Annotated in this window: 59 protein-coding genes (2 of these 59 cut by a window edge); 31 read left to right on the forward strand and 28 right to left on the reverse strand. The window is 64.6% G+C overall.

The features are described 5' to 3' along the window. Positions 1–640: the 5' portion of an ATP-binding cassette domain-containing protein gene (locus BLT50_RS05745; protein WP_090027471.1), read on the reverse strand. Its footprint begins 170 nt before the window's first position; 640 of the gene's 810 nt are visible here — the first part of the coding sequence; its start codon is at positions 638–640; its stop codon lies off the left edge, out of view. 77 nt (positions 641–717) lie between these two features. Beyond that, on the reverse strand, positions 718–1,725 hold the full coding sequence (locus tag BLT50_RS05750) for a taurine ABC transporter substrate-binding protein (protein WP_245723306.1): 1,008 nt from the start codon (positions 1,723–1,725) through the stop codon (positions 718–720). A 403-nt stretch (positions 1,726–2,128) separates the two neighbouring features. On the opposite strand from BLT50_RS05750, the gene BLT50_RS05755 reads away from it, so the two are divergent. Continuing rightward, the gene (locus tag BLT50_RS05755; protein WP_090027476.1) at positions 2,129–3,520 is read left to right on the forward strand and encodes an aminotransferase family protein; all 1,392 of its coding nucleotides are present in this window, start codon (positions 2,129–2,131) and stop codon (positions 3,518–3,520) included. 94 nt (positions 3,521–3,614) lie between these two features. Here BLT50_RS05755 and BLT50_RS05760 read toward each other — a convergent pair whose 3' ends face one another. After that, positions 3,615–3,962, reverse strand: a complete 348-nt coding sequence (locus tag BLT50_RS05760) for an antibiotic biosynthesis monooxygenase family protein (protein WP_090027479.1) — start codon at positions 3,960–3,962, stop codon at positions 3,615–3,617. A 180-nt stretch (positions 3,963–4,142) separates the two neighbouring features. On the opposite strand from BLT50_RS05760, the gene pdxR reads away from it, so the two are divergent. From pdxR to BLT50_RS05775, 3 genes are all read left to right on the forward strand, one after another. Continuing rightward, a complete protein-coding gene (pdxR, locus tag BLT50_RS05765; protein ID WP_090027482.1) occupies positions 4,143–5,597 on the forward strand; it encodes a MocR-like pyridoxine biosynthesis transcription factor PdxR in 1,455 nt (484 codons plus the stop codon). 133 nt (positions 5,598–5,730) lie between these two features. Then, positions 5,731–7,503 (forward strand): sulfoacetaldehyde acetyltransferase, encoded by a 1,773-nt coding sequence (gene xsc / locus BLT50_RS05770; protein ID WP_090027485.1) that lies wholly within the window; start codon positions 5,731–5,733, stop codon positions 7,501–7,503. A gap of 8 nt (positions 7,504–7,511) precedes the next feature. After that, entirely contained in the window at positions 7,512–7,973 is a 462-nt protein-coding gene (locus BLT50_RS05775; protein ID WP_090027487.1) for a DUF3237 domain-containing protein, read from the forward strand. Positions 7,974–7,980: 7 nt separating this feature from the next. Here the strand turns inward: BLT50_RS05775 and BLT50_RS05780 are convergent, their stop codons facing one another. Continuing rightward, entirely contained in the window at positions 7,981–8,835 is an 855-nt protein-coding gene (locus BLT50_RS05780; RefSeq protein ID WP_090027949.1) for a phosphate acyltransferase, read from the reverse strand. Between the two features lie 69 nt (positions 8,836–8,904). Here BLT50_RS05780 and BLT50_RS05785 point away from each other — a divergent pair, with 69 nt between their 5' ends. Genes BLT50_RS05785 through BLT50_RS05800 form a run of 4 tightly spaced genes read left to right on the forward strand, consistent with a single transcriptional unit; the run spans position 8,905 to position 14,129 of the window. Beyond that, on the forward strand, positions 8,905–9,654 hold the full coding sequence (locus tag BLT50_RS05785; protein WP_090027490.1) for a sulfite exporter TauE/SafE family protein: 750 nt from the start codon (positions 8,905–8,907) through the stop codon (positions 9,652–9,654). Positions 9,655–9,684: 30 nt separating this feature from the next. After that, positions 9,685–12,495 carry a molybdopterin oxidoreductase family protein gene (locus tag BLT50_RS05790; protein ID WP_090027492.1) on the forward strand — a complete coding sequence of 937 codons (2,811 nt, stop codon included), beginning with the start codon at positions 9,685–9,687 and terminating at the stop codon, positions 12,493–12,495. Beyond that, positions 12,492–13,253, forward strand: coding sequence for a 4Fe-4S dicluster domain-containing protein (locus tag BLT50_RS05795; protein ID WP_090027495.1), 762 nt, complete (start codon positions 12,492–12,494; stop codon positions 13,251–13,253). The genes BLT50_RS05790 and BLT50_RS05795 overlap by 4 nt, the downstream gene beginning before the upstream one ends. Before the next feature lie 6 nt (positions 13,254–13,259). Further along, a complete protein-coding gene (locus BLT50_RS05800; protein ID WP_090027497.1) occupies positions 13,260–14,129 on the forward strand; it encodes a dimethyl sulfoxide reductase anchor subunit family protein in 870 nt (289 codons plus the stop codon). Positions 14,130–14,346: 217 nt separating this feature from the next. Here the strand turns inward: BLT50_RS05800 and BLT50_RS05805 are convergent, their stop codons facing one another. Then, complete coding sequence (locus BLT50_RS05805; protein WP_090027499.1) at positions 14,347–15,825, reverse strand: NAD-dependent succinate-semialdehyde dehydrogenase; 1,479 nt, start codon at positions 15,823–15,825, stop codon at positions 14,347–14,349. A 102-nt stretch (positions 15,826–15,927) separates the two neighbouring features. Here BLT50_RS05805 and BLT50_RS05810 point away from each other — a divergent pair, with 102 nt between their 5' ends. Then, positions 15,928–16,719 (forward strand): alpha/beta hydrolase, encoded by a 792-nt coding sequence (locus BLT50_RS05810; RefSeq protein WP_090027502.1) that lies wholly within the window; start codon positions 15,928–15,930, stop codon positions 16,717–16,719. 7 nt (positions 16,720–16,726) lie between these two features. Here the strand turns inward: BLT50_RS05810 and BLT50_RS05815 are convergent, their stop codons facing one another. Further along, positions 16,727–17,722, reverse strand: coding sequence for a P1 family peptidase (locus tag BLT50_RS05815; RefSeq protein ID WP_090027504.1), 996 nt, complete (start codon positions 17,720–17,722; stop codon positions 16,727–16,729). A 158-nt stretch (positions 17,723–17,880) separates the two neighbouring features. Between BLT50_RS05815 and BLT50_RS05820 the strand changes: the two genes are divergently transcribed. From BLT50_RS05820 to BLT50_RS05860, 9 genes are all read left to right on the forward strand, one after another. Further along, entirely contained in the window at positions 17,881–19,089 is a 1,209-nt protein-coding gene (locus tag BLT50_RS05820; protein ID WP_090027506.1) for an aminopeptidase P family protein, read from the forward strand. Positions 19,090–19,300: 211 nt separating this feature from the next. Beyond that, complete coding sequence (locus BLT50_RS05825; RefSeq protein ID WP_090027509.1) at positions 19,301–20,377, forward strand: hypothetical protein; 1,077 nt, start codon at positions 19,301–19,303, stop codon at positions 20,375–20,377. A gap of 46 nt (positions 20,378–20,423) precedes the next feature. Further along, entirely contained in the window at positions 20,424–20,624 is a 201-nt protein-coding gene (locus BLT50_RS05830; RefSeq protein WP_090027511.1) for a hypothetical protein, read from the forward strand. Beyond that, entirely contained in the window at positions 20,617–21,765 is a 1,149-nt protein-coding gene (locus BLT50_RS05835) for a hypothetical protein (RefSeq protein WP_090027513.1), read from the forward strand. The genes BLT50_RS05830 and BLT50_RS05835 overlap by 8 nt, the downstream gene beginning before the upstream one ends. Continuing rightward, positions 21,762–22,013 (forward strand): hypothetical protein, encoded by a 252-nt coding sequence (locus tag BLT50_RS05840; protein WP_090027515.1) that lies wholly within the window; start codon positions 21,762–21,764, stop codon positions 22,011–22,013. The genes BLT50_RS05835 and BLT50_RS05840 overlap by 4 nt, the downstream gene beginning before the upstream one ends. Beyond that, positions 22,010–23,947 carry an AAA family ATPase gene (locus BLT50_RS05845; RefSeq protein WP_090027518.1) on the forward strand — a complete coding sequence of 646 codons (1,938 nt, stop codon included), beginning with the start codon at positions 22,010–22,012 and terminating at the stop codon, positions 23,945–23,947. The genes BLT50_RS05840 and BLT50_RS05845 overlap by 4 nt, the downstream gene beginning before the upstream one ends. Before the next feature lie 39 nt (positions 23,948–23,986). Continuing rightward, positions 23,987–25,330, forward strand: a complete 1,344-nt coding sequence (locus tag BLT50_RS05850; protein WP_090027950.1) for a DUF6638 family protein — start codon at positions 23,987–23,989, stop codon at positions 25,328–25,330. 4 nt (positions 25,331–25,334) lie between these two features. Further along, on the forward strand, positions 25,335–25,601 hold the full coding sequence (locus tag BLT50_RS05855) for a hypothetical protein (protein ID WP_090027521.1): 267 nt from the start codon (positions 25,335–25,337) through the stop codon (positions 25,599–25,601). Positions 25,602–25,613: 12 nt separating this feature from the next. Then, positions 25,614–26,249: a DUF1523 family protein gene (locus BLT50_RS05860; RefSeq protein WP_090027523.1), complete on the forward strand. Its 636-nt coding sequence runs from the start codon at positions 25,614–25,616 to the stop codon at positions 26,247–26,249. Positions 26,250–26,330: 81 nt separating this feature from the next. Here the strand turns inward: BLT50_RS05860 and BLT50_RS05865 are convergent, their stop codons facing one another. The 6 genes from BLT50_RS05865 to BLT50_RS05890 form a co-directional block, all read right to left on the reverse strand. Then, entirely contained in the window at positions 26,331–26,804 is a 474-nt protein-coding gene (locus BLT50_RS05865; RefSeq protein ID WP_090027526.1) for an Hsp20 family protein, read from the reverse strand. A 148-nt stretch (positions 26,805–26,952) separates the two neighbouring features. Continuing rightward, on the reverse strand, positions 26,953–27,807 hold the full coding sequence (locus tag BLT50_RS05870) for a trypsin-like serine peptidase (protein WP_090027528.1): 855 nt from the start codon (positions 27,805–27,807) through the stop codon (positions 26,953–26,955). Then, positions 27,804–28,592, reverse strand: coding sequence for a trypsin-like serine peptidase (locus BLT50_RS05875; protein WP_090027951.1), 789 nt, complete (start codon positions 28,590–28,592; stop codon positions 27,804–27,806). Before BLT50_RS05875 ends, BLT50_RS05870 begins: the two co-directional genes overlap by 4 nt. A 90-nt stretch (positions 28,593–28,682) precedes the next feature. Further along, a complete protein-coding gene (gene glcF / locus BLT50_RS05880; protein WP_090027530.1) occupies positions 28,683–30,005 on the reverse strand; it encodes a glycolate oxidase subunit GlcF in 1,323 nt (440 codons plus the stop codon). Continuing rightward, positions 30,005–31,162: an FAD-binding protein gene (locus BLT50_RS05885; protein ID WP_090027952.1), complete on the reverse strand. Its 1,158-nt coding sequence runs from the start codon at positions 31,160–31,162 to the stop codon at positions 30,005–30,007. Before BLT50_RS05885 ends, glcF begins: the two co-directional genes overlap by 1 nt. A 60-nt stretch (positions 31,163–31,222) precedes the next feature. Next, the gene (locus tag BLT50_RS05890) at positions 31,223–32,656 is read right to left on the reverse strand and encodes an FAD-linked oxidase C-terminal domain-containing protein (RefSeq protein ID WP_090027533.1); all 1,434 of its coding nucleotides are present in this window, start codon (positions 32,654–32,656) and stop codon (positions 31,223–31,225) included. Positions 32,657–32,796: 140 nt separating this feature from the next. Here BLT50_RS05890 and BLT50_RS05895 point away from each other — a divergent pair, with 140 nt between their 5' ends. Both BLT50_RS05895 and BLT50_RS05900 read left to right on the forward strand, forming a co-directional pair. After that, a complete protein-coding gene (locus BLT50_RS05895) occupies positions 32,797–33,516 on the forward strand; it encodes a DUF599 domain-containing protein (protein ID WP_090027536.1) in 720 nt (239 codons plus the stop codon). Positions 33,517–33,553: 37 nt separating this feature from the next. Further along, positions 33,554–33,934, forward strand: coding sequence for a hypothetical protein (locus BLT50_RS05900; RefSeq protein WP_090027539.1), 381 nt, complete (start codon positions 33,554–33,556; stop codon positions 33,932–33,934). Here BLT50_RS05900 and BLT50_RS05905 read toward each other — a convergent pair whose 3' ends face one another. From BLT50_RS05905 to def (BLT50_RS05930), 6 genes are all read right to left on the reverse strand, one after another. Further along, positions 33,935–34,174 carry a GlsB/YeaQ/YmgE family stress response membrane protein gene (locus tag BLT50_RS05905; protein ID WP_090027541.1) on the reverse strand — a complete coding sequence of 80 codons (240 nt, stop codon included), beginning with the start codon at positions 34,172–34,174 and terminating at the stop codon, positions 33,935–33,937. 10 nt (positions 34,175–34,184) lie between these two features. After that, on the reverse strand, positions 34,185–34,421 hold the full coding sequence (locus BLT50_RS05910; protein WP_090027544.1) for a hypothetical protein: 237 nt from the start codon (positions 34,419–34,421) through the stop codon (positions 34,185–34,187). A 4-nt stretch (positions 34,422–34,425) separates the two neighbouring features. Continuing rightward, complete coding sequence (gene fmt, locus BLT50_RS05915; RefSeq protein WP_090027546.1) at positions 34,426–35,337, reverse strand: methionyl-tRNA formyltransferase; 912 nt, start codon at positions 35,335–35,337, stop codon at positions 34,426–34,428. Positions 35,338–35,425: 88 nt separating this feature from the next. Continuing rightward, positions 35,426–35,923, reverse strand: coding sequence for a peptide deformylase (gene def, locus BLT50_RS05920; protein WP_090027548.1), 498 nt, complete (start codon positions 35,921–35,923; stop codon positions 35,426–35,428). Beyond that, positions 35,920–36,417 (reverse strand): peptide deformylase, encoded by a 498-nt coding sequence (gene def, locus BLT50_RS05925; RefSeq protein ID WP_090027551.1) that lies wholly within the window; start codon positions 36,415–36,417, stop codon positions 35,920–35,922. The genes def (BLT50_RS05920) and def (BLT50_RS05925) overlap by 4 nt, the downstream gene beginning before the upstream one ends. Next, positions 36,414–36,932 (reverse strand): peptide deformylase, encoded by a 519-nt coding sequence (gene def, locus BLT50_RS05930; RefSeq protein ID WP_090027553.1) that lies wholly within the window; start codon positions 36,930–36,932, stop codon positions 36,414–36,416. Before def (BLT50_RS05930) ends, def (BLT50_RS05925) begins: the two co-directional genes overlap by 4 nt. Positions 36,933–37,191: 259 nt before the next feature. On the opposite strand from def (BLT50_RS05930), the gene BLT50_RS05935 reads away from it, so the two are divergent. Beyond that, the gene (locus BLT50_RS05935) at positions 37,192–38,361 is read left to right on the forward strand and encodes a MalY/PatB family protein (protein ID WP_090027556.1); all 1,170 of its coding nucleotides are present in this window, start codon (positions 37,192–37,194) and stop codon (positions 38,359–38,361) included. 49 nt (positions 38,362–38,410) lie between these two features. Here BLT50_RS05935 and BLT50_RS05940 read toward each other — a convergent pair whose 3' ends face one another. Then, on the reverse strand, positions 38,411–38,770 hold the full coding sequence (locus BLT50_RS05940) for a hypothetical protein (RefSeq protein WP_090027558.1): 360 nt from the start codon (positions 38,768–38,770) through the stop codon (positions 38,411–38,413). A gap of 88 nt (positions 38,771–38,858) precedes the next feature. Beyond that, positions 38,859–39,686: a hypothetical protein gene (locus BLT50_RS05945; RefSeq protein WP_090027560.1), complete on the reverse strand. Its 828-nt coding sequence runs from the start codon at positions 39,684–39,686 to the stop codon at positions 38,859–38,861. A 103-nt stretch (positions 39,687–39,789) separates the two neighbouring features. Between BLT50_RS05945 and BLT50_RS05950 the strand changes: the two genes are divergently transcribed. From BLT50_RS05950 to BLT50_RS05970, 5 genes are all read left to right on the forward strand, one after another. Next, on the forward strand, positions 39,790–40,764 hold the full coding sequence (locus BLT50_RS05950; protein WP_090027563.1) for a glutathione S-transferase family protein: 975 nt from the start codon (positions 39,790–39,792) through the stop codon (positions 40,762–40,764). 70 nt (positions 40,765–40,834) lie between these two features. After that, on the forward strand, positions 40,835–41,800 hold the full coding sequence (gene cobD / locus BLT50_RS05955) for a threonine-phosphate decarboxylase CobD (RefSeq protein ID WP_090027565.1): 966 nt from the start codon (positions 40,835–40,837) through the stop codon (positions 41,798–41,800). Further along, positions 41,797–42,693: an adenosylcobinamide-phosphate synthase CbiB gene (gene cbiB, locus BLT50_RS05960; RefSeq protein WP_090027568.1), complete on the forward strand. Its 897-nt coding sequence runs from the start codon at positions 41,797–41,799 to the stop codon at positions 42,691–42,693. The genes cobD and cbiB overlap by 4 nt, the downstream gene beginning before the upstream one ends. A gap of 64 nt (positions 42,694–42,757) precedes the next feature. Continuing rightward, a complete protein-coding gene (locus tag BLT50_RS05965; protein ID WP_090027570.1) occupies positions 42,758–43,936 on the forward strand; it encodes a lytic murein transglycosylase in 1,179 nt (392 codons plus the stop codon). After that, complete coding sequence (locus BLT50_RS05970) at positions 43,933–44,484, forward strand: MOSC domain-containing protein (protein ID WP_090027572.1); 552 nt, start codon at positions 43,933–43,935, stop codon at positions 44,482–44,484. The genes BLT50_RS05965 and BLT50_RS05970 overlap by 4 nt, the downstream gene beginning before the upstream one ends. A 7-nt stretch (positions 44,485–44,491) precedes the next feature. On the opposite strand, the gene smc is transcribed toward BLT50_RS05970, so the two are convergent. Then, positions 44,492–47,947, reverse strand: coding sequence for a chromosome segregation protein SMC (gene smc / locus BLT50_RS05975; RefSeq protein ID WP_090027953.1), 3,456 nt, complete (start codon positions 47,945–47,947; stop codon positions 44,492–44,494). Positions 47,948–48,149: 202 nt separating this feature from the next. Here smc and BLT50_RS05980 point away from each other — a divergent pair, with 202 nt between their 5' ends. Beyond that, on the forward strand, positions 48,150–48,605 hold the full coding sequence (locus tag BLT50_RS05980; RefSeq protein WP_090027954.1) for a GNAT family N-acetyltransferase: 456 nt from the start codon (positions 48,150–48,152) through the stop codon (positions 48,603–48,605). Here BLT50_RS05980 and BLT50_RS05985 read toward each other — a convergent pair. Next, positions 48,602–49,000, reverse strand: coding sequence for a hypothetical protein (locus BLT50_RS05985; RefSeq protein WP_175491407.1), 399 nt, complete (start codon positions 48,998–49,000; stop codon positions 48,602–48,604). The genes BLT50_RS05980 and BLT50_RS05985 overlap by 4 nt on opposite strands. 132 nt (positions 49,001–49,132) lie before the next feature. Between BLT50_RS05985 and BLT50_RS05990 the strand changes: the two genes are divergently transcribed. The 3 genes from BLT50_RS05990 to BLT50_RS06000 are packed head-to-tail and all read left to right on the forward strand — an operon-like array spanning position 49,133 to position 51,035. Continuing rightward, positions 49,133–49,492: a CidA/LrgA family protein gene (locus BLT50_RS05990; protein WP_090027575.1), complete on the forward strand. Its 360-nt coding sequence runs from the start codon at positions 49,133–49,135 to the stop codon at positions 49,490–49,492. Next, entirely contained in the window at positions 49,485–50,207 is a 723-nt protein-coding gene (locus BLT50_RS05995; protein WP_090027578.1) for an LrgB family protein, read from the forward strand. Before BLT50_RS05990 ends, BLT50_RS05995 begins: the two co-directional genes overlap by 8 nt. Positions 50,208–50,267: 60 nt before the next feature. Then, complete coding sequence (locus tag BLT50_RS06000; RefSeq protein ID WP_090027581.1) at positions 50,268–51,035, forward strand: FadR/GntR family transcriptional regulator; 768 nt, start codon at positions 50,268–50,270, stop codon at positions 51,033–51,035. Between the two features lie 84 nt (positions 51,036–51,119). Here BLT50_RS06000 and BLT50_RS06005 read toward each other — a convergent pair whose 3' ends face one another. The 5 genes from BLT50_RS06005 to BLT50_RS06025 form a co-directional block, all read right to left on the reverse strand. Further along, on the reverse strand, positions 51,120–51,677 hold the full coding sequence (locus tag BLT50_RS06005; RefSeq protein ID WP_090027584.1) for a F0F1 ATP synthase subunit B: 558 nt from the start codon (positions 51,675–51,677) through the stop codon (positions 51,120–51,122). A 4-nt stretch (positions 51,678–51,681) separates the two neighbouring features. Beyond that, positions 51,682–52,218 carry a F0F1 ATP synthase subunit B' gene (locus tag BLT50_RS06010; RefSeq protein ID WP_090027587.1) on the reverse strand — a complete coding sequence of 179 codons (537 nt, stop codon included), beginning with the start codon at positions 52,216–52,218 and terminating at the stop codon, positions 51,682–51,684. Between the two features lie 92 nt (positions 52,219–52,310). Continuing rightward, on the reverse strand, positions 52,311–52,535 hold the full coding sequence (locus BLT50_RS06015) for a F0F1 ATP synthase subunit C (protein ID WP_090027589.1): 225 nt from the start codon (positions 52,533–52,535) through the stop codon (positions 52,311–52,313). Positions 52,536–52,610: 75 nt separating this feature from the next. Continuing rightward, positions 52,611–53,369 (reverse strand): F0F1 ATP synthase subunit A, encoded by a 759-nt coding sequence (locus BLT50_RS06020; protein WP_090027591.1) that lies wholly within the window; start codon positions 53,367–53,369, stop codon positions 52,611–52,613. A gap of 2 nt (positions 53,370–53,371) precedes the next feature. Then, complete coding sequence (locus tag BLT50_RS06025) at positions 53,372–53,704, reverse strand: AtpZ/AtpI family protein (protein ID WP_090027593.1); 333 nt, start codon at positions 53,702–53,704, stop codon at positions 53,372–53,374. Between the two features lie 233 nt (positions 53,705–53,937). Here BLT50_RS06025 and BLT50_RS06030 point away from each other — a divergent pair, with 233 nt between their 5' ends. Further along, positions 53,938–54,270 carry an ArsR/SmtB family transcription factor gene (locus BLT50_RS06030; RefSeq protein ID WP_090027595.1) on the forward strand — a complete coding sequence of 111 codons (333 nt, stop codon included), beginning with the start codon at positions 53,938–53,940 and terminating at the stop codon, positions 54,268–54,270. Here the strand turns inward: BLT50_RS06030 and BLT50_RS06035 are convergent. Beyond that, positions 54,267–54,346, reverse strand: partial view of a DMT family transporter gene (locus BLT50_RS06035; RefSeq protein ID WP_090027598.1) — the 3' end only. It continues 805 nt past the right edge of the window; only the last 80 of its 885 coding nucleotides appear in the window; its start codon lies off the right edge, out of view; it ends in the stop codon at positions 54,267–54,269. The genes BLT50_RS06030 and BLT50_RS06035 overlap by 4 nt on opposite strands.

Raw genomic sequence — 54,346 nt, forward strand, 5'->3', positions numbered from 1 at the left:
CGGGGCGCGGGGCCATCACCAGCAGGCGTTCGCCCAGCAACAGCGCCTCTTCGACGGAATGGGTGATCAGCACGATGGTCTTGCCGGTCTCCTTCCAGAGCTTGAGGACAAGCCCCTGCATCTTTTCGCGGGTCAGCGCATCCAGCGCACCCAGCGGTTCGTCCATCAGGATCACGTCGGGGTCGTTGGCAAGGCACCGTGCCAGCGCAACGCGCTGCTGCATGCCGCCGGACAGCTCATAGATCGCCTTTTCCTTGAAGTCGCGCAGCCCCACGACATCGAGAAGGTGATCGACCTCCTTGCCGTAATCGGCCTCGCGGCGGCCAGCCATGCGCGGACCGAAGCTGACATTGTCGCGCACGCTCATCCATTCGAACAGCGCGCCCTGCTGGAACACCATGCCGCGTTCGGCATCCGGGCCCTTGACCGCATGGCCGTTCAGGACGATGCGACCTTCGGTGGGCGCGAGGAACCCCGCGACGATGTTCAGCAATGTGGTCTTGCCGCAGCCCGACGGGCCCAGCACGCTGAGCAGTTCGCCGGGGTTGAGATGCAGCGACACATCCTTGAGCGCCTGCACGTGCCCGCCATTCGGCAGGTCAAAGCGCATAGAGATATTTTCGATGGAAAGCCCGGTCATTACCTGCCCCTGAATGGATTATCCGGGTTGGTGATCGGGCGCCCGGCATTTCGAATGCGGGGCGCCCGATGCGCGTCTTACATGCCGTTTGCGGATTGCAGCGGACCGAGGTTCACGTTGCTTTCATAGGTATCCAGCGCCGCGTCGATGCTGCCGGCTTCGACAAAGACGTCGGCGACGCCCTTCATGAACTCCTGCGCGCCGCCGCCCAGCCACTTGGCCGAAAGCTGGTCCTCGACCGTGGGGAACACGAAGGTGTCGATGGTCGCGGCGGTCGCCTCGACATCCATGCCGCTGTCCTTGGCGATGACAGGCAGCATCTTGTCGCGGTTGGCCGAATCCGCCCACATCGCGTTGGCATCCGCCGTCACCTTGAGGAACTGCGCCACCATTTCCGGGTTTTCCGCGATGAACGAGGCCGGCCCAGACGTCACGTCGAAGACGAGAATACCCAGCTCTTCCTTTTCGGCGCCGGTCAGCAGCACGTTGCCATGCTCTTTGGCGCGGCGCAGCGAGCCCCCCCAGCCGCAGAACATGTCGACCGCACCCTGCGCGATGGCGGCCGCGCCTTCGGGCGGGGCCATGTTGACGATTTCCATCGTGCCGATATCGACGCCGAAATGGTTCATCTGCTTGAGAAAGCCATAATGCGCCGCGGTCCCAAGCGGCACGGCGACCTTCTTGCCCGCCAGTTCCCCGGCAGAGGTCTTGTCGATTTCCAGATCGGTGCGCACGACGCAGTTGTCGTTGTCGGAATAGCTGACGGCCACGTCCACGATCTGCAGATCCTGGCCCGCGCTGGTCGCCACCACGAAGGGTGGAACACCCTGGCTGACCGAAAGCTGAACGTCGCCCGATGCCATGGCCGCGCTCATGGCGGTGCCGGTGTCGAAGGCCCGCCAGTTGACGGTCACGCCCAGCGCCTCGTCGTACATGCCTTCGACCTTGGCGTATTGGAACGGCATCGGCCATTCCAGGAAATAGCCCACGGTAATTTCGTCCATTGCCTGGGCCGCGTTCGCACCCGACAGCATGACAACGCCCGCAACGGCGGACATCAGTCGGGCTTTCATTGAATTTTTCATCACATACACTCCCGTATCTTTCGGCCCGGTTTTCCAGGTCCGTTCAGGCGCAGCCAACGTGCCCCCGATTCCGTTCTTCGTCGCAGGAACGAACCCGGCGGCCCCCTGCAAGACAGGAACATCCGAGCGGAAAAGCCGATTCCGATCAATGCTCTTGGCCGGAATTTGTGTGCGCGCGTCCCGAAACGGGCCTGTTTTCAGCAAAACCGCATCTGTTTTTTGGTTATCTGGCAATCATTTCGCCAACCACGCCGCAAATGTCCTTTTTCTGTGCAAATCATCTGGCAATATGCGAGAGGCAAAACTGGCCCTATTTTTCCGCATCGGAGAAGAGTGTGATAGCGTGGACAAAGCCGCGCCTTTCGCGGCTCTTTCCTGTTTCCTGATATCACCGGAGCGCGACATGGACGGAACCTTTGACAATGACCTTTCCAAAATCGTCGACATGGACCGCGACCATGTCTGGCACCACCTGACACAGCACAAGCCGTTCGAAACCGGCGCCCCGCGCGTGATCGTCGAAGGCAAGGGCATCCATGTCTGGGACCAGAACGGCAAGAAGCATCTCGATGCGGTGTCGGGCGGCGTCTGGACGGTGAATGTCGGCTATGGCCGCGAAAGCATCGCCAACGCCGTGCGCGACCAGCTGATCAAGCTGAACTATTTTGCCGGGTCGGCCGGGTCGATCCCCGGTGCGATGTTCTCGGAGCGGCTGATTTCCAAGATGCCAGGCATGAGCCGTGTCTACTATACCAACTCGGGGTCCGAGGCGAACGAGAAGGCGTTCAAGATGATCCGGCAGATCGCCCACAAGCGGTATGGCGGCAAGAAGCGCAAGATCCTGTATCGCGACCGCGATTATCACGGCTCAACCATCGGGGCGATGTCCTGCGGCGGGCAGGACGAACGCAACGCCCAGTACGGCCCCTTTTCCCCGGATTTCGTGCGTGTGCCGCATTGCATGGAATACCGCCGGCATGAACAGGACGGCGCACCTGACGAGAACTATGGCGAATGGGCGGCCGAACAGATCGAGCAGGTGATCCTGCGCGAAGGCCCCGACACGGTCGGCGGGCTGTGCCTTGAACCCGTCACCGCCGGCGGCGGCGTGATCACGCCCCCCGAAGGTTACTTGCAGAAGGTGCAGGAGATTTGCCGCAAGTACGACATTCTGCTGCATATCGACGAGGTCGTCTGCGGCGTCGGGCGCACCGGCAAGGAATGGTTCGGCTATCAGCATTACGGGATCGAGCCGGATTTCGTAACCATGGCCAAGGGCGTCGCCTCGGGCTATGCGGCGATTGCCTGCTGCGTGACCACCGAGCGCGTGTTCGACATGTTCAAGGACGACGCCGAGGATCCCCTGAACTACTTCCGCGACATCTCGACCTTCGGCGGTTGCACGGCGGGGCCGGCGGCGGCGTTGGAGAACATGCGCATCATCGAGGATGAGAACCTGTTGGAAAACACCGCGGCGATGGGTGACTACATGATCGACCAGCTGCGCGCGCTGCAGGACAAGCACAAGGTCATTGGCGACGTGCGCGGCAAGGGCCTGTTCCTTGGCGCCGAGCTGGTGGCGGACCGCGACACCAAGGAACCGGTGGACGAGAAGCTGGCGCAGAAGGTGGTGGCCGAGTGCAACGCGCAGGCCGTCATCATCGGCGTGACCAACCGTTCGATTCCGGGCAAGAACAACACGCTGTGCTACAGCCCGGCGCTGATTGCGACCAAGGACCATATCGACGAAATGATCGCCGCGACCGACGTTGCGCTGACCCGCGTTTTCGGCTGAGATTTACCTCTTCCAGCCGAACTGCCCGCCGTGCCTCCCGTGCGGCGGGCTTTTTATTGCCCGCCCCTAACCTTCTGTTTTTAATTGTATTTCCCTACACGCCGTGGGCGCTGCGGCTGTCTTCCGGCGCCTGGTCGCGGGCGTCCATGCCATAGTCGCGGATCACGCCCGCCACCCGCAGGCGGTAACCCGCAAACATGACGTCCCGCCCCGCGCGCTGCGCGCCGCGGTGCTCTGGCAGGTTTCGCCACGCTTCGAGCGCGGTCTCGTCTTCCCAGAAGGATATGGACAAAAGCTTTCCGGGTGTCGTCAGGCTCTGGAACCTTTCGACGCTGATGAAGCCGGGGATGCTTTCGGCAAGCGGGCGCATCTTGGCGGCCATGTCCAGATACGGTTCCTGCTGGCCTTCGGCGGGGAAGACTTCGAATATGACGGCGATCATGTGTCCCTCGTGTTTGTGGCGGCGCCAGTTTCAACGGGGCCGGTTCAGGCTTCAACGTATTTTTTTGCGGCCCTTGAATATGCAAAACCCGCGCGGTTTCGGCCTGAAACCGCGCGGAGAAATTGTGTCCGGCAATAACGCCAGTTTACCGCCAGAATATATCCAGATACCGTGACCGGCATGGCCATCTCGGTTGAAAACTTCTTTCTCGATTCCCGATCGCAGGCGACGCTTCAATCGCGCATCCAGCAGATGATCGCGCAAGGCATCCTGTCGGGCCGTTTGCGGCGGGGCGAAAAGCTGCCATCGAGCCGCAAGCTTGCGGCGCATCTTGGCGTCAGCCGCATCACGGTGACGCTGGCCTATACCGAGCTTGTCGCCTCGGATTACCTGACGGCGCGCGGACGGTCGGGATATTACGTGTCCGAGAACGCGCCCGAACCCCTGCCCGCGGCGACGCTGCATACCGCGCAGGACCGCGTCGACTGGACCCGCGCCATCGGCCAGAAATTCACCGGCGGCGCGACCCCCGACAAACCGAAGGACTGGGCGCGCTACCGGTATCCGTTCATCTACGGGCAGGCGGACGCGTCGCTGTTCGATCATGCCAACTGGCGCCTGTGTGCGCTGCAGGCGCTGGGGCAAAAGGATTTTGCCGCCCTGACAAGCGACCAGTACGACCAGGACGACCCGCAACTGGTCGAGTTCATCGCGCGGCACACGCTGCCGCGCCGCGGGGTTGTCGCGGAACCGTCGCAGATCCTTGTGACGATGGGGGCGCAGAACGCGTTGTGGCTGGCCGCCCAGGTGCTGCTGACACAAAGGCGGCGCGCGGCGATTGAAGACCCGTGTTATCACGCGCTGCGCGATGTGCTGACGCAATCGCGCTGCCACCTGACGCCGGTCCCGGTCGATGCCGACGGGTTGCCGCCCGACCTGATCCCCGACGGAACGGACGTGATTTTCACCACGCCGTCGCATCAGTCGCCCAGTTCGGCCACCATGCCGCTGGCACGGCGCCACGCGTTGCTGGAGCGCGCGCGTCAGATGGAGGCGCTGATCGTCGAGGACGACTACGAGTTCGAGATGGCGTTCCTGCGCAAGCCGTCACCGGCGCTGAAGTCGCTGGATGAGGACGGGCGGGTGATTTACGTCGGCAGCTTTTCCAAGTCGCTGTTTCCCGGCCTGCGGCTGGGCTATCTGGTGGGATCGGCCCCCTTCATCCGCGAGGCGCGCGCGCTGCGCGCCAGCGTGCTGCGCCATCCGCCGGGCCTGATGCAGCGGGCCGCGGCCTATTTCCTGAGCCTCGGGCATTACGATGCGCTGATCCGGCGCACCTCGCAGGCCTTTGCGGAACGCCGCCAGGTGATGGAGGCGGCGATGGCGAAACACGGGCTGACGATCGCCGGGCGCGGCGCGCATGGCGGATCGAGTTTCTGGATGCAGGCCCCCGAAGGCGTCGATACCGAAGTGCTGGCCGCGCGCCTGCGTGACCGCGATGTCCTGGTCGAACCCGGCCGGCCGTTCTTTGCCGCCGAAGACCCGCCGCGCAATTTCTATCGCCTTGCCTATTCCTCGATCCCGGCAGAACGGATACCGGAAGGCGTGGCGCGGATCGCTGCGGCAATCGGATAGGACGCGCGGACACCGTCGAACTGGCCTTATTCCGGCGCAACGTCTGGCCCTATCACGACGCCACTCAGCCGTTACCCTGTGCGCCAGCCGGGCCAGGGCCCGAATCCAACATCCCGACAGCGGAGACCACCCGATGAAAATGACCACCGAAGAAGCCTTTGTGAAAGTGTTGCAGATGCACGGGATCGAACATGCCTTTGGCATCATCGGTTCCGCATTCATGCCGATCTCGGACCTGTTCCCCAAGGCCGGGATCACCTTTTGGGATTGTGCGCACGAGGGATCGGGCGGGATGATGGCCGACGGGTATACCCGCGCGTCCGGCAAGATGAGCATGATGATCGCGCAGAACGGCCCCGGCATCACCAACTTCGTCACCGCCGTGAAGACCGCATATTGGAACCACACGCCGCTGTTGCTGGTGACGCCGCAGGCGGCCAACAAGACGATCGGACAGGGCGGGTTCCAGGAAGTCGAGCAGATGAAGCTGTTCGAGGACATGGTCGCCTACCAGGAAGAGGTGCGCGACCCGAGCCGCGTGGCCGAGGTGCTGAACCGCGTGATCCTGAACGCCAAGCGCGCCAGCGCGCCGGCGCAAATCAACATGCCGCGCGATTTCTGGACCCAGGTGATCGACATCGACCTGCCCGAGATCGTGCAGTTCGAACGCCCCGGCGGCGGCGAAGAAGCGCTGGCCAGGGCGGCCGATCTGCTGGCGGGTGCGAAGTTCCCGGTGATCCTGAACGGGGCTGGCGTGGTGCTGGGCGGTGCGATCCCGGCTTCGATGGCGCTGGCCGAGAAACTGGGTGCGCCGGTCTGCGTGGGCTATCAGCACAACGACGCGTTTCCCGGCAGCCACCCGCAATTCGCGGGTCCGCTGGGGTATAACGGCAGCAAGGCCGGGATGGAGTTGATCGCACAGGCGGACGTGGTGCTGTGCCTGGGCACGCGGCTCAACCCGTTTTCGACGCTGCCGGGCTATGGCATCGACTACTGGCCCAAGGATGCCGCGATCATTCAGGTCGACATCAATCCCGACAGGATCGGCCTGACCAAGAAGGTCAGCGTCGGCATCGTGGGCGATGCGAAAAAGGTCGCCGAAAGCCTGAACGCCAGGATTTCGGATATCGACGACGCGGAGAAGAAGGACAGGCTGGCGACGATCGCCAAGACGAAATCCGCCTGGGCGCAGCAACTGGCCAGCATGGACCACGAGGACGACGATCCCGGCACCACCTGGAACCAGCGCGCACGCGACGACAAGCCCGACTGGATGAGCCCGCGGATGGCCTGGCGCGCGATCCAGAGCGCCTTGCCGCGCGAGGCGATCATTTCCAGCGACATCGGCAACAACTGCGCCATCGGCAACGCCTATCCGTCGTTCGAGGAAGGGCGCAAATACCTGGCTCCGGGCCTGTTCGGGCCGTGCGGCTATGGCCTGCCGTCGATTATCGGAGCCAAGATCGGCTGCCCCGACGTTCCGGTGGTGGGGTTTGCCGGGGATGGTGCGTTCGGCATTGCCGTGACCGAACTGACGGCCATCGGCCGGCCGGAATGGCCCGCGATCACGATGGTGGTGTTCCGCAACTACCAGTGGGGCGCGGAAAAGCGCAACTCGACCCTGTGGTACGACGACAATTTCGTGGGCACCGAGCTGGACACGCAGGTGAGCTATGCCGGTATCGCCAAGGCCTGCGGTCTGCAGGGCGTGCAGGCGCGCACGATGGACGAGTTGAAGGACGCTCTGGCCAAAGCGGTCGAGGACCAGATGAAGCATGGCAAGACCACGCTGATCGAGGCGCTGATCAACCAGGAACTGGGTGAACCGTTCCGCCGCGACGCGATGAAGAAACCCGTGGCCGTGGCCGGTATCGACCCTGCCGACATGCGCCCGCAGGTCGTTTGAGCGCGGGGATGGCGGCAGGGATCGGCCTGGCTTTTGCCTTTGAAATCCGTGCGCAGATCGGTCCGCCGCTTGACGGCGGGCCGGGCCGGAACGGGCACCGGCGGATCATCCCGATCACGGGCGGCACGGTCGAGGGGCCGCGCCTGTCGGGCCGCGTGGTGCCCGGTGGCGCGGATTACGAATTGCAGCGGGGCGACGGCTGTTCGGTGGTCGAGGCGCATTATGCGATCGAGGCCAGCGACGGCACACCGATCTACATCCGCAACGCTGGGCTTTTCATTGCTCCGCCCGAGGTCATCGCGCGCGTCGATGCCGGGGAAATCCCCGCGCCGGGCAGCTATTACTTTCGCACCGCGCCGGTTTTCGACGCGCCCGACGGGCCGCATGGCTGGCTGAGCGACAGGCTGTTCGTGGCGGATGCCGTCTTTACCCCGGCCGAGGTCACGATCCGCGTGCACGAGGTGACATGAAACCGGATCACCCCAGTGCAAGCGTCACGAGTGTCGCCGCGACGATGTCGTCGACACCGGCCCCGCGGCTGAGGTCGCAGACGGGCCGGCGGAACCCTTGCAGGATCGGCCCAAGCGCCTGTGCGCCGGCCAGTTCCTGCGCCAGCTTGTACGCGATGTTGCCGGCATCGAGATCGGGAAAGACAAGAACGTTGGCTTCGCCCCCTTTCACGCCCTTTTGTGACGCGATCCGCGGGTTGAGCGCGGCATCGGCCTGCAACGGGCCGGCAAATCCGGTCATTTCGGCGGCGGTGCGCACCTTGTCGACCGATGGTCCTGCGCCGCTGCCGTGGGTGGAAAAGGACAACAGCGCCACGTCCGCGCGGCCCAGCAGGGCCTTTGCGGATATGGCAGAGGCGCGGGCGATATCGGCGAGATCCTCGGCGCTGGGATCGACATTCAGCCCGCAATCGGCCCAGATCATCTGCCGCCCGTCGGGGAACCGCATCAGGAAGAACGACGATGGTATCCGCACACCATCGCGCAGCCCTATCGCGATGCCCGCGGCCTCGATCACGCGGCGGGTGGGCGTGGCCACACCCGCGACCATGGCATCTGCCTCGCCCGCGGCGACCATGGCGGCTGCGCGGAACAGCGGCTTGGACAGCATGCGCCGCGCAATCGGCTCTTTCACGCCGCGCGCGTCGATCAGCGCCTGCAGGGCGGCATCGCTGGCGCTGTCTGGCGGGGTGACCGGGACGCACAGCCGCCGGTCGCGCAAGCGCGCCATCGCCTGCACGATGCGGGCCTCGTCCGCTTCGGGAAAGACGACGCGCGCAGGCCGCGCACGCGCGGCATCGGACAGGGTTTCGATCAGGTCCATTTCCGCCTCCCCTATTTCGCACAGCAAGACGCGGCCAAGCGCGAAGGTCAAGCGCTGGCGGAGGGCGGCATGATGGCAATTCTGGGTCTTTCGGGCGGTTTGCTGGCTTGGCTGATCGTTGTGGTGTTCGTGGCGGGCGTGGCGCGGGGATTTACCGGATTCGCGGCGTCGGCCACGATCATGGCGTTGGCGACGGTCTGGATCGCGCCGATCGACCTGATCCCGATCTGCCTGCTGCTGGAGCTTACGGCCTCGGCATTGCTGGTGCGCGGCGGGTATGGCGATGCCGACAAACCGCTGGCCCTGACACTGGTCAGCGCGGCGTTTCTGGGTGTGCCTGCCGGCCTGCACCTGACACGCACGCTGGACCCGGACATGTCCCGGATCATCGCGCTGGCGCTGGTGGCGGTGCTGGCGGCGCTCCAACTGGCCCGCATCCCGCTGCCTGTCGGGCGCGGCCGTCCGGGTGCGGTTCTGGTGGGCCTGCTTGCCGGTGTGGTGAACGGGCTGGCGTCGATCGGGGGGCTTGTTCACGCGCTTTACATCATGGCGCGCAACCTGCCCCCGCGCACGATGCGCGGCACGATGATCCTGATCATCACGATCGGCGGGTCGGTCACGTTCTTCTGGCAGATGGTCCTGGGGATTCTGACCATGCAGGCGGCGCTGCGCTATGGCGTGCTGCTGGCACCCTTCGCGGCGGGCCTTTGGCTGGGGCGGCGGTATTTCACCCCCGAAAACGAGCGCCATTACCGGCCGGTCAGCCTGGCGCTGCTGGTGGTTCTGGCAAGCGCGGGGCTTGTCCGTCAGGTGTTGTGACGCGATAGTCCGGGGAACAGGGAGACAAGCATGAACCAGCCAAGGATCGACACCTCGCCAAAGGTTTCGGACGAGGTGCGCCGGACGACCTGCTACATGTGCGCCTGCCGCTGCGGGATCAACGTGCACATGAAGGATGGGCGCGTGGCCTATATCGAGGGCAACCGCGATCACCCGGTGAACAAGGGCGTTCTATGCGCCAAGGGCAGCGCTGGGATCATGCAGGTGAACGCCCCGTCGCGCCTGCGCGCGCCGCTGAAGCGCGTGGGGCCGCGCGGGTCGGGCGCGTTCGAGGAAATAAGCTGGGACGAGGCGCTGGACCTGGCGGTGAGCTGGCTGAAACCGATCCGCGACACCGCGCCCGAAAAGCTGGCCTTTTTCACCGGGCGCGACCAGTCGCAAAGCTTTACCGGCTGGTGGGCGCAGCAGTTCGGCACGCCGAATTTCGCCGCGCATGGCGGGTTCTGCTCGGTCAACATGGCGGCGGCGGGCATCTACACGATGGGCGGCGCGTTCTGGGAGTTCGGCCAGCCCGACTGGGACCACACCAAGCTGTTCATCCTGTTCGGCGTGGCCGAGGATCACGACAGCAACCCGATCAAGATGGGCATCGGCGAGATCAAGGCGCGCGGCGCCCGCGTTGTGGGGGTGAACCCGATCCGGTCGGGATACAACGCCGTCGCGGACGACTGGCTGGGGATCACGCCGGGCACCGACGGCCTGCTGATCCTGAGCCTTGTTCACCTGCTGCTGAAGGCGGGCAAGGTCGACCTGGACTACCTTGCGCGCTTTACCAACGCGCCGGTGCTGGTCAATGGCGATCCGAAATCGCCGGAACACGGCCTGTTCCTGCGGGATGACGACGGCAAGGAGCTGGTGATGGACCGCGCGAGCGGCAAGCTGGCGCCGTTCGATCAGCCCGGCGTTCGCCCCGATCTGGCCGCGCGGCACAGGCGCGCCGGCATCACCCACCGCACCGTGTTCCAGCATATGGCCGAGCGGTATCTGGACGACCGTTACGCCCCCGAGGCGGTTGCCGGGGAAACCGGCATCCCCGCGAAAAAGATCAGGGCGCTTGCCGCCGAAATCGCGCGCGTGGCCTTTGACGAGGCGATCACGCTGGAACGGGAATGGACGGATTTCCGGGGCGAAACGCACAAGGTGATGACGGGCCGCCCGGTCAGTTTTCACGCGATGCGCGGGATCAGCGCGCATTCCAACGGGTTTCAGACCGCGCGCGCGCTGCATGTTCTGCAGATCCTTCTGGGCTCGGTCGAGACACCGGGCGGGTTCCGGTTCAAACCGCCCTACCCCAAGCCCGCCACCGCCCATCCCAAACCGCATTGCAAGGCCACGCCCGGCGCGCCGCTGGACGGCCCGCACCTGGGCTATGTGCAGGGGCCGGACGACCTGTGCCTGACGGCCGATGGCAGCCCCGTCCGCATCGACAAGGCGTATACGTGGGAAAACCCGATGTCGGCCCACGGGCTGATGCACATGGTGATCTCGAACGCCCATGCCGGCGATCCGTACAGGATCGACACCCTGTTCATGTACATGGCGAACATGTCGTGGAATTCGTCGATGAATACCGGCGGCGTCATGCAGATGCTGACCGATACAGATGACAACGGCGATTACGTGATACCGCGGATCATCTATTCGGATGCCTACAGTTCGGAAATGGTGGCTTATGCCGACCTGATCCTGCCCGACACCACCTACCTGGAACGCCACGACTGCATCAGCCTGCTGGACCGCCCGATCTGCGAGGCGGATGCCGCCGCGGATGCGATCCGCTGGCCCGTGGTGCAGCCTGACCGCGATGTGCGCGGGTTCCAGTCGGTGCTGCTGGACCTGGGCGCGCGGCTGGGCCTGCCCGGCATGGTGGATGAAGGCGGGGCCGCGAAATACGCCGACTATGCCGATTACATCGTCAACCATGAGCGCAAGCCCGGCATCGGCCCGCTGGCCGGCTGGCGGACGGGCGGCGACGGGCGCGGCGCGCCGAACCCCAGACAGATCGACCGCTACATCGAAAACGGCGGTTTCTGGGTCAGCCACATTCCCGATGCGGCCGCATATTACAAACCCTGGAACGCCGCCTATCAGGACTGGGCGGTGAAACTCGGGCTATTCGACAGCCCGCAGCCCTACCTGTTTCAGCTTTATGTGGAACCGTTGCGCCGGTTCCAGCTGGCCGCCGAAGGCCATGGCGAACGACAGCCGCCCGAGCATCTGCGCGAACGGATCAAGGCCACGCTCGACCCGCTGCCGATCTGGTATGCACCTTTCGAGGACGGCCATGCCGACCCCGTGGAATACCCCATTCACGCGCTGACGCAGCGGCCGATGGCGATGTATCACAGCTGGGGCACGCAAAACGCCTGGCTGCGGCAGTTGCACGGGGTGAACCCCCTCTACCTGCCGACGAAGCTCTGGCAGGCGCATGGTTTCGCGGATGGCGACTGGGCGCAGGTCAGCTCTGTGCATGGCACGATCACCGTGCCCGTGGCGCATATGGCCGCGCTGAACGAAAACACGGTCTGGACATGGAACGCCATCGGCAAGCGCAAGGGCGCCTGGGCGCTGGATGAAAACGCGCCCGAGGCGCGCAAGGGGTTCCTGCTCAATCACCTGATCCACGAATTGCTGCCCGCGCGCGGCGACGGGCTGCGCTGGTCGAACAGCGATCCGGTGACAGGTCAGGCCGCTTGGTTCGATTTGCGGGTGAAGATCGAAAAGGTGCCCCCGCCGGACCGGTCACAACCGGCCTATCCGCCGATCAAGTCGCCGGTGGGACAGGGGCCCGGCACGCTGGCATGGAAGGTGGGCGAATGACCACGCTGCCGCAAAGCACCGACCGCAAGCTGGGCCTGGTGATCGACCTCGACACCTGCGTGGGCTGTCATGCCTGCGTGATTTCCTGCAAGGGCTGGAACACGGAAAACTACGGCGCGCCGCTGTCCGATACCGATGCCTATGGCGCCAACCCGTCGGGCACCTTCCTGAACCGGGTGCACAGCTACGAGGTGCAGCCGCCGGAGGGCACCGCGCAACTGGTGCATTTCCCGAAATCCTGCCTGCATTGCGAAAACGCACCCTGCGTGACCGTCTGCCCGACCGGGGCCAGCTACAAGCGGGTCGAAGACGGGATCGTTCTGGTCAACGAAAGCGACTGCATCGGATGCGGGCTTTGCGCCTGGGCGTGCCCCTATGGCGCGCGCGAACTGGACGCGGTCGAGCAGGTGATGAAGAAATGCACGCTGTGCGTCGATCGCATCTACAACGAAAACCTGCCCGAGGAGGACCGCGAACCGGCCTGCGTGCGCACCTGCCCTGCGGGCGCGCGGCATTTCGGCGACCTGGGCGATCCCGAAAGCGATGTCAGCCAGCTGGTGGCCGCGCGCGGCGGGGTCGACCTGATGGCGGAACAGGGCACGCAGCCGGTGAACAAGTACCTGCCGCCGCGGCCCCGCGACCGGCTGGACGACGTCGACGTGCTCGCCCCTTACCTGGAGCCGGTGACGACCGGGCCGCAAGGCTTCCTCGGCTGGCTCGACCGGGCGCTTGACGCGCTGCCCGGCGGGAAGGAGTGACCGGACATGCATCCCGCCCCTTCCATCATCCTCTTTACAACGCTGTCGGGCCTCGGCTTCGGCCTGCTGGCATTTCTCGGCCTCGGCATGCCCGGTTCGACCGGCTGGGTGGCGTTCGCCTTTTTCGCCATCGCCTATGCGCTGGCCGGCGGGGGGCTGGTCGCCTCGACCTTTCACCTCGGCCACCCCGAACGCGCGCTCAAGGCGTTCACCCAATGGCGCAGCAGCTGGCTCAGCCGCGAGGCTTGGACCAGTACCGCCACGCTGACGGTGATGGGGCTTTACGCCATCGGGCGGGTGTTTTTCGACGCCGACTGGCAGGTGCTGGGCTGGCTGGGCGCGGCGCTTGCGGTGGTGACGGTTGCTTGCACCGCGATGATCTATGCCTCGCTGCGGGCGGTGCCGCGGTGGTACAACTGGCTGACGCCGGTGCATTTCCTGACCCTGTCGGCGGCGGGCGGGGCCTTGCTGGCGGGCCAGGTCACCATCGCCACGCCACTGCTAGCCCTGGCGGCGGCGGTGCAGATGGCAATCTGGATGCATGGCGACGGGGCGCTTGCACGCTCGGGCACGACGCTGGCCAGCGCGACGGGGCTGCAGGGGGGCACAGTCCGCGCATTCGAGCCGCCCCATACAGGAACCAATTACCTGCTGCGCGAGATGGTGCATGTGGTCGGGCGCAAACACGCCACGCGGCTGCGGGCCATCGCGCTGATCCTGGGCTATGGCCTGCCGATCCTGCTGCTGCTCCTGCCGTTCAACCACTGGCTGGGGCTGCTGGCGGTGCTGACCCATGTGCTGGGCATCCTGGCGTCACGCTGGCTGTTTTTCGCGCAGGCCGAACATGTCGTGGGCCTCTATTACGGCAAACGATAGGGCGCGGCCCCCTGCTTCATCTTGCCAAAAATACTCATGCCCGACATACGCCATGCAGCGCGTGCGCCGGGGTGGATGCGTCGCGCCGGCCACACGCGCCCGAGCCGGAGCCCGGAGGGCGCAGGCGAGACAGGGCAGCGCGCGCGAAGGCGCGCCCAACCGGACAACAAAGGGCGGCCACAAGGGGCCGCCCTTTCTATTGTCAGGGAATGACGGATCAGACCGACATGCAGATGTATTTCATCTCCATGAATTCATCGATGCCGTGATGGCTGCCTTCGCGGCCGAGGCCCGATTGCTTGACGCCGCCAAAGGGCGCAACCTCGGTCGAGATGATGCCGGTGTTCACGCCGACGATCCCGTATTCCAGCGCCTCGGCCACCTTGTAGACGCGGCTGAGATCCTTGGCGTAGAAATACGACGCCAGGCCAAAGATCGTGTCATTGGCCATCTCGATCACCTCGTCCTCGTTCTCGAACTTGAAGAGCGGGGCAAGCGGGCCGAAGGTTTCGTCCTTGGAGAACAGCATGTCCTGCGTGGCGCCGGTGACGATGGTCGGTGTCAGGAAGTTGCCCGGCCCCTGCCGCACCTCGCCACCCAGCAGCACCTCGGCACCCTTGGCCTTGGCGTCGGCGACATGTTCCTGCACCTTTTCGATCGCGTCGGTGTTGATCAGCGGGCCAAGCTCGGTGCCGTCTTCCAGGCCGTCGCCGACCTTCATCTTGCCGACACGGTCGGCCAGTTTCTTCGCGAACGCGTCATAGACGCCCGCCTGCACGTAGATGCGGTTCGCGCAGACGCAGGTCTGGCCGTTGTTGCGGAACTTGCACATGATCGCGCCCTCGACGGCGGCATCCAGATCGGCGTCGTCGAACACGATGAAGGGCGCGTTGCCGCCCAGCTCCATCGAGCATTTCATGACCTGGTCGGCGGCCTGTTTCAACAGGATGCGCCCCACCTCGGTCGAGCCGGTGAAGGTCAGTTTGCGCACCTTGCCGTTTTCGCAGAATTCCTTGCCGATCTCGCTGCTGCGCGAGGATGTGACGATGTTGAACACGCCCGCCGGGATGCCCGCGCGTTCGGCCAGAACGCCCAGAACGGTCGCCGAGAGCGGCGTTTCGGCCGCGGGACGGCCGACAAAGGAACAGCCCGCCGCCAGCGCCGGGCCGGCCTTGCGGGTGATCATCGCGTTGGGAAAGTTCCACGGCGTGATCGAGGCCGCAACGCCGATGGGCTGCTTGATCACGGTGATGCGCTTGTCGCGCTGGTGTCCGGGAATGGTTTCACCGTAGACGCGCTTGGCCTCTTCGCCGAAGAACTCGATGAAGGACGCGCCATAGCCGATTTCCCCTTTGGCTTCGGCGTGGGGCTTGCCCTGTTCCGCGGTCAGGATGGTCGCCAGGTCGTCGGCGTTCTCCATCATCAGGTCGAACCATTTGCGCAGCACGGCGGCGCGTTCCTTACCGGTCCAGGACGCCCATTCCTTTTGGGCGGCATGGGCCTTGTCGATCACCGCCGCGACCTGCGCACGGCTGAGATCGGCCACCTTGGCGATCACGTCGCCGCGGGCGGGGTTGGTCACATCGAAGGTCGCGCCGCCTTCGCCGTCCATCCATTCGCCGCCGCCATAGGCGCGCGGCTCCAGCAGGCTCGGGTCTTTCAAAAGCGATTTCAGATCTGTTTCGGTCTTGGCCATCTCATCCCCTCCTCGAAAATGGGTATGGGACAGGCAAAGCACCATGCGCTAGGCTTGTCCAGAGGACAGCCCGCAAATTCTTGTCATGTTAAGGAAGACCCCATGGAACTCGACGACGCCTACGCCAACGCCGCGCATATCCCCGGTTCGGATGCCTATCCCGAAGGCTGGGCGCGCAAGGCCGCCGCGTTCCGCGAAGGGATGATCGAGCAGGGCCTTGCCGAAATCGACGTGCCCTATGGCGACAGCGCCCGGCAGTGTTTCGACCTGTTCCTTCCGCGTGACACGCCCAAGGGGCTTTTCTGTTTCGTGCATGGCGGCTATTGGCTGCGCTTCGACAAAAGCTATTGGTCGCACCTGGCGGGCGGCATGCTGCGGCACGGGTGGGCTGTGGCGATGCCGTCCTACGACCTTGCGCCGCAGGTCGAGATCGCGCGGATTACCTGGCAGATCGCGCGGTTCATGGAAAGCGTGGCGCCGATGGTCGCCGGGCCGGTCCGTCTGGCCGGGCATTCCGCGGGAGGGCATCTGGTGGCGCGCATGGCCGTGCCGGGCGTCCTGCCCGAAAAATTGGCGGCGCGGCTGGCACATGTGATGCCAATCTCGCCGGTGGCGGATCTGCGCCCCCTTCTGAAGACCTCGATGAATGCGCAGTTCGGCATGGACGAGGCCGCGGCAGCGGCCGAAAGCCCGGTCTTGCAGCGCCCCATCGACGGGCTTCCTGTGACCGTCTGGGTCGGCGCGGACGAGCGGCCCGCCTTTCTGGACCAAGCGCAGTGGCTGGCCGATGCCTGGGGCTGCGGGCATGTCATCGACCCCGGCAAGCATCATTTCGACGTGATCGACGGGCTGGCGGACGGCGACAGCCGGATGATCGCGACCTTGCTGTCGTGACGGGGCGCTAGCCGCCGAACCGGCTGGCCCATGTGGGCTGCGTGTCGTTGGGCGCGGCGGTGGCGGCATGGACCGCGCGCGCGATGGCGCGGGCCATGCAGGTGGCCGCCGCGTGACCAAGCGTCAGGGTATCGGCAATGGGGTTTTCCAGCGGCATGGCCCCTGTCGACAAGGCAAAGATCAGGTCGCCATCCATCGGCGTATGGGCCGGCACCAGCCCGCGGGCGTAGCCATCCTGCGCCGCGGTGGCCAGCCGTGTGCATTGCGCCTTGTCCAGCACGGCATCGGTCGCGACGATCCCGATGGTGGTGTTCGCGTGGGCGGCCAGCTTGGTCTGCGGAACATGGGTGTCGGGATAGGCCCGGGCCACGCCCTGTCCGCCAAACTCGTCGCCCTGTTCGAACGGCGCGGCCCAGAAATGCGGGCCATGGCCCACCGTGGCCGACCCCAGCGCATTGACCACCACCAGCGCACCGACCGAATGCCCCGAGGGCAGCACGACCGAGGCAGACCCCAACCCGCCTTTCAGCGTTGCAGTGGTCGCGCCGGTACCCGCGCCCGCTGTGCCGAGGTCGAATTCGTCCTCGGCCGCCGCCAGCGCCTTGGCGCCCAAAAGGGGATAGGGGTTTTCCGGCCAATCCTTGTCGCCGCCGTTGATCAGGTCGAAAATGATCGCGCCCGGCACGATCGGCACGTTCTGGTTGCCCACGGCAAAGCCCCGTCCCTGTGCGCGCAGGGCGTTCGCCACGCCCGAAGCGGCGTCGAGCCCCAGTGCCGATCCGCCCGACAACACCAGCGCGTCCACCTGCGCCACGGTCTTGTCCGGGGCCAGCAGCTCGGTCTCGCGGCTGCCGGGGGCGCCGCCCATCACGTTGACGCCGCAGACAAAGGGCTGATCGGCGGTCAGGACGGTCACGCCCGTCTTGATCGCATCATCCTGCGCGTTTCCCACGCGCAGTCCGGCCACGTCGGTAATCAGGTTGCGCTTGCCCGGTTTGGTCATTCCTGCCCCCTCTTGCTGTCGATTGCACCTTGCCAGATCGCGCGGGATAGGCAACCTGTAGCGCAGGCACGGGCGATGGCGTCGCCCCGTCCCTTTCGGGGGCGCGCCCTTATCCCACAGCCCTGAACGCCGGGACCTTCTGCAAAAGGAGGGTCGCAATGACTGCACGTCCAGAATTCTTCCGTTTCCACAATGGCGAAAAGGCCCCGTTGCCCTTTTCCGAAATCGAATACGAGGCCCGTCTGCGCGGGCTGCGCCGCATCATGGACGATACCGGCGCGGGCGCGGTGGTTCTGACCTCGATGCACAACATCGCCTATTACTCGGGCTTTCTGTATTGCAGCTTTGGCCGCCCCTATGGCCTGGTCGTCACCGAAACCGACTGCGTGACGATCAGCGCGGGCATCGACGCAGGCCAGCCCTGGCGGCGCTGCCATGGCGACAACATCACCTATACCGATTGGCAGCGTGACAATTTCTGGCGCGCGGTGGCGCATGTCGCGGGTGAGAACAAGGTCATCGGATACGAGGGCGATCACCTGACGCTGCAGCAACGCGACAAGCTGGAAGATTTCCTGTCGCCGGTCACGATGGTGGATATCGCGCCAGCCACGATGCGCCAGCGGATGATGAAAAGCCCCGCCGAGATCGCCCTGATCCGTCAGGGCGCGGCGGTGGCCGACGCGGGCGGATATGCCATCCGCGACGCGGTGAAGGCGGGCGTTCGCGAAATCGACGTGGCCATGGCCGGGCGCGACGCGATGGAGCTGGAGATCGCCAAGCGGTTTCCCGATGCGGAATACCGTGACACATGGGTCTGGTTCCAGTCGGGGCTGAACACCGACGGCGCGCATAACCCGGTGACGGGCCGCGTGCTGGAACGCGGCGATATCCTGAGCCTGAACACCTTTCCGATGATCTCGGGCTATTACACGGCGTTGGAGCGCACGATGTTCGTGGCCGATGTGGACGACGCAAGCCTGAAGATATGGGAGGCGAACGTGGCCGCGCACGAACTGGGGATCAGCCTGCTGAAACCCGGCGTCAGCTGTGCCGAGGTGACCCATGCAATCAACAGGTTCTTCGAAGACCGCGACCTGCTGCAATTCCGCAGCTTCGGTTACGGCCACTCCTTTGGCGTTCTGTCGCACTACTACGGCCGCGAGGCGGGGCTGGAACTGCGTGAGGACATAGACACGGTGTTGCGCCCCGGCATGGTGATCAGCATGGAGCCGATGCTGACGATCCCGCAGGGTGCGCCCGGCGCGGGCGGCTATCGCGAGCACGACATCCTGGTGATCACGGAAGACGGCAACGAGAACATCACGGGCTATCCCTATGGCCCGGATTTCAACGTCGTCGGCTAGGTGCGGCACGTCCGGGGGCGCGGCTGGCGCGCCTCCGGCAACCCCGGCGGATGCCCTTGGGCGTTGTTTCTCCCGCGCGAGTTGCGCCTTTCTTTTGTCATGCCATTTTGCAACACTCTGCGCAAAGCGGATCGGGCGCCTGATGTAAAGCGGCGTAACATTACCCATATGTTCCCCAGACGGGGCATTTTGACGAGGAAGGAAGTACCGCATGGCCGATTTTGACGCGCAGGTTCAGGAATCCCAGAAACAGGTGGCCGAAGCGCAGGCCAAGATCGCCGAGCTTTCCAGCCGGATCGAAGCGGCGCGCACCAAGATGAAATCCGGCGACGATATCGCCATCGACATCGAGAACGCCACGCTGGAAGACGTGCACGCCCATACCGAGGTGATGAACGCCAATATCGCGGAACTCATCATGGGGCTGGACGACGTGACGGCGGCCTTTTCCAAGGATTTCGACGAGATGCGTTCGAAAACCGGGTGGGAAAGCCTTGTCGGCATCTTTTCCCGATCGCGGGCCGAGGCGATGCGCCAGGACCGGATGCGCACGGCCTCGATCGACGACAAGCTGCAGGATCTGATCGCCAAGTCGGATGTCATCACAAAGTTGCTGCAGGGCCAGTTGGACGTGCTGAACGAACAGAAGACCCGCGTGGAAACCAACCTGACCGAAACCCTGGACGAGCGCGAATTCACCGTGCAGGAGTTGGAGAACGTGCGCACTGAAATCCAGTCGATGGACCCCAGGATCATCGAGCTGGAAAACAGGATCAGCGTCGAACAGGATGCCGCCGCGCGCACAAGGCTGGAAACCGAGCTGGCCGATCTGAACAAGACCTTCAACGAGCTGGTTCAGCAGGAACAGGTCAAACTGGCCAAGTCGCAGACGCTGGAACGCTATATCGAAAAGGGCAAGTCCTGGGTCGACAGCCTGCAGAACCAGGCCGCGACGCAGATGGTGCTGATCAACAAGCTGCAGACGGACACCAAGCAACGGGTCGTTCTGTATGACGCGCTGACCAAGTCGCTGAAAACCGCACAGCAGCAGGACGTGGCGCACCGCATCAACGAGATCGGCGTCGAGACGGACAAGGAGGCGCAAAGCGCCATGGCCGCCATCGGCACCGCCACCAACCAGAAAATGGCCGACATGCTGGAGGCGCACGAGGGCCACATGGTATTCGCCCGCGAGGTGCTGGAAGCCAAGGCCAAGGCGGACGAACGCTTTGCCCGACGGTTCCAGCAGATCGTCGAAAAGCACGACAAGAACCTCTACGGGGGCTGAGGATGGGCTTTGTGCTCAAGCGGGGCGTGGCAGGGGCGAGGCGCGCATGAGGCTGCTTTGGATGCTTTTCGTAGGGCTTTGTATCGCGGGCGTCGTCGCGCTCAGCCTGGGTGACCTGGTGGGGCTGGATGCCTGGGCGTGGTTCGACCGCCTGGGCCTGGATGCGCTGCCCAAGGGGGTGTGGCTGATCCTGTTCTGCGCTATCGGCGGGGCGGCCTACCTGATGGACAGGAAACGCGATGAGTGAGACCGGGCAGAATACAGCCGCCCCGGAGCTGGCCCGCGATCACGCCGCGCTGACGGATACCTTTGCCAGCCGCCGCTATTTCCGCAAGTTCGACGCGATCACGCGGCACCTGGCGCAGGTCGCGGGCGTGATGGAGGCCGAGGGCCGCATGAACGCGCGCGAGGTGGATATCCTGACGCGATACGTGACGGCGATCAGCTACACCTTCCGCGCATTGTCGATGAAATACCTGCTGGCGGGGCGCGACACCGGGCAGTTCTTCGGTTCGCTTCAGATCGACACCGTGGAATCGGGTTTTCCGGTGTTCAACGAATTGCTTGTAATGGCCAATGACGCGCAGCAGGCGCCTGGGCATCTGGCCGGAATGCGCGACACCGAAGCGCTGAAGACCGAGATGGTCCGGCGCATCGTCGGCGAACAGGAATTGCCGACCAAGCTGCAATTCGCGTTGTCCCAACGGCTTTATTACGAAGAGCTGGCCAAGGGGGCGCTGTTCTGGGCGCGCAACGATCCGCAGGCGTTGTGGCTGTCGGGCGAAGGGGACAGGCGGCGCTACCTGCTGCACTGGGCGGTCTATGACAGCCAGATCAACCTGCCCACCGTCTACCTGATGGAGGTCGAGGATACCGGCCGTACCGCCCTGCCGAAAGACGAACGCCGCTGGCCCGAAGTGCAGGCACAGTTGATGGGCCAATCCATGGGCGCGCTGAAGCTGGTGACGATCGCCACCGCCTTTGATTGCTATTTCAACGACCTGCACCCCAAACGGCTGCGGCGGTTTCATATCGGTCCGATGTATTCGCACGCCTATACCCGCCAGACCGGCCCGCTGCGCGAGGTGCTGGCCGAGGCAGGCAGCACCATCGGTCAGGATTGGGCGCTGGCCTGGACCGTCGAAGAGCTGGAAAGCGAACGGGTCGAAGAGGAAAAGGTCGGATGGTTCACCACCGCCGAGCGCGAGGTCTTTGCGCTGGATCCGTTTTCGGGGCGCGGGGTGGATACCGGGGCCACGCGCACCGAACGGGCGATCATCCTGCCGGAACGGCCCTACCAGGTGTTGGCGGAAATGAACCCGGCGGGGTTCGCCAGCGTGCGCAAATTCGTTGTGGGACAGGCGGACCGGGTTTTGAGTTACCGATGAGCCACAAGAGCATATCATTGGCGGGCTTTGCCGCACATCTGCGCCGGGATCGGGCGCTTTTCCTGTCCGTGCTGGGCCTGTGGCTTGTGCTTTTACTATGGCAATTTCTGTTTCCCGAGAATGTCGCCCGGTCGCGGGCGCATGGGTTGCCGATCTTGCTGTGGCTGACCTGGCCGATCTTTCTGTCTCATGGGCTGATCACCTATCTGCGCAGCAACGGCACCACCAGGGAGGATAGCCGGCAATGAGCCTGACGAGTGACCAGATGGAACTGCGCGAAGAGGAAATCCGCGCCCATTACGACGCCGCCACAGCCATGCTCGAAGGGTTCGACCACACGCCGCGCATCGCCAAACCGCGCGAGGTGTCTGCCGCACCCGAACGGTCGCCCGGCATCAGCCGCACGCGGCGCTTTCGTTCGACCACGCCGGGGCTGGTGACGCGCTCGACCGCGCGGCCCGAAGGCGTGCAGCTTATCGCCCGGATCGAAGCCGCGGATGGCGACGACCCTCTGGTTTCGCCGTTGCAGGCAACCGTCATTCACGCGCTGCGCCGGGCGCTGGCGATTTCTCTGGCGGTGGGCGAGGCGTTTTCCGGCATGACCGGACTGGGCGCGCTGAAACGTGCGAACCTCGAAGGGTCGCTAGGCGCCGACCGGAAGACAGAATTCGGCGAACTGCTCGAGGCAGAGGCACTGGTCAGCCTGCATGTCTTTGCCAACGCCACGGCCTTTCTTTTGGCCCCGCACCAGACGGAAGTGACGGTCGAGGTGGGCACACCCGAGGAAACGCTGACCGACAACGCGCAACTTGCGCTGCATGGCTGCCTGTGGGAGCTGGATCAGGATATTGCCGCGCTGGGAACGGATGAGGCGCGCATGGTCGCCACCATTGCCGCCTTCGCCGAACAGCTGATGGAAAAGGTCACGCTGCGTGCGCAGACCGCCGCGCGCGTCGGCCCGTTCACCGCCGCGAACTGGAAGGTCGAGGCAGACGACCTGTCGATCAACGGTTTCACCCCGGCCCGCAAGGCGCGCGGCACCACCCTGACCATGCAGTTCAAGAAACCGCACGAGGTGGTGGGCAACCATATCGCCAAGTACCAGGCGCTGCGGCTGGCCAAGATGCTGATGGCCTATGACTTCGAGCGCCGCCTGAACCCTTTCGCGGAACTGGGCGGGTTCATCTTCACCTTCATGGGCGACGGCAAGCCGGGCACGGGCAAGACCACGCTGATCCAGATGATGGCAGGGCTTTTGTACGACTACTGCCAGAACGCGGGCTACCCGTTCCGGTATCAGAATTTCGGCATCGACAATATCGACAGCTACCAGGGCAAGTCGGGCCAGAACGCCAAGGCGTTTGTCCAGAATGTGCTGGACCCGTCGGTTATCGGGTTCGGCACGATCGACGATATCGACCAGATCGCGGGCAAGCGCGGCGACCGGCAATCCAGCGCGGGCCAGCAGGAGGTGACGGCGGTGTTCATGGAGGCGTTCGCCGGGGCCAACACGGTCGTGCGCGGCAACTGCACCTTCGGCATGTTCTCGAACTATCCCGAAAACGTCGACGACGCGCTGCGCCAGCGCGCGGGCGCGCGGTTCCTGGTCGATGGCCCGCAGACGCGCGAGGACTACATCGACATCCTCGCGCTGCTGATGGGGAAAAGGCACGACATTCCGCTGGGCGATCACGAGCTCTACGCCGCGCAGGAGATCAAACGCGCCGTGGCCGCCAGTTTCGAAAGCCACAACCGCCCGCATGAGGACGGGCTGCTGCGGGTCTGGGACCGGGTCGAGGGGCGGATCGGCCCGCTGGACACCATCGCCAAGCTGGGCACCTACCTGAAGGCGATCCAGGAAGCGGACGAGCGGTTCACCGGGCGCGCGATCAAGAACATCACCGACGCGGTCAAGGTGCGCGCGATGGATTTCGAACTGCCCGACGAGTGGATGGAGAGCCCCGACCTGTTCCTGTTCAAATCCTATGACGAGAAATCCGCGATGATCTCAGACCTGCGCCGCCCCATCACGGTCGACATGGTGGTCCAGGAGATCAACCGCTACGCCGACAGCGAATTCCGCTATGCCGACAAGTCCGACGAGGTGGCGATAGACGGCATGGTGCGCGACATGCGCCGGACAGAAGAGGCGAAGAAGCGGTATCTGGAGGGGCGGGAATGAGTGCCGCGCACAGCACAGGGCGTCGAAGGAGATGACCAGATGAAACGCCTCATCCAACGCGGCCTGATGTTCGGCAACCTGGTCCATATCGACAGCCCCGCGCTGGTGGATCGCTATAACCGCGCGCTGGAACACCTGACGGGCAGGCGCACGGCCCTGACCGATTTCCACGTCGATATCAGCGGCTATTCCCCCGAGGTGGGGGACGAGCTGGGCGATGATCTCTATCTCAACCAGGGGGGCTGCAACCGGCAGTTCATCCTGCTGACGACGCAGCAGAAAACCGCACCGCTGCTGGATGCGGCGTTTTCGATGTCGCGGGGCATCCTGCGGCAGTTCATCGAAGAGAACGAGGCGCAGCTTTTCGCGCTGACCGCCAAGGACGCGGTGGCGGGCGAGCTGCTCAATACCGTCTACACGATCGACCGGCCCGCCAAGCTGTTCGATATCCGCCGCATCAGGATCGAGGCCGACACCACCACGGGCACCGTGCGCGATGCCGAAAGGCTGGGCCAGATGGTAGACCGGTTCATGGCCGAGGAAGACGCCTGGTTCGACGATGTGCTGATCGCGGACATGATCACCGTGGCCAAGCGCACCGGCGACGTGACGCGCAACCCCGTGCGGCTGAAACAGATGGAGTTCGTGCAGGACAATTACTGGACCTCGCATTTCGGCGGGCTGTACCTGTTCCGGGGGATGGAGCACCCGGCGGTCATCGCCAGCGGCGACAAATCCACCCTGGGCGAGATGCCGGTTGCCCATGTGTTCGACCTGCGCGACCGCAACCAGATCGCCCGGTTCCTGGAGTTGAACGCGCTGGTCGAGCCCATCGTGAAGGCGCGCGGCATAGATGCCGGCGCGATCCTGCGGCAGAAGATGGATTTCATCGTGGTCGATGCCGCGCAGGACGCCGGGATCGACCTGTCAGGGGCCACCAGGCGCGACATCCGCGCCTTGGCGCGCGATTACGCCCGCCGCCTGCCCGACGAATTTCACGCACTGCAGGACCTGGTGATCTGGGCCGAGGATGGCGGGCGCTGGCCGCGCATCACATCGGATCATCCGGCCTATTTCTACACGCTGCGCGCCAGCGACCATCCCGACCGCGATCTGGTGAACCAGCTTCTGGCGGAACTCAGCCCCAAAGATGTTCGACAGCTTTTCATCTGCCACAAGCAGTTGTTCTACCGGCTTTATGCCGGCTGGTCGGAGACCAAGAAATCCTATGTCGCCGATTTCCTCGACCGGGAATATCAGGTAGACAAGGTCGGCGCGCGGGCGGCCCTGTTCGGGCACGAGGCGCCGATGGACCGCGCCTCGTCCTCGCGCGACGAGATGATTGCGCGGGTTGGCCCTTGGGGCGCGGTAAGGGGGCGCTGATACGATGCTGGCACTGGCACGGCTGCTGATCATAGGGTTCATCGTTCTGACGGTGATCTACGTGTCGCTGTCGCTTTATTCGCGCAGCGTGCGGCGCGGCAAGCTGGCCCGAGAATGGGACGAGGAAATCCGAACCGGCGACCGCGAGGCATTCATCGACGAGGGGTTAAAGGACTATGACCACTCGTTGCGCCGCAAACTGATCCTGGGCGTCTACATAGTGCCGATCACCATCGTCGCGATCATCATCTACCTGACCAATTTTTACTGAAGGGGCCACAGCATGGTTTATGTCAAATGGGTGTTCTGGATCACCTTCTGGACGTTGGTGGTGGCGTTCTTTCACTACACGCTGCCCCAGCACGACGTGGCGCGCATCGCCGACACCTATGAAAAGCGCATAGATTTCGGCGAGAACTCGATCTTCTGGTCGAACCAGGGCACCGGCGACGCCGAGAACACGGCCAATCGCGACGTGTTCTTCATCCAGGCGTTCCGCACCAACAACCGGCCCATGATCTACCGCAACGAGGATACCGGCTGGGGTTGGCCGCCCTATTTCAAGTTCGACACCGCGAACCTGCAGGCCGAGGCCAACAACCTCCGTTCGACCGCGAACGACCCGCAATGGGTGGTGATCAAGCATTACGGCTGGCGCAACGAATTCCTGTCGATCTATCCCAACGCAATCAGCGTGCGCCCCGTCGACGGGCCGGACGTGCGGATCATCCCGTGGCTCAACATCATCATCCTGCTGTTCGTCGCGGCCGTGTTCTGGGCGATCTGGGTGCGCTGGCGGCGATTCCGCGCGGCGCGCATCGACCCGGTTCTCGAAGACATCGAAGAAGGGTTCGACGCAGCAGGCGAAAGCCTGTCGGACACGCGCGGCCGTATCCGCCGCTGGCTGTCGCGCAAATAAGGCGGACCGCAGGGCAACAAAAAACGCCCCGGTGCAGAAAGCACCGGGGCGCGGAATCATCCGATTTGGGACGCTGGATGATCAGTTCACGGTTTCGGCGTCCACCACATCCTTTTCGCGCGCCGCGCTGTCGGCGCTGGCAATCGCGATGCGGCGGGGTTTCAGAGCTTCGGGGATTTCCCGCTCAAGCTCGATATGAAGCATGCCATCGGCATGGCTGGCGCCCGTCACGCGGACATGGTCGGCCAGGTGGAACCGGCGTTCGAAGGCGCGGGTCGCGATGCCGCGATGCAGGTACGTACGGCTAGCATCGTCCTCGGCCTTGCGGGCGGTGACGATCAGCGCGTTTTCCTTGACCTCGACGCCCAGATCGTCGGCGGCAAAGCCGGCCACGGCGATCGAAATGCGATAGGCGTTTTCGTCGGTCTTTTCTATGTTGTAAGGCGGGTAGCTGGGCTGGCTCACGTCATTGGCAAAAACGCGGTCCATCATGTCGGCGATCTGGTCGAACCCGACGGTTGCACGGTACAGCGGTGCAAGATCAAAGCTTCTCATAGGGTTATCCTCCTTCTGAGCGATACCTGTGTGGTGTGGCCTTCCCGAAGGGACAGGCGCGGCTATGTCGGACCCCGTTGCGGCGATCCGACAGGATGGATGTGGGTAGGAAACGGCGCGGTTTCAAGCCCTGCGCGGGCTGCCGCGATCAGCCGCCCGGGCGTACGAACTTGGCGCCGCCACCGCCACTGTTTCCAAGCCGCTTCACACCGACCGAAACGCGCCGCGCGCCTTCGCTGGCGGTGCCGGTCAGGCTGCGGCTTGGCAGGCTGCGCAATTGCCGCTTGAGGTCGGCGACGACCGGGCCAAGCTCCATCCCGTAGGAGACCTTTTCCTTCTGGTCGAGCACACCCGCCGACACGAGCGACAGGATGCGCGCGCGGTTGCCATCCTTCATGAAGACAGGCGCGCCGGACGACCCGTAGGTGACATCGCAATTGAACGCCATCAGCCCGTCCCCCCGGCCCAGCAAGGCGCAGGCGCGTTGCCACGACGGCGCCTCGGACCGGCCCTGGCCGTAGGACACGACGCTGACCTGCCCATCCGACGCATTTCCGGTGTAGATCGCGAAAGGCGCCGCCGTCATCGCCGGGATCGTGCGGGACAGCTGAAGAAGTGCGGCGTCGTGGCGGATATTATTGGGTGACGTGCCCGTGGTCGGGTCATAATTGTCATGCGCGACGGCCCGCAGCACGCCCGATTCAGCGACCGAACGGCCATCGCGAAACCCGGCGCGGAAGGTGATGGTCCCTGCATCGCGCATCTTTCCGGTTCTGCGGTCATAGACGCAATGCGCGGCCGTCAGCACGAGGTCGGGCGCGATCAGCACGCCGGTGCACATGGCGCTGCCCATGTCGACACGGCCCACTGCCTCCCATCCCAGAAGATCGCCACGCCGCGTCAGCCTGTCCAGACCGGTCGATTCCGCGCGCGACTGGGCCTGCGCCCAGCCAGCCGCCAACATCAGCATCAGCGACAGGACAATGCGCGGCCGGAGCGTCATGGCTTGACGAACTTGGCGCCGCTCGCCCGGCGTCCTTCATCTTGCGACACGGCGTTGCCTGCCACGGGCGCGCGCAGGAACATCTCGTCGTCATGCGCCAGGATGTCCCGCAATTCGTTCAGCGGCCGTGACAATTCCGTGCCCAGCGCGACCGGATCACCGTCTATCCGCGCCTTGGCGGAAACGACTGACACGATACGCGGCTGATCACCATCGAAGCTGAATATGGGCGATCCGGACGACCCGAAATCGACGTTGCAGGACGTGACCAGCATACCCGCCTGATAGCCCATCACATTGCAGACCTGCTGCAGCGACGGGGCATCCGCGCGGTCATGCGCATAGGACACGATCCCCACGGCCTGGCCCGAGCTGCGCCCGACATCGGTTTCAAACGGCGTGACGGCCGTGGTGCGGATCGGACGATCGAGCTGAAGCAAGGCGACGTCGTTGCGCACGCGGTCCGACACAACGTCGCCACCGAAGACATAATCAGGATGAACGACGGCGCGCCGCACGCGCCGGTACGCTTCGGCCCGGCCATTGCGCCACCCGGCGCGGAACTCGATCTCGCCGGGGTTTACCGGCGCACCGGTGGATTTCGTGAACAGGCAATGGGCTGCGGTCAGAACCAGGTCTTCTTCGATCAGGGAGCCGGTGCAGAACGCCTCCTGCCCGATTTCCAGCCGTCCCACGGCCTCCCAGCCGCGCCCGTCATCAGCAGTGTCCAGTTTCAAAAGAGGTGTGTCGCCCGCACCTGCCTGCGTGGCGAGCCCGAAAATCATCAGGCAAAAAAGGTATTGTTTTAACATTGTCCGCCTATCCAAGTGGATAGACGGACCAATACGAAAGAATTGGGGCGAAAGTTTGGCGCGCTACCGCAGAACCGGGATCTCGGGGCTGCGTTTTGCGGGGTCCAGCATCGCGGGCGGCACCGGGCCGCCGGTCGCCCAATCGAGCAATTCCACCGTGTGCACGATGGGCAGCTCCGTGCCGCTTCCGATCTGCATCATGCAGCCGATATTGCCCGCCGCGATCACGTCGGGGTTGCGCGCCTCGATCGTGCGGATCTTGCGATCCTTCAGCTTGGCCGAAATCTCGGGCTGCATCAGGTTGTAGGTGCCCGCGCTGCCACAGCACAGGTGGCTGTCGGCGGGCTCCACCACGGCAAAACCCGCGCGTTTCAGCAGATCCTTTGGAAAGGTCTTGATCTGCTGGCCATGCTGCAGCGAACAGGCCGCGTGATAGGCCACGGTCAGGCCGCGGTCGCCGCCTTCGGGCAGGTCGAGTTTCATCAGGACTTCGCTCACATCCATCGCAATGGCACTGACCCGCGCGGCATCGTCGGCCAGCGGTTCGTTGCGGAACATGTGGCCGTAATCCTTGACCGTGGTGCCGCAGCCCGAGGTGTTGATGACAATGGCATCCAGCCCCTGCCCGTCCATTTCACGGGTCCAGGCGCGGATGTTTTTCGTGGCAGTCGCGTGGCTTTCCCGCGTCTTGCCCATGTGATGCGTCAGCGCCCCGCAACAGCCCGCGCCCTCGGCGACCACCACCTCGCAGCCCAGCCGGGTCAGCAGGCGGATCGTGGCGTCGTTGATATCGGTGTTCAGCGCCTTTTGCGCGCACCCCGTCATCAGCGCAACGCGCATCTTGCGTTCGGCCCTGGGGGCAAAGCTTTGGGGGTCGTCGTTGCGGCTGACCGGCGGGATGTGCTTTGGCGCCATCGCCAGCATCGCGCGCAGCCGCGCATCGGGGATCAGCGGGGCAAAGGGCCGGCCGATCTTGGCCAGCAGCAGGGCCACGCGGAACCGCATCGGATAAGGCAGGATGCGCGCCAGAACCCAACGTAGCGCGCGGTCGTGCCAGGGCCTGTCATAGTGCTTTTCGATATAGTCGCGCGCGTGGTCGACAAGATGCATGTAATGCACACCCGAGGGGCAGGTCGTCATGCAGGCCAGGCAGGATAGGCAGCGGTCGATATGCTTGACCGTCTTTTCGTCCGGCACGCGGTTGTTTTCCAGCATGTCCTTGATCAGGTAGATACGGCCGCGCGGGCTGTCCAGTTCGTCGCCAAGCACCTGGTAGGTCGGGCAGGTCGCGGTGCAAAACCCGCAATGCACGCAGGCGCGTAGGATCTCGTTCGCGCGGGCGGTGCCGGGATCCTTGAGTTGGTCTTCGGTGAAGTTCGTCTGCATCAGCCCATCAGCCCCGGATTGAGAATACCCTTCGGATCGAATTTTTCGCGCAAGCCCCGTGCCAGCGCCGCAATCGGCGCAGGTTCGGGCTGGAACACCGGCACCGATGCCCGCAGCGCCGCGTCGCCCTTTACAAGGGTGACATGACCGCCGCCACCGGCATTCACGGCCCGGTCGGCCACCAGCGATTGCAGCCGATGGTGCAAGGCTTCGGGACCGCCATCCGCACCCAGCCAGCACAACCCCCCGGCCCAGTCGAGGATATAGGTCCGGGCATCGTCACCCAGGGCCTGCAGCAAACCGTTCACCATCGCGCCGGGCGTCATCGAGATACGCCAGACATTGGCGCGATCCTTCAACGCCTCGGCATCGCGCACCGCGCGCCACAATCCGGCATTGTCTTCGGGCGTGGCAATCTCGGAAATCTCGCCCAGGTCGGCCAAAAGGGATGTCAGCTGCCCCGCCCGGTACGCGACCGACCCGGCAAAGCCTTCGATCCGCAACAGGACGCGCGGATCGTCGCCCGGCAGATGCGCCGCGCCCGACACTTCGAAAGGGCTGGTGATGGCGCGCGTCATCGCATCCAGCGCCGCCACGTCGGTGACCCCGTGCACCACCAGCGTGCGCACCGCTTCGGGCGTCGGCAGCACCTTGAAACTGACCTCGCTCAGGACGCCCAAAGTGCCGTGGCTTCCGGCCAGCAGCTTGACCAGATCATAGCCGGTGACGTTCTTCATCACCCGGCCGCCGTTCTTCAGCACCCGGCCCGATCCGTCCACGAACCGCACCCCCAACAGGGAATCGCGCGCCGCCCCGACGGACACACGGCGCGGACCGCTGACATTCGCCGCCACCACGCCGCCGATCGTCGGCGTGCCTTGGGTGCCCAGAAGAGCGCGATGATCCATCGGCTCAAACGCCAGCCGCTGCCCCTCGGCGGCCAGCGCGGCCTCGATTTCCGCCACCGGCGTGCCCGCCTTGGCGACCAGTGTCAGCGCACCGGGTTCGTAATCGACGATGCCCGACAAATCCGCCAGGCTGAGCGCCTCGCCCGTCACCGGCTTTCCGACAGGCCGCGTGCCACCCCCGAAGACATGCAACGGCCCCGAGGCCGCGCCCACCATCCCGGCCAGCTCGGCCTCTGTTTTCGGTTTCATCATTGCTTCATCTTGCCAAAAATACTCCGGGGGTCCGGGGGCAGCGCCCCCGGGGCGATGTCAGGCCGCGCGGCGAGCCTCGGATGCGGCGAGCGGAAACACCTTGGCGGGGTTCAGCAGCCATTTGGGGTCGAACACGTCCTTAACCGCCATCTGGATGTCCAGATCGTCCGGGGCGAACTGGTCGACCATCAGGTCGCGCTTTTCGATGCCGACGCCATGTTCCCCCGTCAGGCAGCCGCCCACCTCGACGCACAAGCGCAGGATGTCAGCGCCGAAGGCTTCGCACAGCTCCAGATCGCCGGGCTTGTTGGCGTCGAACAGGATCAGCGGATGCATGTTGCCATCGCCCGCATGGAACACGTTGCCCACGTCCAGCCCGTATTCCCTGGACATCTCACCGATGCGGCGCAGCACATAAGGCAACTGGCTGACCGGGATCGTCCCGTCAAGGCACATGTAATCGTTGATCTGGCCCATCGCACCAAAGGCCGACTTGCGCCCCAGCCAGATGCGCGCGCTTTCCTCGGCGCTGGTGCTTTCGCGCAGCTCAACCGGATTGTGCTTGCGCGCGATCTGCGTGATCAGGCCCAGCTGTTCGTCGATTTCCGCGTCCGAGCCTTCGACCTCGACGATCAGCAAAGCCTCGCAATCGGGATAACCCGCCTTGGCGAAAGCCTCGGTCGCGCGGATGCAGGGACGGTCCATGAACTCGATCGCCACGGGCAGGACACCCGCCTTGATGATGTCGCTCACCACCTGGCCCGCAACCTCGTTGCTGTCGTATCCCATCAGAACGGGGCGCGCGCCTTCGGGTTTGGGCAGTATGCGCAGCGTTGCCTCGGTCACGACGCCGAGCTGCCCCTCCGAGCCGCAGATCAGCCCGAGCAGGTCATAGCCGCCCGCATCCATGTGCGCGCCGCCGATTTCGACCACCGTGCCGTCCATCATCACCATGGTGACGCCCAGCAGGTTGTTGGTGGTGACCCCGTATTTCAGGCAATGCGCCCCACCCGAATTCATCGCGATATTGCCGGCGATGGCGCAGGCAAGCTGGCTGGACGGGTCGGGCGCGTAGAAAAAACCGTCCGCCTCGACCGCGCCGGTGACCGACAGGTTGGTGCGGCCTGTCTGCACCCGGACAAAGCGGTTGTCGTAGTCGGTTTCCAGCACCTCGTTCATGCGCGCCACACCCAGGATTACGCTGTCGGCAGTCGGCAGCGCCCCACCGGCCAGCGACGTGCCCGCACCGCGCGGCACGACCGGCACGCCCATGTCGTGGCAGATGCGCAGCACGTCCGATACCTCCTGCGTACTGGATGGCAGCACGGCACAGAGAGGCGGGCATTTGTAGGCGGTCAGCGCATCGCATTCATAAGCCCGCGTTTCGGCCTCTTCATGGATGACGGCATCGGCGGGCAACACCTGATGCAGCCGCTCGACCAGCCGCGCCTTGAGGCTCAACACCTTCGGATTGGGGGCGGGCATTTCCATGGTTCGGTCCTCCAGCGTGTAATTGGTAAAATTTTTAGACCAATTTCAGGATTCGCACAAGTCACGAGGGTGCGACCTTGCGTCAGGCCACGCAAAGCGGCAGGGAATGGCGACCCAGTCAATCGGAGCGAACCCGGCAGATGACCGACCTGCAACAGCTTTTCACCCTGTTCACGCAACTCGACTACCTTGCTGTCGCCTTCATTCTGGTCGCCTGGGCGGGCATCGGCTGGATGATCGAGAATCCCCCGGCATCGCGCCCGTCGGTATCCCGGCTCATGGCGCGTTACAGGCGCGAATGGATGCAGGTGATGGTCACAAGGCAACCCCGTATATTCGATGCGCAGGCGCTTGGCACGCTGCGGCAGGGAACGTCGTTCTTTGCCTCGGCCACGATGATCGCGATCGGCGGCGCGCTGGCCCTGATCGGCAATGCCGAAGAGCTGCAGGGCATTGCCCAGGATTTGTCGCTTGGGCGTGACCCGCGCATCGTTTGGGAAATCAAGATGTTCCTTGCGCTGTTCTTTCTGACCAACGCCTTTCTGAAATTCGTCTGGTCGCACCGTTTGTTCGGATACTGCCTTGTTCTGATGGCGTCGGTGCCGAACGAACCGGACGACCCCCTTGCCCTGCCCCGCGCCGATCAGGCCGCCGACATCAACATCACCGCCGTGCGCGGCTTCAACCGTGGCCTGCGGTCGGTCTATTTCGCGCTCGGCGCAACCGCATGGATGCTGGGGGCCGTGCCGCTTGTGATCGCGACCGCCATTACGGTCGGCGTTCTGTGGCGGCGCGAGTTTGCATCGCAGTCCCGCGCGGTTCTGATGCGCGACGTCCAAGGCACCGACACGGCAATGTGATGGGAACACCCCGGCAGCGCCTGCTAGGCTGACGCAGATGAAACACCACCTTCTGTCCCTCACCCTGGTTGCCGCCGGCTTCGGCGCCGCGATCCACCCCGCGCTTGCCGACGGTCCCGTGATCGAAAGGGTCGAGGCCGAACCAAACGGCATGGGCTGGCGCTTTGATGTCACGCTCAGCCACCCCGATACCGGATGGGACCATTACGCCGATGGCTGGGAAATCCTGACACCCGAGGGCAAGTCGTTGGGTATGCGCAAGCTGCACCATCCGCATGTCGACGAACAGCCCTTCACCCGGTCGCTGTCGAACATCATGATTCCCGATGGTTTGCGCGAGGTGACGGTCCGCGCCCGTTGTTCGGTCGATGGATGGACAGGTGAACCGGTGACCGTGGCACTGACGCCCGGCGGCTGATCACTTCTTCTGGATGTAGGTCTGCCAGAGCCAGATCAGCACCATCGCCCCCAGAACCGCGCCGATCAGCCCGGCAAAAGCCCCCATTACCGTCAGCAGCATGCGCAGAACCAGGCCACCGATCAGCGCGCCGGCAATACCGATCGCCACGGTGGTGACGATATCGGCCTCGATCTTCATCAGCCGCGTGGCAAGAAAGCCCGCAGCCGCCCCGATGATGATCAGCATCACAACGCCCATGCCACCCTCCTTACCTGCGCCAATGGGTCGGCACGATGATCAATGCCCCGATCGAAGACAGGATCGCATCGAACCCCGCGCTGCCGAATTTCAATCCGAACATGATGCGGATGAAGTAGAAAAGGAACGCACCGCCCACGCAGATTATGATGGATTGCAAATATCCGTTGCGGGTAAAGCCCGACTTCTCGGCCGCATAGCCCACGATCCCCGCGATCACCACCGTACCGATCAGCGTCGGAAACATGCCGCTACTCTCCCAGTTTCGTGCCCTTCGGCACGTCCATGCCGCGCAACGCCTCGGCGGCATCCTGCGCGGCCCGCCCGGCGCGCTGCAGGCGCGTGATGCGCACGGCACCGTCGCCGCAGGCCACGCACAGCGCATCGTCCAACGCCGTTCCGGGGCTACCCTGCCCCTCGGCCAGTGTGCTGGCAAGGCATTTCACACGCTCGCCCCCGATCAGCGTCCAGGCCCCGGGAAAAGGCGACAAACCGCGGATCTGGCGGTCGATCTCGGCGGCGGGGCGGGCCCAGTCGATCGCCGCCTCGGCCTTGTCGATCTTGGCGGCATAGGTCACGCCCTCGTCCGGCTGCGGCTGCGGCGTCAGTGTGCCCAGCCCTTCCAGCGCCTCGACGATCAGACGCGCGCCCATTGCGCTCAGCCGGTCGTGCAACTGCCCCGTCGTTTCCTGCGCACCGATCGGCGTCGCCTCGCGTAGCAGAACTGGCCCCGTATCCAGTCCGGCCTCCATCTGCATGATGCAAATCCCGGTCTCGGCATCGCCCGCCATGATCGCGCGGTGGATCGGGGCGGCCCCCCGCCAGCGCGGCAGCAGGGACGCATGGATGTTCAGGCAGCCGTGGCGCGGCGCGTCCAGCACGGGTTGCGGCAGGATCAGCCCATAGGCCACCACCACCGCCACATCGGCGTTCAACGCCGCGAAATCGGCCTGTGCCTCGGCGGTTTTCAGGCTGACGGGATGGCGCACTTCCAGCCCCAGCTCCAGGGCGCGGGCGTGCACCGGTGTCGGGCGGTCCTTCTTGCCACGTCCTGCCGGGCGCGGCGGCTGGCAATAGACCTCGGCCACCTCATGCCCGGCGCCAACCAGCGCCTCCAGCACCGGGACGGAAAAGTCAGGCGTTCCCATGAAGACAAGGCGCATCTGTGTTTTCTCTTTCTTCAAATATCCCGGGGAGCGCGAGGGGCTGGCCCCTCGCCTGCGCAACGGCACAGGCCGCGCGCGGCGCACATCAGCGCGCCCCCTTCTTCGCCTTTCTCAACAGCATGTCGCGTTTCACCTTGCTCAGCCGGTCGAAATACATCCTGCCGTTCAGGTGGTCGATCTGGTGCTGCACCGACGTGGCCCAAAGACCCACGAAATCCTGCCGGTCCCATTGTCCCTGCTCGTTGAGGAATTTCACCGTGACCGCGCGCGGGCGGCTGATCCTGGCGGACATGCCGGGCAGGTTGGGGCTGGCCTCTTCATGGTCGCGCAACTGCACGCTGGCATGCAGGATTTCGGGGTTGGCCATGCGCACGGCCTTGCCGCGTTCGGTGCTGGCGTCGACCACGGCCAGGCGCAGCATCACGCCGATCTGAGGCGCGGCAAGCCCCACGCCGGGCATCGCCTCCATCGTGTCGATCATGTCGTCCCAGGTGGCACGGATGTCGTCGGTGATTTCGTCCACCGGGTCGGCGGCGGTGCGCAACCGCTTGTCGGGCCAGGGGATGCACCGGCGCACAGTCATGTGTCCGGCCCGTACGCGGCGACAAGCGCCGCATGGGTTTCTGCATCCAGCCGGTCGAACGTCACCAATCCCTCAAGATGGTCGAACTCGTGCTGGGCGCAGCGCGCCTCGAACCCCTCTAGCCGCTGCTCCTGCGTGGCACCGCCCAGATCAGTCCAGCGCAGCGTGATGCGGTCGGGACGGGTGACAGGCGCAAGGATGCCGGGGATCGACAGGCAACCCTCGTCGCCCGTGACCAGAACATCGGACTGGTCCACGATTTCAGGGTTGATGCAGACGACCGGCGTCATGTTGCCTTCTTTCCAGCCGCAATCCATCACGAAAAGCCGCTTCATCACGCCGACCTGCGGCGCGGCCAGCCCGCGGCCGGGCGCGGCGTACATGGTTTCGAACATGTCGGTGACAAGCTGCTCCAGATTTTCATCCGCACCTACGGGATCGCAGCGTTGCGAAAGCCGGGCGTCGGGCCAGCGCAGGATGGGCAGAACGCTCACGCCCGGGCCTTCTCGCGCTTCAGCTTCTGCATCTTGCGCGTGATCATCTGACGCTTCAGCGGCTTCAGGTAGTCGATGAAAAGCTTGCCGTTCAGGTGGTCGATCTCATGCTGCACACAAGTCGCCCAGAGTCCGCCGAAATCCTCTTGCTGCTCATGTCCGTTGCGGTCGATCCAGCGCACCGTCACCTCGGCGGGGCGGGTGACCTCGGCATATTGCTCGGGGATGGACAAACAGCCCTCTTCATAGACGCTTACATCGTCGGACGAGGCGATCACCTCGGGGTTGAACATCACCAGGGGGCGCGGCGCCTCGGCGTCGTCCTTGCCGCAATCGAGCACGATCAGACGGTCCAGCACCCCCACCTGCGGCGCGGCCAGCCCGATGCCGGGCGCGTCGTACATGGTTTCCAGCATGTCATCCGCCAGCACGCGCAAGTCGTCCGACAAATCGGGCACCGGCGCGCAAACCTTTTTCAGGCGCGGGTCGGGATGGATGAGGATAGGCCGTTTCATGGCAGCGGATTTAGGTTATGACCGCCGGAGGCGCAATGGGCCATTGGTTCGCACCAGAACCGGCCATCCATGCTCTCGAAAGGATTTTGTCCCTTCCAGTTATACTTCGATAGTATTTTTTCCTGTTATTTGATTTACATATAGAACATGCTTCCATTCAATAGTCCAATATCAGAATATCCGCCCATCAGGAGCGCCGGGCTACACGTTCTTCCCGGCTGCCGCTAGTCTTTGCCGAAACGCGAACAAGGAGACAGGGATGAGCTTTGACGACATCATCGACCGCCACGGCACCCATTCTGTGAAATGGGACATGATGGAAAAGATCTATGGCGTGCCGGCCGATGACGGGATTCCGATGTGGGTCGCAGATATGGATTTCCGCACCGCCGACTGCGTGCAGGACGCCGTGCAGAAGATGCGTGATCACGGTATCTATGGGTACTACGGCGACGATGCGGCCTATCGTGATGCGATCTGCTGGTGGATGAAGGAACGCCACGGCTGGACGGTTGATCCGGCGGCGATCTTCACCACGCACGGGCTGGTCAACGGCACGGCGATGTGTGTCGACACCTTCACCCAGCCGGGCGATGGCGTGGTTCTGACGACGCCCGTCTATCATGCCTTCGCCAAGGTCATCAAAGCCAACAACCGCCGCGTCATCGAATGCGACCTCGTGAACAACGATGGCCGCTACGAGATGGATTTCGACGCATGGGATGCGCAGATGGACGGGTCGGCGAAGATGTTCATCCTGTGCTCGCCGCACAATCCGGGCGGGCGCGTCTGGACGCGGGCCGAACTGGAAGGCGTGGCCGATTTCTGCCGCCGGCACGACCTGATCCTGGTGTCCGACGAGATTCATCACGACCTTGTCTATCCCGGCCACAGCCACACCCCGATGGCGCTGATCGACGGGATCGAGGACCGGCTGCTGATGATGTCGGCCACCACCAAGACCTTCAACATCGCCGGCAGCCATTCCGGCAATGTCATCATCCCGGATGAGAAGCTGCGCGAAACGTTCGCCGCGCGCATGATGGGGCTGGGGCTGTCGCCAAACTCGTTCGGGCTGTTCATGGCCGAAGCGGCCTATTCCCCTGCCGGTGCGGCATGGGTGGATGACCTGATGGCCTATCTGGATGGCAACCGCCGCCTGTTCGATGATGGCGTCAATGCCATTCCGGGGCTCAAGTCCATGGACCTCGAAGCGACCTACCTGGCCTGGGTCGATTTCGCCGGCACCGGCATGTCGCGCGACGAGTTCACGCGCCGCGTCGAAAAAGACGCGCGGATCGCCGTCAATCACGGGCCGACATTCGGATCGGGCGGCGACAACTTCCTGCGCTTCAACCTTGCGACACCGCGCCCGCTGGTGGAACAGGCAGTCGAACGCCTGCAAAAGGCTTTCGCCGACCTGCAATAAGGCGGAAAAGGCCCGGCAACGGGCCTTTTCGTTTCACCCGTGCGCAGCTTCAGATACCGCTGTCCCGCGCGAGCAGCGCAACCGGTGCATCGTCGCGCCGCTCGAAATCCAGCGGCTGCTCGGTGCTGACTTCGGTCATCCGCTTGAAATCGTACTGCATCTCGCCCGCCTCTTCCGATGCGGCGACGATCAGGCAGCGTTTCAGGTGAACGGCCCCGTCGTAAAGGTCGACCAGCCCGCGCAGCTTGGGCACCATGGCGATATCGACGGCAAATCCGTCCTCCCACATGCGCAGAACAGGGTGGCGATGGCCATCGGTCTCAACCGCAAGGCGGTTGCGCCTGCGGCCCGTCGCACGGCGCGCCGCATCAAGGCCGGCTTGAACGTCCTTTGGTAAAAATGTCGTCATAAGAATCTCCACACTCTGCCTCAAAGCATGACCTGCCAAAGGCTTGCGTCAAGTTAATGACAAAGAAACATTGCGTTTTTCCGGGTGTTTAAAGGGTTTCACCCAACCCTAGGATCCATCCCTCTTCGTCACGCACGACGCTGGGTTGTGATAGCGGTAAATCCATCGCCCGTTGCAACCGGCCGCGTTCCTGCCAGCGCTGCAGCCGCTGCGCCACGCTGCGCACCTGCGCTTCGTCGCGCACTTCGCCCGGATGCGGGGCCAGCGGCCAGAGCGACGGAAACACCTCGGCAAGAACAACAGCCGAAACCGTGGGCCATTCGAACGGCCAGACCGCCGCGCCCGTGGCATGCCTCAGCCGTTCAAGCATCGCGATCCCGGTCAGGGCCTGACCGCCCACAGACCCCGCCCCGGCCAGTTTCCACACTTCCTGCGCCGCCGGGGCCATCCCGTCGCACAGGCGCCAGTTCACCGGCAGCGCGCGGCCCCAGCCTTCCGGCTTCTTTCGTGGCAGGCCGGGAATGTCGCGTTTCAGGCCGTTGCCCCAGAACGGCCCCGGCGCATCGAAATGCCTGTTCAAGGCCGCGCCCACGTCAAAGCGGTTGTTGGCGTTCTTCGCGCCCTCTTCGATCCGGCGGGCCAGGTCTGCCCAGATCGTGCGCCATCCGGGCCTGCCCAGCCGCGCCGTCAGGCCCGCGGGATACCCAAAGGCAAAGTCGAACCCCGCCAGGACACGCCGTCCGGCCGCTGTTTCGCCGGCAAACAAGGCGCGCAGTTCCGCCTCGGCGGCGATCCGTGTGCGCGGGTTCGACACGCTGACATCACCGCCGCGCGTGACGGCGATCCAGATGCTGTCGGCACCGGTTTTCGGCGTGCCCGCCGCCGACCAATCGACCATGACAAAGGTATCGAACATCCGACCTACTGTGCGCTCATGCAGCGTTCATGCGCGCCCATCCCGGTTTCCGCGCACCAATGCAGCAACTAGTTTCCGAACATCGCAGACAAAGGAGGCCGAGATGGGACAGCTCGTCAACGGCGAATGGCAAGACACATGGTACGACACCTCGAAAACAGGGGGCAAGTTCGTGCGATCGACCGCCAAGTTTCGCAACTGGATCACGCCGGATGGCAGCGCAGGTCCATCGGGCGAGGCCGGTTTCAAGGCCGAAGCCGGCCGCTATCACCTGTATGTCTCCTATGCGTGCCCTTGGGCGCACCGCGCGCTGATCTTTCGCAAGCTGAAGGGGCTCGAAGGGTTGATCGACGTATCCGCCGTTCACCCTGACATGCTGTCGGACGGCTGGACATTCGACACCGATTTCGACGGTGCCTCGGGTGACACGCTGTATGGCCTGCCCTTCCTGCGCGACATCTATCTGCGGGCCGATCCGGGCATTTCCGGCCGCGTCACCGTGCCCGTTCTGTGGGACAAGGAACGCGAAACCATCGTGTCGAACGAATCCGCCGAGATCATCCGCATGTTCAACAGCGCCTTCGATGAACTGACCGGCAACACCGACGATTACTGGCCAGAGGATCTGCGCGACGCGATCGAACCGGTGAACGCGCGGATTTACGATACGGTCAACAACGGCGTCTACAAATCCGGCTTTGCGACGACGCAAGACGCTTATGACGAGGCGGTGACCGCTCTTTTCGACAGCCTGGACTGGCTTGAAGACCGGCTGTCGGAAAACCGCTACCTGATGGGTGACCGGCTGACCGAGGCCGACTGGCGCCTGTTCACCACGCTGATCAGGTTCGACCCTGTCTATCACGGGCATTTCAAGTGCAACCGCCGCCGTATCGTCGATTATCCGAACCTTTGGGGCTATACCCGCGAATTGTTCCAATGGCCGGGCATCCGCGAAACGGTGCATTTCGATCACATCGTGCGGCACTATTACTACAGTCACGACACGATCAACCCGCACCGGATCGTGCCGATCGGCCCCGAGATCGACTATGACGCGCCGCATGGCCGGGGATGAACGACGCGGGGCTTGAGTTTCTGCCGCCGCTGCGCTTGATGGGGGCGAACAACCCTCAGGCGGCGCAGCCATGCCAGACGCAGACCACACACAGCGCGACCACGGTGGCGGCATAGATGCCGCCATCGCGGCCTATGGCGGGACGCGCGCCGGCTGGCTGGACCTCTCGACCGGTATCAACCCCGTCCCCTATCCGCTGCCCGACCTGCCCGCCGACGCCTGGACCGCTCTGCCGGACGCAGCCGCGCAACACCGGCTGACAGAAGCGGCCAGACAACTCTGGCGTGTCCCCGCGGGGACAGGCATCCTTGCGGCGCCCGGTGCGTCGGCGCTGATCGCGCAGATGCCCCGGCTGGCCCCTCCGGGCCGCGTGCACATCCCGCATCCCACCTATAACGAACACGCCGCCGCATTTCGCGGGCATGGCTGGTCAGTGACAGACACTGGCGAACGGTCGGATGCTCAGGTCGTGGTGCACCCCAACAACCCGACCGGCGCATGGCATGACCCCGAGGCGCTGAATGCGCCGCTGGTCGTCATCGACGAAAGCTTTGCCGACGTGTCACCCGACAAGTCGCTTGTGGCGCTGGCCGAGCGTCCTGGCCGGGTGGTGCTGAAGAGTTTCGGCAAGTTCTGGGGATTGGCCGGGGTGCGTCTGGGCTTTGCCATCGCCGCGCCGGACACCATCGCGCGACTGGCCGATTGGTTGGGGCCCTGGCCCGTTTCGGGGCCTGCCCTGTCGATCGGCGCTGCAGCGCTGTCAGACGCCGCATGGGCCCGCAACACGCGCGACCGGCTGAACGAGGACGCGGCGCGGCTCGATGCGCTGATGCTGCGCGCAGGGGCGCGGCTTGCGGGGGGAACGTCGCTGTTCCGCCTCTACGATGTCGGGGATGCTGCGCGATGGCAGGATCACCTTGCCCGCGCCCATGTCTGGAGCCGCGTTTTTCCCTATTCGAAAACACGATTACGGCTGGGCCTGCCGCATCCTGACCGCTGGGGCCAACTCGAATCCGCGCTGCGGGACGCGCCATGACGCTGGTTCTTGCCATGATCCTCGACGCGCTTCTGGGAGAGCCGCGCTGGCTGTGGTCGCGCCTGCCGCACCCGGCTGTTCTTATGGGCCGCGCGGTAGGCTGGGCAGATCGGCGGTTCAACACAGGAACGGCCCGGCGGCTCAAAGGCACGGTGACGATGGCGGGCCTCGTGCTGGCGACAGGTATGCTGGGCGGTGTCCTGTCGGCCTTTGGACCGGTGGTGGAAATCATTGTCGCCGCGATCCTGCTGGCGCAGAGATCGCTGGTGGATCACGTCGCGGCGGTGGCTGCCGGCCTGCGCCAGGGCCTGCCCGAAGGGCGGCAGGCCGTCGCGATGATCGTCAGCCGCGACACGCAGGGCATGGACGAAAGCGCCGTCGCGCGCGCCGCCATCGAAAGCGCGGCGGAAAACATGTCGGACGGTGTGATCGCACCCGCCTTCTGGTTCGCGGTGGCCGGATTGCCCGGCCTGCTGATCTACAAGATCGCCAACACCGCCGACAGCATGGTGGGCTACCGCACGCCGCGGCACGAGGAATTCGGCTGGGCCGCTGCACGGCTGGACGATCTGCTGAACCTTGTCCCCGCCCGCCTGACCGCCTTGCTGATCGCGGCGCCCTGTGGCCTGCTTTCGCAGCTGCGCGCGATACGCGCCGATGCGCGGCTGCACCGTTCGCCCAATGCCGGCTGGCCCGAGGCCGCGATGGCGCGCGCGATTGGCATCGCGCTTGCCGGACCGCGCGCTTATGACGGAAAACCGCGCGATTTTCCCTGGGTGAATGCAGCCGGCCGCCGTCCGCTGATGGCAAGCGACATCGACGCCGCGATCCGGGTTTTGTGGATGGCATGGTCCGTGGCCCTTGGGTTGGGCGCTTTGCTGGCGCTCACGTGATTTGCCTGCGGACGTTCTGCTGATACGATTTGCTGCGAAATTGGACCCGAAGGATTTGTCACATATGAGATTGCCCCTGATCGTCGCCACGTTTTTCCTGGCGTCCGTCTTTCCCGCCAATGCCCAGCAGGCGGCATGCGGCGGCAAATGGTCGACCTTTCTGGAAGGGGTCGCAAAAGACGCCGTTGCCCAGGGAAGGGAGCCACAGGTCGCGCAGCGTTTTGTCCGGGGATTGCGGCAGGACCAAAAGGTTCTGGCCGCCGATCGCCGCCAGGGCGTGTTCCAGTTGGATTTCACCAGCTTCGCGCGGCGGCTGATTTCGGCCAACCGCATGCAGCGCGGGCAAAGCCTGTCGCGCGAATGGGACGGCGTGTTCGACAGGATCGAGGCGCAATACGGCGTGCCGCGCGGTGTGCTGCTGGCATTCTGGGCCTTCGAGACGGACTATGGCGCGTTCCAGGGCGACTACAACACCGCCAACGCGCTGGCGACGCTGGCCCATGATTGCCGCCGGCCCGAGTTGTTCCGCCCGCAATTGCTGGCGGCGATCCAGCTTTATGAAATGGGCGATTTCGACCCGGCGACTACCACCGGCGCATGGGCGGGTGAAATCGGCATGGTGCAGATGCTGCCCCGCGACATCATCGAAAACGGCGTCGATGGCGATGGCGACGGGCATGTCCTGTTGAAAACCTCGGCGCCGGATGCGCTGATGTCGGGGGGCAAGATGCTGCAGCATCTCGGCTGGCGCGCGGGCGAGCCCTGGCTGCAAGAGGTGCAGGTGCCCGCCGAGATGGACTGGTCGAAATCCGGGCTGCGCACGCAGTTGCGTCCGGCCCAGTGGCAAGCCATGGGCGTTCGCCCGCGTTCGGGGGCGTGGCAGGCCGATCTGCCCGCTAACCTGATCCTGCCGCAAGGGCACAAAGGGCCGGCCTTTATCGCCTATCCCAATTTCAACGTGTATTTCGAATGGAACCAATCCTTCACCTACGTTCTGACCGCCGCTTATTTCGCCACCCGCCTGTCGGGCGCCCCGGTGTTCGATCCGGGCAATCCCGATCCGGGGCTTTCGGGCGACCAGATGAAGGCGCTGCAGCGCAAGCTGGCGGCGCGGGGCCATGACGTGGGCGCGATCGACGGTATCCTTGGGGCCGGGACGCGCGCGGCCGTGCAAGCCGAACAGGAACGGCTGGGCCTGCCCGCCGATGCCTGGCCCACCACAACGCTGCTGAACCGGCTATGACCCACGCCACCGAACAAGAGCTGACCCAAGCGCTGGCGCATATCCGGGCGGCGCCGCGCGATGACGCGCCGATTTCGATGCTGTGCTTTCGCCCCGGTTATAACCAGCGCGAGATGGTCGAAAGCCTGACACTGACAGTGGATCACGGCATCCCCGGCGAACGCTGGCTGAACGCGCCCTGGATGCGGCTGCCCGATGGCAGCCCCGATCCGCGCATCCAGGTGTCGATCCTGCCGAAACGCGTGATGGACGCGGTGTGGCTGGATCGCGCGGGCACGGTGCATCCGGGCGATCCGATCGTCGCGGATATCGAAACCTCGTATGACAGCCTGCCGGTGGGCACGCGTCTGCGGGCGGGCACGGCGGTGCTGGAGGTTTCGGACGCCTTCAACGACGGCTGCGTGAAATGGAAAGCCCGTTATGGCGCGGCGGCCAAGGACTGGCTGGTGACATCCGACAACCGCCCGCTGCGCCTGCGTGGCTTGCTGTGCCGGATCGTTCAGGATGGCGTGGTGCGCGTTGGCGACCGGCTGCGCCGCGTAGACTGATTTCGCATTACGCCACCATCTGTTCGGCCTTTTTCAGATCGACCGACACCAGCTGACTGACGCCCTGTTCCTGCATGGTGACGCCGAACAGCCGGTCCATCCGGGCCATCGTCACCGCATGGTGGGTGATGATCAGGAACCGGGTTTCGGTGCGGCGGCACATTTCATCCAGCAGGTCGCAGAACCGCGTGACGTTGGCATCGTCGAGCGGGGCGTCGACCTCGTCCAGCACGCAGATCGGGGCGGGGTTGGCCAGGAACACCGCAAAGATCAGCGCAAGCGCGGTCAGGGTCTGTTCGCCGCCCGACAGCAGGCTGAGCGTCGACAGTTTCTTGCCCGGTGGCTGGCACATGATTTCCAGCCCTGCTTCGAGCGGGTCATCGGATTCGACCAGCACAAGGTTCGCCTCGCCGCCGCCAAAGAGGTGCCGGAACAGCAGGCTGAAATTGCTGTTCACCTGCTCGAAGGCCGTCAGCAGGCGTTCGCGGCCTTCGCGGTTGAGGCTGGCAATCCCCGAGCGCAGGGTCTTGATCGCCTCTTCGAGATCGCTTTTCTCGGACAGGAGCGTGTCGTGTTCCTGTTCGACCTCGCGCTTGTCCTCTTCGGCGCGCAGGTTGACCGCGCCCAGCGCGTCGCGCTGGCGTTTCAGGCGGTTCACGTCGGCTTCGATCGCTTCGGCGGCGGGCATCCTGTCGGGATCGGTGTCGAGCTTTTCCAGCAATTTCGCCGGCGTGGTTTCCATGTCTTCCTCGATACGGCCCACCGCGTATTCCACGGTTTCGCGCGCAGCATCCACGCGTGCCTCGGACCGGGCGCGCGCTTCGCGGGCCTCGCCGGCGGTGCGCTCTGCCTCGCGTTCGGCCTCGGTCGCGGCGCGCAGCGCGCCTTCGGCCTGCGAAAGCGCATCAGCGGCAGCGGCGCGGCGGGCCTCGGCCTGGGCGATGGCCTGGCCCAGCTCGTCGCGCTTGGCGGCGATTTCCTCGGGGGCGGCGCTGGCCTCTTTCAGTTCGGCCTCGGACTCGCGCTTGCGCTGCGCCAGTTCGGCGCTGCGGGTTTCGGCGGTTTGCAGGCGATGCTTCCAGCCGCTGATTTCCTTGGTCACTTCCTGGCTGCGGCGGGTGCGGGCCTCGCCTTCGCGGCGCAATTCGTCATGCGACGACCGTTTGGTCAGCATGGTCATGCGCGCGGCCTCGACCGTCATCTTGATGTCTTCGACGGCGGCGCGGGCGGCATCGAGATCTTCGAGATCGGCCACCGCCTTTTCGGCGTCGGCAAGCTGGCGCTTGGCCTCGATGGCCTCTTCTTCGTGGCGGGTGACGGCAAGGCCCAGCGATTCAAGCCGCGACTGGGCAAGGTTGCGGTCGGCCTCGGCCCGGCTGAGCGCGCGGTTGGATTCGTTCACCAGCCGGTCGGCGTCGCGGCGGGCCTGGCGGGCGGATTGATCGGCGGCGGTCAGGTCGGACAGCCGCCTGGCCAGCGCCTCGTGTGCCTGCCGGGCGGCGTCCGCGCGCGACGTGGCGCGCTCCATCTGCTGCTTGAGCTCTTCCAGCCGGTTCAGTTGCTGCAGGCGCAGGGCCGCGGCGCTGGGTGCATCCTCGGCCCAGGCGCGGTAGCCGTCCCAGCGCCACAGGTCGCCTTCGAGCGAGACAAGGCGCTGACCGGGCTTGAGGTGCCGTTGCAGGCGGGGCCCGTCATCCGAGCCGACCAGCCCGATCTGCGACATGCGCCGTTGCAGAACGTCGGGCACCGACACATGGCGCGACAGGGCGGTGACACCTTCCGGCAGGGCCTGTTCGGCGTCGTAGCCCGGCAGGACGGTCCAGCCCGACGGGCCATCGGCATCGACCTCGGGGGCGCGCAGATCGTCGGCCAGCGCCGCACCGAGTGCCTTTTCGAACCCCTGTTCGACCTGCAGGCGATCCATGATCTGCCCGCCCTCGGCGGTGTCACGCTCGAGCAGCTTGGCCAGGGCGGTCACCTCGGCGCGCAAGGCGTTCAATTCGCCCTCGGCCTCGGACAGCTCGGCGCGCACGTCGGCCTCGCGTTCCTGGGCCTCGGCGCGTGCGGTTTCCGCCAGCTTCAGCGCCTCGTCCGCGTTGGCCGCGGTTTGGGTCGCTTCGGCCTCGGCCTTTTGGGCGGCGGCGAAATCGGCCTCGGCCCCTTCCAGCGCGGCGCGGGATTGGCGCACGGCCTCGCGCGCCTTTTCCGCCTCGGCCTCGGACCGGGCCAGCATCTTGCGGGTGTCTTCGAGATACCGGTTCGCGGATTGGTGCCGCGCGGCAAGGCGGGCGACGTCCTCGGTCCGTTCGGCCAGATCGGTTTCGCGATCCTGCAGAACGCTCGCGGCTTCGCGGGCGGCCTCGGCCGCAGCTTCGAGCTTGTCTGAGTGGCCCTCGCCGGCCTTGGCAAGCTCGGCCTGCTCCCATTCGAGCCGTTCGATGGTTTCGCCGGCATCGCGGTTCAGGCCGGTTTCGCGTTCGATGTCGCGGGCCAGTTGGGCAATGCGGTTCTGCAGCGTCTCGATGGTCTGCAGCGCACGTTCTTCCTGGTCGGCCAGCGTGTCGCGCTGCACCTGAAGGCGCTGGAGGATCGCGGCGGCAACGGCCTCTTCCTCGCGTTTGGGGGGCAAAGCGTCCTCGGCGGCCTCGCGCGCCTTGGCAGCCTGACGGGCGGTGGATTCGGCCTGCGAGGCGGCGGTCACCCGTTCGCGCAGCTGCGCCTCGGCGGCAAGCCGGGCCTCGTCGGCTTCTTTCCAGCGGCGATAGAGCAGCAGACCCTCGGCGTGACGCAGTTCTTCGCCGATGCTGCGATAGCGGGCGGCCTGCCGGGCCTGGCGCTCCAACTGGCCCAACTGGTTGGCAAGCTGTTCGATCACGTCATCGACGCGGGCCAGGTTCTGTTCGGCGCCTTTCAGTTTCAGCTCGGCCTCGTGCCGCCGCTGGTAAAGGCCGGAAATACCGGCGGCTTCTTCCAATATGCGGCGGCGGGCCTTTGGCTTGGCGTTGATCAGCTCGCTGATCTGGCCCTGCCGGACCAGCGCAGGCGAATGCGCGCCGGTCGATGCGTCGGCGAACAGCATCTGCACGTCACGCGCGCGCACGTCCTTGGAATTGACCTTGTAGGCGCTGCCGACGTCGCGCGTGATGCGGCGGACGATTTCAAGCTGGTCCTCGTCGTTGAACCCCGGCGGGGCGAGGCGGTCGGTATTGTCGAGGATCAGGCTGACCTCGGCAAAGTTGCGGGCGGGCCGCGTGGCGGCACCGGCAAAGATCACGTCTTCCATGCCGCCGCCGCGCATTGCGGTGGGGCGGTTTTCGCCCATCACCCAGCGCAGCGCCTCGAGCAGGTTGGACTTGCCACAGCCATTGGGACCGACGACACCGGTCAGCCCGTCACGGATCAGCAGATCCGTGGGATCGACAAAGCTTTTGAAGCCGGTCAGTCGTAGCTTGGTAAATCGCAAAGCCTGCGCCCCTGATTCCATAGGTTCAGCGATTTTGCGGCCCATATATGCGATGAGTCAACGAAAAGACCCACGATCTGGGGTTGAGGGCAGAGTTTTCCACAAGATATTGCGGGGACTTGTGGATCATTGCGCGTCGCGCCGCCTTGACCCCGGCGCGGGCGTGCGGCACCGTTCGCCGGCAACAACCGCCAGAGATCCCATGCCCAGAATCGAAGCCACCGACCCGACCGCCCCTGCGCCGCGCGCATTGCTTGCGGCGAGTGCCGCGCTGATGGAAGAGCTGTTCGACGCGGAAGAGAACCACTACCTCGCGCCGGAAGAGCTGGCTGCGGACGGCATCCACTTCTTCGTCGCGCGCGATGAAACGGACGCGGTGACCGGCACGATCGCAATGGCCGAAATGGACGGCTATGGCGAAGTGAAGGCGCTATTCGTCGATCCCGATGCGCGCGGACAGGGGTTGGCACAGACCCTGCTGGCGCATGTCGAAGGCGTGGCGCGCGAACGTGGGCTGGATTGGCTGCGGCTGGAAACCGGGGACAGGCTGCTGGCTGCGGTCAAGCTTTACCGTGCGGCCGGGTTCACCACCTGCGGGCCTTTCGGCGATTACGAGGCAAACAGCAGCAGCGTCTTTATGGAAAAATTCCTGGGCTAGACCGGATCGCAGATGATTTCGCGAATGCTTGCGCCCGCGCCGCCACTGGCCGGCCGTGTCAGCACCGCGCAACTGTAGGACGGCGGGACAGGGGGCGGCGCCGTGTTCCTGCCCCCGCAGTTCAGCGACGCCCGTATCATCGCCTGATCGCCGCCCAACCTGCGGACCTTGCACCCGCTGACCTGTTCGATGGCGATGGCCGCGCGCGGCGCAATTGGCCCCATGCGCGGCGCATATTCCGCATTGATCCTGATCGCCTCGGCCTGGCCGTCCTTGACCCGGACATCGAAAACCGATGGCGCGACAGTCACCCGGACGGGCGCGACGCCGCGAAATCCGGGGCTGGCGGTGTTGCAGGCGGCAACGAGAAGGAAAGGCAATAAGACATAGCGCATGGGGCGATCTGAAGGGCAACTGGTTAATGGCCAGTTAACATTCGCAATGATTGGTGCGTGCGCGTCTTTTCATCCCCGTGGACAGCCCGGGCTGAGCGTCTAGAGTGACGGCACCAAGACATGAGGCACCAGATGATCGCAAACCTAGCCGTGTTTCTTTCCTTCCAGTTGGCCGGAGAGGTCATCACACGCGGCGCGGGCCTGCCCTTGCCCGGACCGGTGCTGGGGCTTGCGCTGCTCTTGCTGGCCTGCATCGCGGTGCCGTCCTTTGGCAAGCGCCTGCTGCCAACGGCACAGGGGCTTTTGTCGCACCTGTCGCTTTTGTTCGTGCCCGCAGGTGTCGGGGTGGTCGCCCATATATCGACGCTGGGATCGGCGGCGCCGGCGTTGCTGGCTGCGCTGGTCGGCTCGACCGTGCTGGCGCTGATTGCGGGGGCGCTCGTGTTCGTGGGGTTGGCGCGTCTGACGGGTTCCGAGGCCGGCCATGACTGATCTTCCCGCCATCTGGTCCTATCTCAGCCGAGAGCCGCTGCTTTGGCTGACCGCCACGCTGATCGCCTATGTCGCGGGGGATGCCGCGTTCCGTAAATCCGGGCGGAACCCGGTCGTTAACCCGGTGCTGGTCGCGATGATCCTGCTTTCGCTGGTGCTGTGGTCCACAGGCACGCCCTACACCACGTATTTCGAGGGCGCACAGTTCGTACACTTCATGCTGGGCCCGGCAACTGTTGCGCTGGCGCTGCCGCTCTGGTCGAACCTGTCGCATGTTAAGGCGACCCTGATACCGATGCTGGGGGCGCTTGTCGCAGGGTCGGTCGTGGCGATCCTGTCGGCGCTGTGGATCGCGCAGGCGCTTGGGGTCGAGGGCCCGGCCCTGTTGTCGCTGGCGCCCAAATCGACGACCGCGCCCGTGGCCATCGGCATTTCCGAGCAACTGGGCGGCCTGCCGACGCTGACGGCGGCGCTGGTGATCCTGACCGGCATCATCGGCGCGGTGCTGGTGACGCCCCTGATGAACCTGATGCGCATCCGGGACTGGCGCGCGCGCGGGTTCGCCGTGGGCGTGGCGGCGCATGGCATCGGCACGGCGCGGGCGTTTCAGGTCAACGAAACCGCAGGCGCGTTCGCCGGGATCGGCATGGGGCTGAACGCGTTGCTGACCGCGATCCTCGCTCCGTGGATCGTGGCCATGCTGTTTTCCGGCTAAGGCTTGCCCGACCGCAGGTGCGGTCATATCATCTGACCAATTCCTTGTCGCGAGATCAGTATGCCCTTTGAACCCGTCCAGCCCGAAAAGCTGTCCACCGCGGTGACCCGCCAGATCGAAAAACTGATCCTGCGGGGCATTTTGCGGCCAGGCGAACGTCTGCCTTCGGAACGCGAACTGTCCGAGCGGCTGGGCGTGTCGCGCCCCTCGCTGCGCGAGGCGATCGCAGAGTTGCAGGACAAGGGACTGCTGAGCGCACGCCCCGGCGCGGGCATCTATGTTGCCGATGTTCTGGGCAGCGCGTTTTCGGACGCGCTGGTTTCCTTGTTCGCGGATCATGACGAGGCGGTTTTCGACTATGTTTCGTTCCGCCGGGACATGGAAGGGTTGGCGGCGGCGCGCGCCGCGCGCTACGCGTCGGATACCGACCTAAAGGTTTTGCAGACGATTTTCGACAAGATGGAGGCCGCACACCAGAAACGCGACCCGACCGACGAGGCGCGTCTGGATGCCGATTTCCACCTGGCCATCATCGAGGCCAGCAACAACGTGATCATGCTGCACATGATGCGGTCGATGTACCAGCTTTTGCAGCGGGGCGTGTTCTATAACCGCCAGACCATGTTCAAGCAACGCACCACGCGCGACATGCTGCTGGATCAGCACCGCGCCATCAACACCGCGCTTCAGGCGCGCGACCCGGTCGCCGCGCGCGAAGCGGTCGAAGCGCACCTGTCCTATGTCGAACGGGCCCTGCAGGATCAGCACAGGGCCGACAAGAACGAAAAGATCGCGCGTCTGCGGCTGCAGCACGAACAGGCCCGCTAAGGCCCGCCGAAGCTGCCGCAAAAGAAAAAGCCCGCGCTGTTGCCAGACGCGGGCTTTGTCATGTCCGGTTGATGCCGGCGGGTGTCAGTGCAGTTTCTCACCGACTTCCGAAATGGCGGCATCAATCAGCTTGTTGCCGTCGGTGGCGGTCATCTGCTTTGCGATCACGCCCTTGGCTGCGCTGACGGCGACCTTGACGGCGGTGTTGCGCACTTCCTTGACGGCGTTGGCTTCTGCCGAAGCGATCTGTTCCTCGGCCGCGTTCAGGCGGCGTTCGATCGACTTCTGCAGATCGGCCTTGGCCTGATCGGCGGCCAGTTCGGCCTCTTGCTTGGCATGGGCGATGATACGCTCGGCCTGTTCCTGGACTTCTTTTTGCTTGCGCTCATACGAAGCCAGGATGGTCTGGGCCTCTTCGCGCAGGGCGCGCGCCTCGTCCAGCTCGGACTTGATGCCGTCGGCCCGCTTATCCAGCATGCCGCCCAGAAGCGACGGCACCTTGAAATAGAACAGCACCGCGATGAACAGCAGGAAGCCGAGCGTCACGACGAAGTCGGTATTCCCGAGCGAGAAGAACGGCCCGCTTGCGGCGAATGCCGGGCTTGCGGGGATCAGGGCAGCGAGAATGGCAATCTTGCGCATGGTCTTACCCTTTCATCCGTTCTGCGACAGCAGCGGCCACGGTCTTGGCGTCGGCCTTGCCACCCATTGCTGCGACGATTTCGGCGGCGGTATCGCGTGCCACCTCTTCGACGCTTTGCATGGCGCCGGCGCGAATCTCGGAGATACGCTTTTCGCTTTCGGCGGTCTTTGCGGCGATCTCTGCATCCGCCTTGGCGGTTGCGGCGTCGAGATCGGCCTGAATCTCTGCCTTGGCCTCGGCGATGATGCGCTGTGCCTCGGCACGGGCATCTGCGAGAGCCTTGTTATAGGCCTCTTCGGCCTCGACTGCCTTGGCCTTGAGATCTTCGGCCGCGGCGATGTCGTTGGTAATGGTCCCCTGACGCTCGGCCAGAACGGCCGCGATGCGCGGCAGCGCGATGCGCGACAGGACGAAATAGATCACGACCAGCGTGACCAGAAGCCAGAAAATCTGGTGGCCCCAGTTCGAGAAATCGAGCTGCGGCATGCCGGGTGCGGATGCCCCGTGTGCTGCGTCAGCGGCTTGCGTTTCGGTCGCCATATCGTCCTCCTTGGGGAACTTTCCGTTTACACCGGGCAGTCACGCGTTCTTGTCGGTGACTGCCCGGCCGTAAGGATCAGGTTCCGTAAGGCTTAGACGGCGAACATCAGCAGCAGAGCGACCAGGAACGAGAAGATGCCCAGGGCTTCTGCGAAGGCGATGCCGATGAAGAGGGTCGCGGTCTGCGACGCGGCTGCCGAAGGGTTGCGCAGTGCGCCGGCAAGAAAGTTGCCCGCCACGTTGCCCACACCGATTGCGGCTGCGCCCGAACCGATTGCTGCCAGGCCTGCGCCGATATGTGCCAGTTGACCTTCCATGGGTATGTCTCCTTACGATTTGGAAGTTGGTATTCAGGGTTGTTCAGCGGTGCGCCGCTCGGGCGCACCGGGGTATTAGTGCGACGGATGCAGTGCGTCTTTCAGATACACGCATGTCAGGATGGTAAAGACGTAGGCCTGGATGAAGGCCACCAGAACCTCGAGCCCGTACATCGCGGTGATGGCGACGACCGACACGGGGCTGACCACGGCGATGGCGGCAAAGCCCGCGAACACCTTGATCACCGCGTGGCCCGCCATGACATTGCCGGCAAGACGAATGGAGTGGCTGACCGGGCGCACGAAGTACGAGATCAGTTCGATGACTGCCAGGATCGGGCGCAGCGCCAGCGGCGCCGAACTGACCCAGAACAGGCCCAGGAACTTGGCGCCGTTCTTGACGAAACCGACGATGGTCACGGTCACGAAGACCAGCAGCGCCAGCACCACGGTGACAGCAAAATGCGACGTCGTGGTAAAGCTCATCGGGATCAGGCCAAGGAAGTTGGCGAACACGATGAACATGAACAGCGTCATGATATAGGGGAAGAAGCCCACGGCATCCTTGCCGGCCACGTCTTCCACCATCTTGTAGATGAACCCGTAGGCGAGTTCCGCAACTGACTGGGTGCGCGAGGGGATGACCGCGCGGCGCGACGTGCCAAGCACCATCAGAACGACCACGGCCACGATAGCGACAGCCATCCAGAGCGTCACATTGGTGATGGTGAAAAAGCTGACAGGACCGTCGCCAAACAGCGGCTTGACGATGAACTGATCCATCGGGTGGAAAACCAGACCGCCCTCTTCGGAACCATGCGCTTCGGTCGCCATGTTCAATCCTCTTTCTCGTCCTCGGCCTTGCGGGCCTCGATTTCGTCCGCCTGGATTTCGCGCGCCGACCGGATCATCGTCTGAACCCCGGCGGCAAGCCCCAGAAATGTAAACAGCACCATGAATATCGGCAGTGTGCCAAGCAGGCTGTCCAGCCCGTATCCGATGCCAAAACCGATCCCCAGACCGGCCACAAGTTCGATCACCATCCGCCAGGCAAGCTGCGCCTGGGAATAATGCTCTTCCATATGCGGTTTCGGCTGGCGGGCGGCTTTCGCCGCCTCGATCTTCGCCTCAAGCTCGGCCAGCTGCCTTTGCTTTTCGGGATCGTCCAAAGGTGAAACCCCCTATGGAAAGCTTGGCGCTTTGCTACGGTGCGGCACGCAATGAGTCAAGCGCCTGCCGCGCCTCTGTGCGGCGCATATAAGTGATTGTATTTATTTCATTTTATTTCGCGATCAGATCACGGGTAAGATCAGGCTGCACGGCCGTTTGCGCCAACAGCGTCCAAAACCCATATTCAACCAAACGGTTGACGATTGCCCGGACCCACGCGATAGCAAAGCTGATGAAACAGGATCTCGACACCGTATTCGCCGCCCTGGCCGACCCGACGCGGCGCGCGATCCTGTCGATGCTGCTCGAGGATGACATGGCTGTCACCGACGTGGCCGACCCGTTCGAGATGAGCCTGGCCGCGATTTCCAAGCACCTGACGATCCTGGCCAATGCCGGGCTGATCACGCAGGAAAAACGCGGGCGGGTGAAATGGTGCAAGCTGGAGCCCGATGCCCTGCGCGAAGCGTCGATCTGGATGCAGTCCTTCGGGCAGTTCGAGGCAATCAACCTCGATGCGTTCGAGGCGTTCCTGGAGCGCGAATTCGGGCCGGACGCCGGTTAGCCGTCATCCCTGAGCAGCAGCAGCAGCAGCGCGATCACACTCAACCCAACGCCGCCCAGCAGGATGGTGGGCGGGG

It is taken from the genome of Lutimaribacter saemankumensis (assembly GCF_900100005.1).
GTDB classification, from domain to species: Bacteria; Pseudomonadota; Alphaproteobacteria; order Rhodobacterales; family Rhodobacteraceae; genus Lutimaribacter; species Lutimaribacter saemankumensis.

What these genes read in the sequence shown, in the direction of transcription:
- BLT50_RS05905 (WP_090027541.1), bottom strand. Translation starts at nt 34,174, where the DNA reads ATGGGCGTTGTGATGCTGATCATCATCGGGGCGGCTGCGGGCTTTCTT.
- BLT50_RS05845 (WP_090027518.1), top strand. Translation starts at nt 22,010, where the DNA reads ATGAGCCTGACGAGTGACCAGATGGAACTGCGCGAAGAGGAAATCCGC.
- BLT50_RS05895 (WP_090027536.1), top strand. Translation starts at nt 32,797, where the DNA reads ATGACCGACCTGCAACAGCTTTTCACCCTGTTCACGCAACTCGACTAC.
- BLT50_RS06010 (WP_090027587.1), bottom strand. Translation starts at nt 52,218, where the DNA reads ATGGCGACCGAAACGCAAGCCGCTGACGCAGCACACGGGGCATCCGCA.
- xsc (WP_090027485.1), top strand. Translation starts at nt 5,731, where the DNA reads ATGAAAATGACCACCGAAGAAGCCTTTGTGAAAGTGTTGCAGATGCAC.
- BLT50_RS05830 (WP_090027511.1), top strand. Translation starts at nt 20,424, where the DNA reads ATGAGGCTGCTTTGGATGCTTTTCGTAGGGCTTTGTATCGCGGGCGTC.
- BLT50_RS05990 (WP_090027575.1), top strand. Translation starts at nt 49,133, where the DNA reads ATGATCGCAAACCTAGCCGTGTTTCTTTCCTTCCAGTTGGCCGGAGAG.
- BLT50_RS06020 (WP_090027591.1), bottom strand. Translation starts at nt 53,369, where the DNA reads ATGGCGACCGAAGCGCATGGTTCCGAAGAGGGCGGTCTGGTTTTCCAC.
- BLT50_RS06030 (WP_090027595.1), top strand. Translation starts at nt 53,938, where the DNA reads ATGAAACAGGATCTCGACACCGTATTCGCCGCCCTGGCCGACCCGACG.
- BLT50_RS05900 (WP_090027539.1), top strand. Translation starts at nt 33,554, where the DNA reads ATGAAACACCACCTTCTGTCCCTCACCCTGGTTGCCGCCGGCTTCGGC.
- BLT50_RS05785 (WP_090027490.1), top strand. Translation starts at nt 8,905, where the DNA reads ATGATGGCAATTCTGGGTCTTTCGGGCGGTTTGCTGGCTTGGCTGATC.
- BLT50_RS05855 (WP_090027521.1), top strand. Translation starts at nt 25,335, where the DNA reads ATGCTGGCACTGGCACGGCTGCTGATCATAGGGTTCATCGTTCTGACG.
- BLT50_RS05885 (WP_090027952.1), bottom strand. Translation starts at nt 31,162, where the DNA reads ATGAAACCGAAAACAGAGGCCGAGCTGGCCGGGATGGTGGGCGCGGCC.
- BLT50_RS05815 (WP_090027504.1), bottom strand. Translation starts at nt 17,722, where the DNA reads ATGACCAAACCGGGCAAGCGCAACCTGATTACCGACGTGGCCGGACTG.
- BLT50_RS06005 (WP_090027584.1), bottom strand. Translation starts at nt 51,677, where the DNA reads ATGCGCAAGATTGCCATTCTCGCTGCCCTGATCCCCGCAAGCCCGGCA.
- BLT50_RS05970 (WP_090027572.1), top strand. Translation starts at nt 43,933, where the DNA reads ATGACCCACGCCACCGAACAAGAGCTGACCCAAGCGCTGGCGCATATC.
- BLT50_RS05945 (WP_090027560.1), bottom strand. Translation starts at nt 39,686, where the DNA reads ATGTTCGATACCTTTGTCATGGTCGATTGGTCGGCGGCGGGCACGCCG.
- BLT50_RS05860 (WP_090027523.1), top strand. Translation starts at nt 25,614, where the DNA reads ATGGTTTATGTCAAATGGGTGTTCTGGATCACCTTCTGGACGTTGGTG.
- BLT50_RS05835 (WP_090027513.1), top strand. Translation starts at nt 20,617, where the DNA reads ATGAGTGAGACCGGGCAGAATACAGCCGCCCCGGAGCTGGCCCGCGAT.
- BLT50_RS05980 (WP_090027954.1), top strand. Translation starts at nt 48,150, where the DNA reads ATGCCCAGAATCGAAGCCACCGACCCGACCGCCCCTGCGCCGCGCGCA.
- BLT50_RS05985 (WP_175491407.1), bottom strand. Translation starts at nt 49,000, where the DNA reads ATGCGCTATGTCTTATTGCCTTTCCTTCTCGTTGCCGCCTGCAACACC.
- BLT50_RS05850 (WP_090027950.1), top strand. Translation starts at nt 23,987, where the DNA reads ATGAAACGCCTCATCCAACGCGGCCTGATGTTCGGCAACCTGGTCCAT.
- BLT50_RS05805 (WP_090027499.1), bottom strand. Translation starts at nt 15,825, where the DNA reads ATGGCCAAGACCGAAACAGATCTGAAATCGCTTTTGAAAGACCCGAGC.
- BLT50_RS05810 (WP_090027502.1), top strand. Translation starts at nt 15,928, where the DNA reads ATGGAACTCGACGACGCCTACGCCAACGCCGCGCATATCCCCGGTTCG.
- BLT50_RS05965 (WP_090027570.1), top strand. Translation starts at nt 42,758, where the DNA reads ATGAGATTGCCCCTGATCGTCGCCACGTTTTTCCTGGCGTCCGTCTTT.
- BLT50_RS05870 (WP_090027528.1), bottom strand. Translation starts at nt 27,807, where the DNA reads ATGACGCTCCGGCCGCGCATTGTCCTGTCGCTGATGCTGATGTTGGCG.
- BLT50_RS05910 (WP_090027544.1), bottom strand. Translation starts at nt 34,421, where the DNA reads ATGTTTCCGACGCTGATCGGTACGGTGGTGATCGCGGGGATCGTGGGC.
- BLT50_RS05750 (WP_245723306.1), bottom strand. Translation starts at nt 1,725, where the DNA reads ATGAAAAATTCAATGAAAGCCCGACTGATGTCCGCCGTTGCGGGCGTT.
- BLT50_RS05760 (WP_090027479.1), bottom strand. Translation starts at nt 3,962, where the DNA reads ATGATCGCCGTCATATTCGAAGTCTTCCCCGCCGAAGGCCAGCAGGAA.
- fmt (WP_090027546.1), bottom strand. Translation starts at nt 35,337, where the DNA reads ATGCGCCTTGTCTTCATGGGAACGCCTGACTTTTCCGTCCCGGTGCTG.
- BLT50_RS05890 (WP_090027533.1), bottom strand. Translation starts at nt 32,656, where the DNA reads ATGGAAATGCCCGCCCCCAATCCGAAGGTGTTGAGCCTCAAGGCGCGG.
- cbiB (WP_090027568.1), top strand. Translation starts at nt 41,797, where the DNA reads ATGACGCTGGTTCTTGCCATGATCCTCGACGCGCTTCTGGGAGAGCCG.
- BLT50_RS05790 (WP_090027492.1), top strand. Translation starts at nt 9,685, where the DNA reads ATGAACCAGCCAAGGATCGACACCTCGCCAAAGGTTTCGGACGAGGTG.
- pdxR (WP_090027482.1), top strand. Translation starts at nt 4,143, where the DNA reads ATGGCCATCTCGGTTGAAAACTTCTTTCTCGATTCCCGATCGCAGGCG.
- BLT50_RS05780 (WP_090027949.1), bottom strand. Translation starts at nt 8,835, where the DNA reads ATGGACCTGATCGAAACCCTGTCCGATGCCGCGCGTGCGCGGCCTGCG.
- BLT50_RS05875 (WP_090027951.1), bottom strand. Translation starts at nt 28,592, where the DNA reads ATGATTTTCGGGCTCGCCACGCAGGCAGGTGCGGGCGACACACCTCTT.
- glcF (WP_090027530.1), bottom strand. Translation starts at nt 30,005, where the DNA reads ATGCAGACGAACTTCACCGAAGACCAACTCAAGGATCCCGGCACCGCC.
- BLT50_RS06000 (WP_090027581.1), top strand. Translation starts at nt 50,268, where the DNA reads ATGCCCTTTGAACCCGTCCAGCCCGAAAAGCTGTCCACCGCGGTGACC.
- BLT50_RS05775 (WP_090027487.1), top strand. Translation starts at nt 7,512, where the DNA reads ATGGCGGCAGGGATCGGCCTGGCTTTTGCCTTTGAAATCCGTGCGCAG.
- BLT50_RS05865 (WP_090027526.1), bottom strand. Translation starts at nt 26,804, where the DNA reads ATGAGAAGCTTTGATCTTGCACCGCTGTACCGTGCAACCGTCGGGTTC.
- cobD (WP_090027565.1), top strand. Translation starts at nt 40,835, where the DNA reads ATGCCAGACGCAGACCACACACAGCGCGACCACGGTGGCGGCATAGAT.
- def (WP_090027548.1), bottom strand. Translation starts at nt 35,923, where the DNA reads ATGACTGTGCGCCGGTGCATCCCCTGGCCCGACAAGCGGTTGCGCACC.
- BLT50_RS05840 (WP_090027515.1), top strand. Translation starts at nt 21,762, where the DNA reads ATGAGCCACAAGAGCATATCATTGGCGGGCTTTGCCGCACATCTGCGC.
- BLT50_RS05795 (WP_090027495.1), top strand. Translation starts at nt 12,492, where the DNA reads ATGACCACGCTGCCGCAAAGCACCGACCGCAAGCTGGGCCTGGTGATC.
- BLT50_RS05755 (WP_090027476.1), top strand. Translation starts at nt 2,129, where the DNA reads ATGGACGGAACCTTTGACAATGACCTTTCCAAAATCGTCGACATGGAC.
- def (WP_090027553.1), bottom strand. Translation starts at nt 36,932, where the DNA reads ATGAAACGGCCTATCCTCATCCATCCCGACCCGCGCCTGAAAAAGGTT.
- BLT50_RS05950 (WP_090027563.1), top strand. Translation starts at nt 39,790, where the DNA reads ATGGGACAGCTCGTCAACGGCGAATGGCAAGACACATGGTACGACACC.
- BLT50_RS05940 (WP_090027558.1), bottom strand. Translation starts at nt 38,770, where the DNA reads ATGACGACATTTTTACCAAAGGACGTTCAAGCCGGCCTTGATGCGGCG.
- BLT50_RS05995 (WP_090027578.1), top strand. Translation starts at nt 49,485, where the DNA reads ATGACTGATCTTCCCGCCATCTGGTCCTATCTCAGCCGAGAGCCGCTG.
- BLT50_RS05820 (WP_090027506.1), top strand. Translation starts at nt 17,881, where the DNA reads ATGACTGCACGTCCAGAATTCTTCCGTTTCCACAATGGCGAAAAGGCC.
- BLT50_RS06015 (WP_090027589.1), bottom strand. Translation starts at nt 52,535, where the DNA reads ATGGAAGGTCAACTGGCACATATCGGCGCAGGCCTGGCAGCAATCGGT.
- BLT50_RS05825 (WP_090027509.1), top strand. Translation starts at nt 19,301, where the DNA reads ATGGCCGATTTTGACGCGCAGGTTCAGGAATCCCAGAAACAGGTGGCC.
- BLT50_RS05935 (WP_090027556.1), top strand. Translation starts at nt 37,192, where the DNA reads ATGAGCTTTGACGACATCATCGACCGCCACGGCACCCATTCTGTGAAA.
- BLT50_RS05800 (WP_090027497.1), top strand. Translation starts at nt 13,260, where the DNA reads ATGCATCCCGCCCCTTCCATCATCCTCTTTACAACGCTGTCGGGCCTC.